Raw genomic sequence first — 57,546 nt, 5'->3', positions numbered from 1 at the left:
GGCGCATGCCGCCGGCATCGGCCCCAGGGTCGCCGATCTGCGCGCGCCGTGGCTCGCCGAGATGACCGCCGTGTTCGACGCGGCCGGCCTCGCGATCCCGGGCGAGTCGGCCTTCCGCAGCACCGGCACGCGCGGCGTGCACAGCGAGCACATGGGCTACATCCTGGCGGAGATGCAGCACCTGCAGCGCAGCTTCCCCGGAGGCGTGTGGTGAAGGATGACGGCCCCTCGTCTGGCGGGTACGCCAGCCGATCCCCCGAGGGGATCGCGCCGGGCTTGGGTTGGCCCGGCGCTCCGGCGCGTGGCAGCCGCACCGCAGCGGCGTGGCGCGTGCTCGCCACCGTGCTCGACCCGGAAGTGCCGGCCGTCTCGGTCTGCGACCTCGGCATCGTGCGCGACGTGGTCGACCACGACGACGTGCTCGAGATCGTGCTGACGCCGACCTACTCCGGCTGCCCCGCGACCGAGGTGATCGAGCACGACGTGCTCCGGGCCATCGACAGCGCCGGCCTCGGCCCCGCGCGGGCCACCTTGCGCCGCGCGCCGGCCTGGACGACCGACTGGATCAGCGCCGAAGGTCGCGCCAAGCTGCGCGCGTACGGCATCGTGCCGCCCGGCCCGGCCACCGATGCCGAAGTACCGATCCGCTTCTTCCCGCGCGCCGCGAAGGTGGTGGCACTGGCGTGCCCGCGCTGCGGCAGCCCGAACACCGAACGCCTCGCGGCCTTCGGCTCGACGGCCTGCAAGGCGACCTGGCGCTGCCTTGCCTGTCGCGAACCGTTCGAACACTTCAAGCCGATCTGAGGGCGGGACCACGACATGAGCGTCATCTTTCACCCGCTGCGCGTGCGCGAGGTCATCCCCGACACCGCCGAGGCGGTCGTCGTCGCGTTCGACGTGCCCACCGATCTGCGCGAGGTCTTCAGCTTCACGCAGGGCCAGTACCTGACGCTGCGCACCGAGATCGACGGCCAGGACCTGCGCCGCTCGTACTCGATCTGCGCCGGCGTCGACGACGGCGAGCTGCGCGTCGGCGTGCGCAAGGTCGCCGGCGGCGTGTTCTCGAACTGGATCAACGCGAACCTGAAGTGCGGCGACGTGATCAGCGTGATGGCGCCGCAGGGCCGCTTCTTCGTGCCGATCGAGCCCGGCGCGCGGCGCCACCATCTCGGCATCGCCGGCGGCAGCGGCGTGACGCCGATCCTGTCGACGATGAAGACCGTGCTCGGGCGCGAGCCGCTGAGCGACTTCACGCTGATCTACGGCAACCGCGCGCTCAAGTCGACGATGTTCAAGGAAGAGATCGAGGACCTGAAGAACCAGTACCTGACGCGGCTGACGCTGCACCATGTGTTCTCCGACGAGCACACCGATGCGCCGCTGAACATGGGCGTGATGAACCGCGAGAAGATCGGCGAGTTCCTGCGCACGGTGGTGCCGGCCTCCGGCATCGACCATGCGTTCATCTGCGGCCCGTTCCAGATGAACGACGAGGCCGAAGCGGCGCTGCTCGCGGCCGGCGTGGCCGAGGAGCGCATCCACATCGAGCGCTTCGGGCTGGCTCCGCAAGCGCAGCAGGTCGGTGCGGTGATCCACGAGGCGAAGCCGGGCGACGCCGAAGCGGCGCGCGTCACGATCATCCGCGACGGCCTGAAGCGCGAGATCGCGTTCACGAAAGACCAGCCGAGCATCCTCGACGCCGCCTCGGCGGCCGGCCTGGAGGTGCCGTTCTCGTGCACGTCCGGCGTCTGCGGCACCTGCCGCGCGAAGCTGGTCGAGGGCAAGGTGCGCATGGAACGCAACTTCGCGCTCGACAAGAACGACCTCGCGAACGGCTTCGTGCTGACCTGCCAGGCGCACCCGCTGACCCCCCATGTCGTGCTCTCGTTCGACGAGCGCTGAGGAAACGAAAACATGCCCACCACCCTTCAAAGCTTCATCGCCGGCCGCTGGCTCGGCACGCAAGCCGCGCAGCTGCTGCACAGCGCGATCAACGGCCGGCCGGTCGCGAGCACGCACGCCGAAAGCATCGACTTCGGCGAGGCCGTGGCCTACGCGCGCGCGGTCGGCCTGCCGGCACTGCTCGCGCTCGACTTCCAGCAGCGCGCCGAACGCCTGAAGGCGCTCGCGAAGTACCTGAACGAGCACAAGGAGCAGCTCTACGCGATCTCGGCCCACACCGGCGCGACGCGGGCCGACAGCTGGATCGACATCGAGGGCGGCAGCGGCACCCTGTTCGCCTACGCCGGCGTCGGCAGCAACGAACTGCCGTCAGGCAACCTCGTGCACGAGGGCCCTGCGATGGCGCTCGGCAGACAAGGCGGCTTCGCCGGCACGCACATCCTCGTGCCGCGCGGCGGCATCGCGCTGCACATCAACGCGTTCAATTTCCCGATTTGGGGCCTGCTCGAGAAATTCGCGCCGAGCTTTCTGGCCGGCATGCCGTGCATCGGCAAGCCCGCGACCTCGACCAGCTACCTGACCGAAGCGGCCGTGCGGCTGATCCAGCAATCCGGCCTCCTGCCCGAGGGCGCGCTGCAACTCGTGATCGGCAGCACCGGCGACCTGCTCGACCGGCTCGACGGCCGCGATGTCGTCAGCTTCACCGGCTCGGCCGCGACCGCCGCGATGCTGCGCGTGCACCCGAACATCGTGCGCCACTCGATCCCGTTCAACGCCGAGGCCGACTCGCTGAACTGCGCGATCCTCGCCCCCGACGTAACGCCGGACGACGAGGAGTTCGACCTGTTCGTCAAGGAGGTCGCGCGCGAGATGACGGTCAAGGCCGGCCAGAAGTGCACCGCGATCCGGCGCGCGATCGTGCCGCGCCGGCATCTCGACGCGGTGGCCGAGCGGCTGCGCACGCGCCTGCAGAAGACGGTGGTCGGCGACCCGTCGATCGAAACCGTGCGCATGGGCGCGCTCGCGTCGACCGCGCAGCGCGCCGACGTGGCCGAGCGCGTCGCGACGCTGATGCAGGGCGCCGAGCTCGTCTGCGGCGCGCGCGACGGCTTCGCGCCGCTCGGCGACGGCGTCGCCGAGGGCGCGTTCTTCGCGCCGACGCTGCTGCTCAGCCGCCAGCCGATGACGCACGACGCGGCCCACGATGTCGAGGCCTTCGGCCCGGTCAGCACACTGATGGCCTACGACGGCATCGACGAAGCGATCGCGCTCGCCGCGCGCGGCAAGGGCAGCCTGGTCGCGACGCTCGTGACGCGCGACCCGCAGATCGCCGCGCGTGTGATCCCGGCCGCCGCAGCGCTGCACGGCCGCCTGCTGATCCTCGACCGCGAGGCGGCCGCCGAATCGACCGGCCACGGCTCGCCGCTGCCGCTGCTGAAGCACGGCGGCCCGGGCCGTGCCGGCGGCGGCGAGGAGCTCGGCGGCATCCGCGCGGTCAAGCACTACCTGCAGCGCGCGGCGCTGCAGGGCTCGCCGACGATGCTCGCGGCGGTCACCGGCGAGCACATCCGTGGCGCGAAGGTCAACGACACGCCGGTGCACCCGTTCCGCAGCCACTTCGAGGACCTGAAGATCGGCGACTCGCTGCTGACCCACCGCCGCACCGTCGGTGAGGCCGACATCGTCGCGTTCGGCGGCATCTCGGGCGACTACTTCTACATGCACTTCGACGCCATCGCGGCCAAGGAAAGTCCGTTCGGCCAGCGCATCGCGCACGGCTACTTCGTGCTGTCGGCCGCGGCGGGGCTGTTCGTCTCGCCGGCGCCCGGGCCGGTGCTCGCGAACTACGGCCTGGACACGCTGCGCTTCGTCAAGCCGGTCGGCATCGGCGACACGATCCGCGCGCGGCTCACCGCCAAGCGCAAGATCGACCGCAACAAGAAAGACGCGAACGGCGTCGGCCAGGGCGTCGTCGCGTGGGACGTCGAGGTGACGAACCAGCACGACGAAGTGGTCGCGAGCTACGACATCCTGACGCTGGTCGCGAAGCGGGGCTGAGGGCCGGCGGGTCGCGCCGGCACGGCGCGGCCGCCGCTCAGGCCGACGCGGCCTTGGCCGCCGCCTTGGCGGCCTTGGCGGCTTTCGCGTCCGCTTTCACGTCCGCGCAGGCCTTGGCATCTTCGGTGCGCTTGGCCTTCTTGCTGCGCTGGATGTTCTCGTCGCGAGGGCCGTGGCCGGCGCACGCGAGCTTCTTGCCCTCGGGCTCGGAGGCGGCCTTCGCGGCGGCCTTGGCCTTCTTCGCGTTCGTGGCGGCCTGCGGATCCGGGCCGGCCCAGGACGAGCCGGCGAGTCCGAGGGCGAGCAGCGCGGCGAGCGTCACGAGAGTCTTGTTCATTTGGCGTCCTGTAATGGTGCAGAGCGGGAAGGCAGAAAACTGCCGCCGCCAGTCTGGGCCCTGCGTCGTGAAATATCCTGATGCGGAATGAATCGGCCTGAAACCTGCTTGTGCCCGGTCGATGAAAATTCCTGACCCCCGCCCGTTCCCTCGAGGTGTGCGCAGGCTCTCGGCCGTCCCGCCGGCGCCCGCCCCGCCCGAACTGCCGCCCGCGGCGCCGGCGCCGCTGCGCTTCGGGCGCGTCGAACTGCGCCCCGCCGAGCGCCAGTTGCGGGTCGACGGCCGCAGCGTCGCCATCGGCGCACGCGCGTTCGATGTCCTGCTGGCGCTGAGCGAGCGGGCCGGCCGGCTCGTCACCAAGCACGAGCTGCTCGACCTGGTCTGGCCCGACACCGTGGTCGAGGAGAACAACCTGCCGGCGCAGGTCAGCCAGCTGCGCAAGGTGCTCGGGCCCGACGTGATCGCGACGATTCCCGGGCGGGGCTACCGCCTCGTCGTGCTGCCGTCGTCCGAGGCGGCGCCCGAATCCGGCGCCGCGGCGCTGCCGCGGGTCGTCGACGCCGTGCCCGCGCCGCCCCGGCTCCGAACCAATCTGCCCGAAGGCCTGCCGGCGCTGATCGGCCGCGACGACGATCTCGCCCGGCTCGGCACGCTGATCGATGCGCATCGGCTCGTGACGCTGGTCGGCGCCGGGGGCATGGGCAAGACGCGCCTGGCCCAGGCGCTGCTGCACAGCCGCCGCGCCGACAGCGAGCGCCACCCGCACGGCGTCTGCTGGATCGAGATCGGCGCGGCCAGCGACGCCGGCACGCTGCCGCACGTGATCGCCGCGGCACTGGGCGTGCGGCCCGGGCCCGGCGAGCCGCTGGCCGGGCTGATCGCCGCGCTCGCGCCGCTGGGCGTGCTGATCGCGCTCGACAATGCCGAGCACCTGCTGGCCGACGTCGCCGAAGTCGCGCACGCGCTGTACGAGGGCGCCGCACAGGTGCGCATCGTCGTGACCAGCCAGGCGCCGCTGAAGCTGCGTGCCGAGCGCCTCTACCGGCTCGGGCCGCTCGCGGTGCCGCCCGGCCCGTTGCCGGCTGACGCGGCGCTGGGCTTCGGCGCGGTGGCGCTCTTCGCCGAACGGGCGCAGGCCGCCGACGCCCACTTCGCGCTGACCGATGCCAACGCGGCCGACGCGATCCGCGTGTGTCGCGCGCTCGACGGCCTCGCGCTGGCCATCGAACTGGCCGCCGCGCGGGCGCCGCTGCTCGGCGTGCGCGGGCTGGCGACCTCGCTGCACGAACGCCTGAGGCTGCTGACGACCAGCGCCGACCGCCTCGCCCCGGCGCGTCAGCAAACGCTGCGCGCCGCGCTCGAGTGGAGCCACGGCTTTCTCGGCGAGCCCGAGCGGCGCGTGTTCCGGCGCATGGCGGTGATCGCCGGCAGTGCCTCGCTCGAGCTGCTGCAGCAGGTCGTCGCGGACGCCGATGGCGCCGGCGCGCTCGACGGCTGGGCGGCGCTCGATGCGCTCGAGGTGCTGGTCGATCGTTCGCTGGTCGCCGTCGTCGGCGGCAACGCTGCCGTCGCGCCGCGCTACCGGCTGCTCGATTCGCCGCACGCCCTCGCGCAGGAGCGGCTCGGCGCGGCCGGCGAGACCGAGGCCGTGCGCCAGCGCCACGCGCTGGCGGTCGCGGCGCGCTTCGACGCGGCCTGGGGCGAGCGCTACAGCGGCGCGATCGGCTGGGACGACTGGGCGCGCGCGCTCGAACCCGACCTCGACAACGCCCGCGACGCGTTCGCCTGGGCCAAGGAAACCGGCGATGCGGCGACCGCGCTCGCGATCATGCCGAGCCTCGTCTGGGCGCTGCGGCAGTCACTGCACGACGAGCAGGCGGTGCACGCCGACGCCTGCGCCGCGCTGGCCGACGACTGCGAAGCGTTGATGGACCGCGACGTCGCGCCGGGCCTGCGGGTGCGCGCCTGGATCGCGATGAACCTGGTCTGGGTCAAGCGCGATCCGCAGCGCGCGCATGCGGCGGCGCTGCGGGCCGTGCAGCTGGCGCGCGAATGCGGCGATCGGTTCGGCCTGTACTTCGCACTCGGCCGCACCGTGGTCGCGCACGCGCGGCGTCGCGACAGCGGCGCCGCTGAAGCGGCACTGACCGAGATGCAGGCGATCGAGGAGCCCGACTGGCCGCCGCAGCGCCGCGTGCTGCGCGCCGCGGCCGAGTCGTACTGCGATTGGCGCTCGCCGGGCGAGGTCACCGGCGCGCTCGACCGCATCCGGCACAGCCTGAGCCTGTACCGGGCAGCCGGCGACGGCCTCGGCAGCGTGGCCGGTCAGATCTATGTCGAACTCGGTGCCGGCGACGCGCCGCCGCACGGCACGCGCCATGCGCAGAGCCTGGCGCGTGCGCAGCTGAACCTCGGCGCGGCCTGGCTCGCGATCGGCGACGCTGCGCAGGCCCGCGCCGCGCTGCAGACCGGCTGGCCCGAGGCGGCGCGCTTCGAGCTGCAGGCCTGCTATGCCGATCATCTCGCGCTGCTCGCGGCACTCGAGGCCCGGCCGCGCGCCGCGGCGCTGCTGGCCGGCTGTGCGCAGGCCGGCTACGAACGCCTGCAGGACACGCGCCAGCGCAACGAGGCGCAGGCCGTCGAGCATGCCCGTCGGCTGGTCTGCGCGAGCCTGACCGACGCGGAGTTCGAGCAGCTCCAGGCCGACGGCGCGCGGCTGCACGACGCCGAGATCGCCGCGCTGGCCTTCGCCGCGCAGGACCCGTGAAGGCGTCGCGAGCCGCGCGCGATATCAGGGAACGGGCTTGAAGCCGAACACCGGCGGGTTCATGCCGCAGGTGACATCGCTGCCCGACACCTTGCCCGTCGCATTGACGACGAACTTTGACTTCGCGCTGCCGGTGATCGTCAGCGGCGCGGTCAGGTTCAGGCCCGAGGTGCTGCTGGTCGAGGTCGGCTGGATGAAGGTCTGCCCGCCGGAACCGGCCGAGGCGTTGGTCGTCAGGTAGAGGTACACCGCGTCGGCGTTCGGCGCGGCGTCGGTGCCGGTGCAGCTCGTCGTCGCGCCGGCGGCGTCGGGTGCGTGCGTCGTGCCGCCGTTGTCGGAGCGGCACACATCGGCGACGTATTCGGTCCCGGCGGTGCACGAGCCGGCGCTGGCGCTCGGCTTGAACTTGATCAGGTCCGACATCTTGATGATGACGCACTGATAGGTTCCGTCGGCCGGGTTGCCGCTGCCCAGCGTCGGGGTCGACAGGAAGTCGACCTCGGTCGCGGTCGGGCTGGAAAACACCGTCACCGGGCTCGTGCACAGCGGGCTGGTCGACAGCATCACCGAGTAGACCTGCAGCTTCAGCGAGCTGGCGTCGAGCGCCATCGCGCTGCACGAGAAGAACACGCCGGCCAGCAGCGCCAGCGGAGACTTGAATGCGTTCATGCGTTGCACCGCGCGCGTCAATTGCCGGCGCCGACGATCGTCAGCTTGTCCGCCGTCGCGGCCTCGTCGCCTCCGCCACCGCAGGCCACGATCACGGCCGCCAGGCCGAGCGCACAGAGTGCCATTGCAAAGACGCGTTTCATGAGGACTCCGTCGGGAACGGTGGAAGGTGAGTCGCTATCGGCCCGATTCCGCCCCGGTTGAGCCTCGTCGACGATCAACGCGCCGGGCACCGTGATTTGCGACCGTTGACCTCGCCGCGTCAGGCCCTGCCGCGCTCTCGCTCAATACCCGAGCGCCAGCCCCGTGTTGTGGCGCGGGTCGTTCGCGCCGTAGAAGCGGTTCCTGCCGACCGGCTTGCCGCCGAGCGACGGCGCGCCGACGAGGATCGCCGCGAGGTGGTTCGCCGGCCGCATGTCGGCGAGCTTCTGGCCCCGGCTCTCGAGCAGCTTGCGCGTGTCGGGGCTGAGCGCGTAGGGCTCGACCTCGGTCGCATCGGGCAGCCACTGCTGGTGGAAACGTGGCGCGTCGACCGCCTCCTGCACGTTCATGCCGTAGTCGATCACGTTGACGATCGTGTGCAGCACCGACGTGATGATGCGGCTGCCGCCCGGCGTACCCACGACCATCACCGGCTTGCCGTCCTTCGTGACGATCGTCGGGCTCATCGAGCTGAGCGGGCGCTTGCCCGGCGCGATCGCGTTCGCCTCGCCCTGCACCAGGCCGTACAGGTTCGGCACGCCGACCTTCGAGGTGAAATCATCCATCTCGTTGTTCAGCAGCACGCCGGTCTTCGCCGCGGTGACCTTGGCGCCGAACCAGTCGTTCAGCGTGTAGGTCACCGAGACCGCGTTGCCCCACCGGTCGACGATCGAGTAGTGCGTCGTGTTGCGGCCCTCGTGGGGTGCGACGCCCGGCTTGATGTCCTTCGACACGCCGGCCCTGTTCGGATCGATCGCGGCACGGATCTTCGCGGCATGCTCCTTCGACAGCAGCCGCTCGACGGGGTTGTTCACGAAACCCGGATCGCCGAGGTAGCTGTTGCGGTCGACGTAGGCATGGCGCATCGCCTCGATCTGGTAGTGCACGGCCTGTGCCGAGCGAAAGCCGAGTTCCTTCAGCGGATAGCCTTCGAGCACGTTCAGGATCTCGCAGACGATCACGCCGCCCGAGCTCGGCGGCGGCGCCGAAACGACCCGGTAGCCGCGGTAGTCGCACTCGACCGGCTTCAGCTCGCGGGTCTTGTACTGGTCGAGGTCGGCCCGGGTCATGATGCCCTTGCCGGCCTGGCTCGACGCGACGATCGCGGCGCCGACCGGCCCCTTGTAGAAGCCGTCTTCGCCCTTGTCGGCGATCGCCTTCAGCGTCGTCGCCAGGTCCTTCTGCACCAGCTTCTGGCCGACCTGGAACGGCTCGCCGTGGTTCAGGAAGATCGCGGCCGAGGCCGGGTCCTTCCTGAAATCGTCGGTCGCGGTCAGGAGCATGTCGATGTCGCCCTGGTCGAGCGCGAACCCGTCCCGCGCGTACCTGATCGCCGGCGCGATCAGCGCGGCGCGCTTCATCGTGCCGTACCGGCTCAGCGCGAGCTCCATGCCCGACACCGTGCCGGGCACGCCGACCGCGAGGTGGCCCTCGGTGCTGAGGCCCTTGACGACGTTGCCGTCCTTGTCGAGGTACATGTCGGCGGTCGCGGCCAGTGGCGCCTTCTCGCGGAAATCGAGAAAGGTCTTGCGACCGTCGGCGAGCTGGATCGTCATGAAGCCGCCCCCGCCGAGGTTGCCCGCCGCCGGGTAGACGACCGCCAGCGTGTAGCCGACCGCGACCGCCGCGTCGACCGCGTTGCCCCCGTCCTTCAAGACATCGACGCCGACGCGCGTCGCCAGGTGCTGCGCCGTGACGACCATGCCGTGCTCGGCCGCGACGGGCGCTGGCGAGGCCGCGCGCGCGCCGACGCCGATGCACAGTGCGAGCGCCGCGGTCAGCAGCCGCGCGGCGAGGCGGTCGCGCGTCACGCGAACGGCGACGGCTCGAACTCGCCGGCGAGCGCGCGCCACACGCGCGGCGGCGTCAGCGGCATCTGGATCTGCTCGGCCGCACGGCCCAGGCCCGCGCGATCGAGCGCATCGACGACCGCGTTGACGACCGCCGGCGTCGCGCCGATCGTGCCGAGTTCGCCGACGCCCTTCACGCCGAGCAGGTTCGTCAGGCACGGGATCGACGTGTCGAACTCGGTCTTGAAGAACGCGCTCGCGATGTCGGCGCGCGGCATCGCGTAGTCCTGAAAACTCGCGGTCAGGATCTGGCCCGATTCGGGGTCGTAGACGACCCGCTCGGTCAGCGCCTGGCCGATGCCCTGCACCGCGCCGCCCTCGATCTGCCCGCTCACGATCGTCGGGCTGACGACGCGGCCGATGTCGTTCACCGAGGCATACGCGACGACGTCGACGTGGCCGGTGGCCGGGTCGATCTCGACCTCGCAGACGTGGCAGCCGTTCGGCCAGGTCGGCCCGCCGGCCGCGCTGGTCGAGTCGATCACGATGTGCTGCTGCGGCTGCTTCGCGGCGAGCTCGAACAGGCCGACGCCGACATCGGTGCCGACGACCTTGAAGCGGCCCTCGCGGTACTCGATGTCGGCCGGCGCGACCTCGAGCAGCTCGCCGGCGAGCTCCTTGCTCTTGTCGATCGTGCGCTCGGATGCGACGCGCACCGCCGAGCCGCCGGTGAACAGCGAGCGCGAGCCGGCGCTGCCGAAGCCGTTGACGCGGTCGGTGTCGCCCTGCAGCACGCGGATGCACTCCGCCGGCACGCCGAACACATCGACCGCGAGCTGCACGTAGCTGGTCGCGATGCCCTGCCCCATCGCCTGCGTCGCCGAGCCGATCTCGATCACGCCGTCGGCCGAGACATCGACCGTCACGCGTTCCTCGAACACGTTGCCGCCGGTCCACTCGAGAAAGCTCGCGATGCCGCGCCCGCGCAGCAGGCCCTTCGCGGCGCTGGCGGCGCGGCGTGCGTCGAAGCCGTTCCAGTCGGCGAGCGCGAGGCCGCGGTCGAGGATCTGCTCGAAGCGCCCACTGTCGTAGGTCTGCGCCATCGCGTTCTGGTAGGGCATCTGCTCGGGCCGGATCAGGTTGCGGCGGCGCAGCTCGGCCGGGTCGATCTTCATCTCGCGCGCGGCCGCATCGAACAGCCGCTCGGTGATGTAGATCGCCTCGGGCCGGCCGGCGCCGCGGTAGGCGCCGGTCGGCGTGGTGTTCGTCATCACCGCGGTGAAATGCAGGTCGATGGTCCGGATGTCGTAGATGCTGGTCGAGACCCACGGCCCGATCAGCAGCTGGATCGCGACGCCGACGCCCATCGCATACGCGCCGACGTTCGCGAGCGAGCGCACGCGCATCGCGAGCACACGCCCGTTCGCATCGAGCGCGAGCTCGGCCCGGCTGACGACATCGCGGCCGGCCGAGGCCGACAGGAACTCCTCGACCCGCTCGGCCTGCCAGCGCACCGCGCGCATCAGGTCTTTCGCGGCGAACGCGACGACGATGTCCTCCGGGTGCACGCCGGTCTTCATGCCGAAGCCGCCGCCGACATCGCCGACGACGACACGCGTGTTCTCGGTCGTCAGGCCCGGGATCGCCTCGACCAGCGACCCGCGCGCGCCGGTCGGCATCTGGCTGCTGAGGCGCACCGTCAGGTGGTTCGCCGCGGCGTCGAACGCGGCGACGATGCTGCGCGGCTCCATCGGGCTGGGCGCGAGGCGCTGGTTCACGAGCTCGAGCGAGACGACGTGCGCGGCCGCGGCGAACGCCGCCGCGGTGGCCTTGATATCGCCATGGCGCATCTCCGCGGAGATGTTGTCGGGCGCCGCGTCGCACAGCACCGGCGCACCGGGCGCGCTCGCACGCACCGGGTCGACGACCGCGGGCAGCTCGTCGTAGTCGACGAGCACCGCCTCGACCGCGTCGCGCGCCGCATCGCGCGTTTCGGCGACGACCGCCGCGACCGCCTCGCCGACGAAGCGCACCGTGTCGACCGCCAGCGCATGGCGTGGCGCCGAGGCGGCAGGCTGCCGGTCCGCGCGCTGGAACCCTTCCGCGGTCGGCATCGACTTGACACCGGCCGCGACCAGCTGTGCACCGGTGTAGACCGCGATCACGCCGGGCATCGCGGCGGCGCCCGAGGCATCGACCGAGCGGATGCGCGCGTGCGCGTACGGCGAGCGCAGGAACGCGATGAACACCGCGCCTTCGACGGCGACGTTGTCGGCGAACTGCCCGCGCCCGACCAGCAGGCTCGCATCTTCGACACGCTTGACCGCCTGGCCGCTGCCGAAGCGGGTGGCTGCATTGGGTGGGGTGCTCATCGTCGAGGGTCCTTGCGTTGCGGTTCGCGCATCGTAGCCGGCCCTCGGATCCGCTTCAGCGCGCCCGCAAAAGTCAACAATTGTCAGAACCGGCGCCGGGCTTTCCCGACCTGTAAGACCTACCAGTTACGCCGGATGTAGCGCTCGCATAGAACCTTTGCCAGAGCACGCAGGAGCGATGTCAGCGATGCCCTATCTGGCTTCTCGGAGGGAGCGTGCGACACAACATCCGCTCGAGCGAAACGCAGCCGGTCATCACCCCGACGCCACTGCGAACCAGCCCGGCATCGGCGCCGCTGTCGGCACTGTGCCTGATCGCGCGGCTGCACCATGTCGCCGCCGATCCGGCCCACCTGGCGCACCAACTCGGCTGGCCACCAAGCCATGAACCGACTGTTGACGACCTGCTGATCGCCGCTCAGCAGTTGGGCCTCAAGACCAGGCGAAGCCGCAGCACGGCCGACCGCCTCAGTCTCACACCACTGCCGGCACTCGCGCTTCTGACCCATGACGACGTCAATGGTGACGCACCGAAGGTGGTCGTCCTCGCCCAATGCGACGGGCAGCGCGTGCTGTTCCTCGACCCGGCGGCGGGCACCGACGCACAGACCGCGCAACCGACGATCGAGCCGCTCGACACCTTCGCTGCGCACTGGAGTGGCGAACTGATCTTGATCACCAGCCGCGCCAGCCTCGCCGGCGCGCTGGCCCGATTCGACTTCAGCTGGTTCATCCCGAGCCTCGTCAAGTACCGGCGCCTGCTCGGCGAGGTGCTGCTCGTGTCGCTGTTCCTGCAGCTCTTCGCGCTCGTCAGCCCGCTGTTCTTCCAGGTCGTGATGGACAAGGTGCTGGTGCACCGCGGCCTGACCACGCTCGATGTGCTCGTCATCGGCCTGCTCGTCGTGACCCTCTTCGAGAGCGTGCTGACGACCTTGCGCAGCTACGTGTTCAGCCACACCACCAGCCGCATCGACGTCGAACTCGGCGCGCGCCTGTTCCGCCACCTCGTGAACCTGCCGCTGGCGTACTTCCAGGCGCGCCGGGTCGGCGACTCGGTCGCGCGGGTGCGCGAGCTCGAGAACATCCGCAGCTTCCTGACCGGCAACGCGATCACGCTGGTGCTCGATGTCGCGTTCTCGATCGTCTTCGTCGCGGTGATGTTCACGTACAGCGTGCCGCTGACCTTGATCGTGCTCGCCAGCCTGCCGCTCTATGCGATCCTGAGTGCGGCGCTGATGCCGATCCTGCGCGCCAGGCTGAACGAGAAGTTCGCGCGCGGCGCCGAGAACCAGGCGCTGCTCGTCGAAACCATCACCGGCATCCAGACCGTGAAGGCCAGCGCGCTGGAGCCGGTGCTCGCGAAGCGCTGGGACGAGCAACTTGCCGGCTATGTCTCGGCCAGTTTCCGGACCAGCACGCTCGCCAGCTACGGCCACCAGAGCATCGACCTGATCGGCAAGATCGCCAGCGCCGCCATGCTCTGGTACGGCGCACGGCTCGTGATGGACCAGCAGCTCAGCGTCGGCCAGTTCGTCGCGTTCAACATGTTCGCGCAGCGGGTGGCGCAGCCGATCATGCGCATGGCCCAGCTCTGGACCGATTTTCAACAGACCGGCATCTCGATGGCGCGGCTTGGCGACATCCTGAACACGCGCACCGAGGTACCGCCCGTGAATGCCGCGCAGTTGCCACCTCTGCGCGGCCGCATCCAGTTCGACGCGGTGAGCTTTCGCTACCGCCCCGAGGCGCCGCCGGTGCTGCAGCAACTCAACCTCGATGTGAAGGCCGGTGAGGTCATCGGCATCGTCGGCCGCTCGGGCTCGGGCAAGAGCACGCTGACCAAGCTCGTGCAGCGCCTGTACGTGCCCGAGCAGGGCCGCGTGCTGGTCGACGGCATCGACATCGGGCTGATCGACGCCGCGCAGCTGCGCCGTCAAGTCGGCGTGGTGCTGCAGGAGAACCTGCTGTTCAACCGCAGCGTGCGCGAGAACATCGCGATCGTCGACCCGGCCGCGCCGCTCCCCGCGGTGATGCGCGCGGCGCAGCTCGCCGGCGCACACGAGTTCATCAGTGAGCTGCCCGAGGGCTACGACACCATCGTCGGCGAGCAAGGCACCGGCCTCTCGGGCGGTCAGCGCCAGCGCGTCGCGATCGCGCGGGCGCTGTTCACCGACCCGCGAATCCTGATCCTCGACGAGGCGACCAGCGCGCTCGACTACGAGAGCGAAGCGATCCTGCAACGCAACATGCGCGCGATCTGCAAAGACCGCACCGTCATCGTCATTGCGCACCGGCTGAGCTCGGTGCGCAACGCACATCGCATCGTCGTGATGGACAAGGGCCGCATCGTCGAGGCCGGGCCACACGAGGACTTGCTGAAGGTGCCGAAGGGGCTGTATGCATACCTCTGGGGCATGCAGAGCGGAGCCGCCCCATGAGCGCGGCGAAGACTCCGCACCCTCTGCTGGTCGAACTGCTGGCGCGGTATCGCGGCGTCTTCCGCGCGGCGTGGGCGGCGCGGGCCGAACTGATCGGGCCGAAGCGCCTCGCCGATGAAGTCGCGTTTCTTCCTGCCGCGTTAAGCCTGCAGGAGACGCCCGCGCACCCGGCGCCACGGCGTGCAGCGATCGCGGTCTGCGCGCTCTTCGTGATCGCACTGGTCTGGGCCCTCCTCGGTCAGATCGACATCGTCGCGGTCGCGCCGGGCCGCATCGTTGTCAGCGACAACACGAAGAGCCTGCAGCCGCTCGAGGCCGGCGTCGTGCGCCGCGTGCTGATCAGGGACGGCGACGTGGTCAGGGCGGGGCAGCTCCTGGTCGAGCTCGACGCGACCAATGCCGCGGCCGACGGCGCCAGTGTGCAGGAACAGCTGAGCGCCGCGGTCTCGGAAGAGCGACGCACGACGGCGCTCGCCAGGGCGATCGAGTTGAATCGATCGCCGGTGCTGCCTGGGCCGGCCCGACCGAGCGAATCACGGGACAAGGTCCAGTTGCAGGCCGAGTGGGCCGACATAGGCGCCAGGCTCGCGAAGCTCGGTGCCGAGGCGGCCCATCGCCAGGCCGAGGTGGCCACGGTGCGCGAGCTGATCAACAAGCTCGAGGCGACGCTGCCGATCGCGAAGCAGCGCGAGGCCGATTTCAGGAGCTTGACCGAGCAGGGATTCATGTCCAGCCACGCCGGGCAGGACCGCACCCGCGAGCGCATCGAGATGGAGAGCGACCTCGCCACCCATCGCGCGAGACTCGGCGAAGCCCTCGCCGCGGTGCAGGAGGCCAACCAAGTGAGGGCCGCCTATCTGGCCGAGGCTCAGCGCAGCCTGAGCGAGCGCCACGCGCAGGCCGCCTCGAAACGCGAGCAGCTGACGCAAGAGCGCAGCAAGACCGAACAGCGCGCGCGCCTGGCGCAACTGACCGCTCCCGTCGACGGCACGGTGCAGCAGGTCGCGATCCACACCGAAGGCGGCGTCGTGACACCCGCGCAGGTGCTGATGGTGATCGTCCCAAAGGACGCGCAGGTCAGCGCCGAGGTGATCGTCGACAACAAGGACATCGGATTCGTCAACGCAGGGCAGACGGCGCAGATCAAGCTGGAGACATTCCCATTCACGCGCTACGGCACGGTGCCCGCGACGGTGAAGAGCGTCGTGGCCGATGCGGTCAACGACGAGAAGAAGGGAGCGATCTTTCCGGCGACGCTGACGCTGGGTCGAGCGGCGATCGACGTCGATGGGAAGCAGATCAGCCTGAGCCCGGGGATGAACATCACGGCGGAGATCAAGACGGGGAAGCGGCGGGTGATCGAGTACTTGCTGAGTCCGGTGCAGAAGTCGGTCGGGGAAAGTTTGAAGGAGCGATGAGATGCGATTGCCAGAGTTCGCGGTGGCCCCAGCGTACAGCGTGTTCCGAGTCAGCATCACGGCTGCGAGTCCACGGTTGCCAGTCAACGACGCGGTCGAGGTCGATCGACCAAGCAAACGCAGAACAACCGAGCAGGAATCCGGTGTCACCTCAGCTGACAGAGGCCATGCAAGCGATAGCAACTCAAGGGGCGTCGCATGACCGGATCGCCTTTGGACCTGACGCCCTTTGGCCCGTTGCTCAGTGCGTTCGGATTGCTCTACGGGGGGTTAGCGCTCGTTATGACGGCACTTGCGCTTGGGGTACCAAGGCGATGGTGGGTCAAAGTACCGCTGGCTGCAATAGTGCTCGCGGGGTTCACCTACCCCGTGGCGATCCAGGTTCACCAGAAGCGCGAGCAACGTGACGAGATCAAGGCCAAGCTCGCCGAAGCGACTGCTCTCTTTCAGGAGCGATGCAAAAGTGCCGGCGAGAAAGTCACCCGTACGGTCGAGAACGTCGAGGGTCTCTTGTTGATGAATATTCGACCCACGGAGATGAACTACGCCGAGCAGTTCCGCATGGACGATCCATACGGTCGCAACTGCGGGGGCGACGACTGCATCGCGCTGTACTTGTTCGACTACAAGATGGTACCGATCATGCCCGGCCCTAATGCAGGTCTCGAGCCAGTCACTTCTCGCCTGTACGCCTACGTCGACGTTGATGACGTCGCTACGGGGCAACGATTTCGCTATGCCAAGGAATCGGCGGTCTTGCCGCTAACGCGCAAACCGGCATTGGGACCAGGGCCGCGCTATGGAGTCGCGTGGGCCGACATTTCGACTCGCAGTGATCGCGAGCATTGGATCGCCGGCGGTTCGATCAAGGTCGTCGATGTCGAGACCAAGGAAGTCATAGCAGAACGAACGGGCTTCTTGATCGATACCGGGCAGGGCAGCGCCGACGGAGGTCGAAGTCCGTGGCCTTGGGCTCGCTCCAACTCAAAGGGTTGCCCACCGATAGCCGATCACAACCAGACGTTCGTCTCAAGAGTTCTAAAGCCGAAACACATGGAGTAGACATGACCACCAACGCCGTTACAACCTACCTCAAGTATGCGAACCTCCAAATGGCCACGGAGGCGTTTCTGGAGGACTCGGAAAGCTTCCGCGATCAGCTAATCAGTGGCAACAATCACTCCAGCAAATTCACCGAAGTCGTTGCCGATCAGTTCGTGAAAGACTGGAAGGCCGTTGCCTATCGGCCAAATGCGAACACAGGATTCAGCGGAACGTTGTTCGAGTGTCTGGTGGATGATCCGGCCCGCGGTCTGGTGAAAGGCGAATTGGTCCTGAGCTTCCGTTCAACGGAGTTCATCGACGATGCGGCCCGCGACAACCAAGCCACGAATGCGATGGAGATCAAGCCTTACGGCTGGGCTTTTGGTCAGATCGCCGACATGAAGAACTGGGTGGATTCGCTGTATTCGAGTGGGAAGATCACGGCCGACAAGCGGCTGACGGTGACGGGTTACAGCCTGGGCGGACACTTGGCAACGGCATTCAACATGCTGTTTCCCGGTGACGCCGACGCCACCTACACCTTCAACGGCGCGGGGGTGGGACGCACCCTAAACAACGTGTCGCTGGCCACAGCGATCGCGCAGTTCGACCAGATGCGATCGACCGCCGCCGACCTAAGCAGTCAGTTCACCGACGCAAGCGTGATCGCGCTCTATCGGAGCCTACGCGAGGTCCTTAAGAATGGCGCGCTCGTAACCCAGTCACAAATGGACGTCGCGCGCGCCCTAGCGCAAGGATTCGAACAGCCCAATACGCCGCCGTCCTGGGGCGCGCAAGCACGGATGCTCCTGGATGCATTGACGCGCATTCAGACAATCCAGGCCGAAATGGCTCGTGTGGTCGGGCTAAGCAGCGGAGGTGCCACGCCAACGAGTCCCGTAACGCCATCGGCCAGCAGCGTCGAAGCAACGGACCTCAACTACCAGCTCGCGGTGCTGATCGCGTCGCGTAACACCGAATCGATCGGCGTGATCGCCGGCGGCAAGCAAGCGCTGTTCGAGCGGCAACAAGGTCCCTACACGTTCGCCAACTTCTACGATGTGTATGGCTACACGATGCCCTCGGCAGTCTCGAACTCGCAGTTGCACTACGGCACGGCCACACCCGTCTTTATCGAAGACCAGCCGCTATGGCGCGGCGATGTCATCTGGAACGCAATCACTCAAACGTATGAGTACTCGGACACCAAGCTGTTGGTACCCGGCTATTCGCAGAACGATTTCGGCGACACCCACAGCCTGGTACTGCTGGTCGATTCCCTGAGCGTGCAGAACGCACTCGCCGCGCTCGATCCGGCCGTCTCGCAGGACACGCTGAACGAAATTCTGCAGTCTGCTTCGAACGCCACCAAGATGTCCGGAGTCGGCGCCGACAATCAGGGCCAAGCCGAAGGCGATGTGCTGGAACAAGTAGTCGACGCCCTGTACGGAATGTTCAAGAGTCCAAGCGCTCCACGGCTTGATACGACTCACTTGATGCAAGGCGGCACCTGGGCCGAGATTGGGCCTCGCAACCTCCTGTACGCACGCCTAGACGAGCTTGCAGGCGACGCGACATTCAAGGCCATCGCCGGCAGGGTGACTGTGACGTCGGCGGCTGGCGACGCGAGTCTCCCGACTCTCGCGCGCACTAGCCTCGGCGCGCTCTTGACCTTGCTAACGCTATCGCCAGTCCTGATCAAGGCCACAAATCCCGCGGATGCTTCTGCGGTCGAAGCGGCGTTCGCGACCGCCGCGCCCGTCGTGCGAACCGACTGGCTCGCCGACAAGGCGGCCATCGCCGCCGGCAAGCCCGCCACCAACTACACCGACACCTACCTCAACGACCGCCAGGCGATGCTGCAGTGGTCGATGACGCGCAACCTCGCCAACGTCGACGCACTGAACCCTCCCGGCGTGCAAGGCACGCACTACAAGGACGTCGCGTCGGGCGTCGAATTCGATGTGGGCGGCCTGCCCAACGACATCGTCGAGAAGCGCCAAGTCCAGTTCGGCGGGAGCGGAGACGATGCGCTGACCGGCAAGAAGCTCGGCGACCGCCTCTACGGCGGCGCTGGTGTCGACACGCTCCATGGTCTCGGCGGCGACGACTATCTCGAAGGCAACACGGGCGACGACGCACTGTATGGCGACGAAGGCAGCGACGCACTGCTGGGCGGAACTGGCGACGACATCCTCAACGGCGGCGCCGGCTACGACGACCTGTACGGCGGTGCCGGCACCGATGTCTACACCTTCGTATCCAGCTGGGGCCTGGACACGATCGACGACAGCGACGGCCTGGGATCGGTGGTGGTCACCGGCCTGGGTGCGATCAACGGCTCGGGCGCGACGAAGGTCGGCGACGGTGTCTGGCGCAACGCCGACAACAGCGTCTTCTACACCTTGCTCGACATGGGCGGCGGCCGAACCGACCTGCGCATCAGCGTCAGCTCGGCCGATCGAAAGGGTGGCGTGACGATCCGCAACTGGACCCCCGACAAGAGTCTGGGCATCACGCTGCCGGGCGCCGCCGCGCTCATCGCGCCGCACACCGACCTGCACATCGTCGGCGACATGAAGGCCGTCCCCAACAGTTTCGACGACCTGGGCAACCCGATCACGACCGGCGAGGCCCAACCCGATCGCTACGACAAGCTGTTCGACAGCGCCGGGGACGATCACATCGAAAGTTTCGGCGGCGACGACGTGATCTTCGCGCAGCGCGGCGGCAGCAACGTGGTCGAAACCGGAACCGGTCGAGATCTGGTCTACGGCGGGGCGGGTGTCGATTGGATCGAACTCGGCGCCGGCCGCGACTATGCCGGCACGGAGGCGGGCGACGACATACTGTGGGGCAGCGTCGCTTCCAGCTTCGATGCAGTCAATGGTCAACTCGTCGCCCAAGGCGACGACGAAGCCGACTTGATGAATGCCGGCGCGGGCAATGACATGCTGTTTGGCGGCGCCAGTGCCGACGCCCTGCTCGGCGAGGATGGCGCGGATGTCTTGGTGGGGGGCGCCGGCAACGACACGCTGTTCGGCGATCACCTGCTGCCGGTGACCCAGCTCTACTTCTGGGATTGGCAGCATCAGCAGACGACCAACGCCGACGGGAGGACGAACCGCGTGCTGTACGGGTTCGGAACGGCTGGCTATCCGGACCCCGGTTTTGGGCCCGACCAAGGGGCCGACATGCTCTTCGGTGGCGCGGGCGATGACTGGATGTTCGGCGACGGCGGTGACGACTATCTGAATGGCGGCAGCGGCGCCGATTACGTGGCCGGCGGTGCCGGTGCCGACATCATCGAGGGCGGATCGGGCAACGACGAACTCGATGGCGACGGCACCACCACTGACCCGACATCGCTGGACCACATTTCGGCAGCCGAGCACGGCAACGACGTCATCGACGGAGGCGAAGGAGACGACCTGATCTTCGGCGAAGGTGGGGCCGACGATCTCAGCGGAGGCACGGGGAACGACAGGATATTTGGCGATACGTCGACTTTGCCCGCGCAGTACCACGGTGACGACTTCCTCGATGGCGAGGACGGCGACGACTATCTCGACGGCAACGGCGGCAACGACGAAATTCATGGCGGCGAAGGCGCGGATGTATTGATCGGCGGCGCCGGAAACGACGAGCTCTCGGGCGAGGCCGGCAACGACGATCTGTTCGGCGACGATGCCAGGATCGATGCGGCGCTGAACGGCGATGACTACCTCGATGGCGGAGATGGCAACGACCAGCTCGTGGGCGGCGGCGGTGCCGATGATCTCTATGGTTCGGCCGGTAACGACAAGCTGTTCGGCGACGACAACGGCATCCCGCTCGCCCTGCAGGGCGACGACCATCTCGAAGGTGGCGAGGGCGACGACTACCTGAGCGGCCAGGGCGGCGCGGACACACTCATCGGCGGTACCGGCAATGACACGCTGTACGGCGGCGACGGCAACGACACACTCAACGGCGGCGCCGGTCTCGACTACCTCGATGGAGGCGCAGGTGACGATGTCTATGAGGCCAATCTGGGTGAAACCGGCACGCTGACGGGGAGCGCGGTCGAAGCGCTGGGCGACACGCAGGGGCAGAACCGGATCGTGTTCGGTGGCGGCTTCGATATCACGCAGATGTACCTCTATACCGGCGCGCCCGGCGGGGATCCGTACGTGATCCAGGGCAGCTATGCGTTCTATCTGAAGGGGATCATGTCGGGGAACATCGCGCAGATCGCGTTCGATGGCGGATCGAGCTACTCGTCGCAGGCGTTCCGGGCGAGAACCTATGCGAATCTTGTCCAGGTGAGCACGTTCATTCCGAACACCGAGCTGATTGGCGGACGCCAGTCGGACCGTCTCGCGGGGATAGGTGGCGGCTCGAGTTTCTGGGGTGGTCTCGGCAACGACATCATCACAGCCGCGGGCTTCGACAACACCTTCTTCTACGCGCAGGGCGACGGCGTCGACACGATCAGCGACACCAGCGCCATTCGAGATGCCGACGGCGTGCGACGCGAGAGCAAGATCGTGTTCGGAGCCGGAATCGAGCGGTCATCGATCAGGCTCGGTGTCGTCGGCGCGGTGCATGCGCTGGGCACTGCACCAGGGAGTGCGAGTCAGCTCGAGCTGCGAATCGACGGCGATCCGGGTGCTGTGCAGATCAATGGCGGCGTTGGCGCCGAGACCAGCGTCAATCTGATCGAGTTCGCCGACGGCACGACGCTGACGGTGCAGGAATTGGAGGCTGGCGGCTTCGATCTCGTGGGCACCGATGCAGCCGACTCGATCGATGGCACCGCGCTTGTCGACCGGATCGCCGGCGGCCTGGGCAACGACGTGCTCGCGGGCGGCGCCGGGCATGACATCTACCTCTACAAGCTGGGTGATGGCTCGGACGTCATCGACGAGAGCGCTGTCAACGTCTCCGACAACACGATGCGATTCGTCGACATCTTCAGTCCGTACAACGTGCAAGTGCGACGTGACGGAGCGAGTCTGGACTACCAGCTCGTCGTGGGGTCGGAGACCATCACGCTGAAGAACGGCGCGATGAACATCGAGTTCGGCGACGGGACGCTGTGGACACCGGACGTCGTCGCTGCCCGCGCACGGCTCGGCACCAACGGCGACGACTGGATCGTCGGCACCGAGGCGGCAGACACTCTCAACGGCGGCTTCGGCAACGACTTCCTGCAGGGTATGGCGGGCGATGACCTGTTGATCGGCGGCCCGGGAAGCGACACGCTCGATGGAGGCCACGGCAGCGACACCTACTTCATCGAAGCAGGCGACGGCGCCGACATCATCAATGACGATGGCTTCTCGGTCGACACCGACCGGGTGCTGTTCGGCGAAGGGGTCGCGCTTTCGGATCTCGTCTTCAGTCGAGTCAACGGCGTCGATCTGGTCCTGACGAGTGCATCGAAGGGCATTTCGCTGCGGCTCGCGGGCCAGTTCGATCTGACCGGTTCAGGCCGCAACGGGATCGAAGAGCTCGTCTTTGCCGATGGCAGCCGGGTGGACAAGGCCGCCATCGAACAGCTGACGCCGCGCATCACGAACGGCAACGACGTGATCGTCGGTACCGATGCCGACGACGCGATCGACGGCCTCGGCGGAGACGACACGATCCGCGGTCTCGGGGGCAACGATGTGCTGCGAGGCAGTGCAGGCAACGACCGGCTCTATGGCGGGGCGGGCGACGACACCTTCGACTTTCGCGTCGGCGATGGCAGCGACACGATCTCCGATGCCGACGCGCTCGCGAGCACAAACGGCGGAACCGACACGCTGCAGTTTGGCATCGGAATCGGCGTGGCCAGCACGTCCGTGGCCCGGCAAGGAGGCGATCTGCGCATCACCACCAGCGGCGGTGACCAGGTCGTCGTCGAGGGCTACTTCGGGCGCGGCGACTTCGAGCGAATCAGCTTCGCCGACGGGACGGTCTGGACGCAAGCCGACATCGCGTCCAAGTTGCCGATCAGCGGCACGGCAGGCGCCGACGTGCTCTCGGGAACACAGTCGGCCGACGTCATCAATGGCCTGGGGAATGCCGCCGGCACACTGGACACGATCTATGGCTACGCGGGAGACGACGTTCTGGACGGTGGTGCCGGCGCCGACGTGCTCTACGGCGGCGACGGCAACGACACCTTGCGAGGCGGCACCGATTCCGCCCGCAAGATCGCCTACCGCGATGCGCTCTACGGCGAGGCCGGCGACGACCGGCTGATCGGCGGCGACGCGCCGGCAGACATGGTCGGCGGGCTTGGCAACGATATCTATGTCGTCAACCTCGCGACAGACACAGTTCTGGAGAGCGCCAGCGAGGGGACCGACGACGTGCAATCGTCCGTGACCTGGACGCTCGGCGCCAACGTCGAGAACCTGACGCTGACCGGCGCGGCCACCCTCAACGGGACGGGCAACGGGCTTGACAACGTGCTTGTCGGCAATAGCGGGAAGAACACGCTGACAGGTGGCGCCGGCAACGACTGGCTGGACGGTGGGTCAAGCAACGACACGCTGCTCGGCGGAACCGGCAATGACACCTACGTCGTCGACATCTCGACCGATGCAATCATCGAGAACACCGGCGAAGGCGTCGACACGGTGCTGGCGGCGGTAACCTGGACATTGGGCAGCAATGTTGAGAACCTGACCCTGACGGGCGCCGCGGCGACCAGCGGGATCGGCAACGCGCTTGCGAACGTACTGAGGGGCAACAGCGGCGCCAACATCTTGAACGGTGACATCGGTGCCGACACGATGCTCGGCGGTGCGGGCGACGACACGTACGTCGTTGACAACATCGGCGACATCGTGATCGAGAATTTGGCCGAAGGCGTCGATGCGGTGCAGAGCAGCGTCAGCAGTGCGCTGGCCGCCAACGTCGAGAATTTGACACTGACAGGCGCCGTCGCGATCGATGGCACCGGCAACACACTCGACAACTTGATTGTCGGCAACGGCGCCAACAACACGCTCAGGGGCAATGCGGGCAACGACACGCTCGACGGCAGCGCCGGCAGCGACACGCTGCTGGGTGGCGAGGGAAACGACACCTATGCCGTCGACGCGGCTACGGACATCGTCACCGAGTTTGCCAACGAGGGCATCGACACCGTCCAGTCGGCCGTGGCGTGGACATTGGACGCCAACATCGAGAACCTGACGCTGACTGGAACGAAGGCGGTCTACGGCACCGGCAACGCGCTCGACAACATCTTGATCGGCAGCAGCGCCAACAACATCCTCTCGGGCGGAGCCGGCAACGACAAGCTCGAGGGCGGCCTGGGCAACGACACGATGCTCGGCGACGACGGCGACGACACCTACGACGGCGGCGCCGGAACCGACACGCTGACTGATACGTCGCTCACCTCCAGCGACACCTACCGCTGGGGCCTGGGGATGGGCACCGACACGATCACCGATTCGGGTGGGACGCTCGACCACGTGGACCTGTTCGCCGGCATCACGAAGGGGCAGCTGAAGTTCGTGAAGAACCTGAGCAACCTGGAACTCAGCCTGGCCGGGCAGAACGACAAGCTGGTGATCAAGAACTGGTACACGTCCAGCGCGAGCCAGATCGAGGAGTTCCGCTTGAGCGACGGGAGCAAGGTGCTCGCTTCGGAGGTTCAGGGCTTGCTGAGTGCAATGGCGCAGTTCTCGGCGTCGAAAGGCATGATGACGACCGGGCAGATCAGGCCGAACATGCTGGCCCTGAAGCTCGGGCGCTACGACGACATCTTCGCCGCGTCGGAGTGAACGCTCGTCGCGCGGTGCCGGGCAGCGAGCGGCGCCGCGCTACAGCAATTTCATGACCCCCATCGCGAGCAGACTCAGCACAACGCTGCTCGCGAACGGAATGAACCACTCGCGGCCGAACAGCCGGAAGCGGAAGTCACCGGGCAGCCTGCCCATACCGACCTTCTCGAGCCAGCGGCGCAGACCACTGAACAGGATCAGCGCGAGGAAAATGACCAGCAACCAGCGGATCACAACGTGTGCGTCCGGTCGCCCTGCGCGAAGCCGATCGCCGCGGTGTTGAACGCCGCGTCGCACCCGGTCGCGAAGCCGATCACCTTGAACAGCTCGCCCATCTCGTGCTCGGTCAGCAGCTTCTGCGTGTTCGCGATCGTCTTCACGTCTTCGCCCTGCAGCAGCTCCAGCACCCCGCAGTTCATCAGGAAGCGCGCCTGCGTCGTGTAGCCGAGCACGTCGAGGCCGGCGTTCTGCGCGGCCAGCGCGATGCCGGTGAAGTCGACATGCGCGCTGATGTCCTTTGCGCCGATGTCGGCGAGCGGGTCGGTGTCGGCGCGATGGGCGCGGTGGCACATCAGCGTGCCGGTGTCGCGCTGCGGGTGGTAGTACTCGGCTTCGGGAAAACCGTAGTCGATGAAGAACGCGGCGCCGCGGGTCAGGCGCTCGGCGAGCGTCGCGATGAAGGCCTCGGCCTGCGGGTGGATCTCGGTGACGTAGCCGGCCGCGAACGGGCCGTCGGTGGGCGGGGCAAGTGCGCTCGGCCGGTCGTCCCACGCGAAACCTGCGCCGGGGGCCTCGCGTGGTGCGACCACGCCGCGCTCGAGCCAGTGCGTGCCGTCGAAGCGCAGCAGCTGCACCGGCATCGCATCGAGCACCTCGTTGCCGACGATCACGCCGGCCATCGCGTCGGGCAGCGCATCGATCCAGCGCACCTTGTCGCCGAACCCCGCGAGCCGTTCGCGCTGGCGCTCGCGCAAGGTGCCCGAGAGGTCGACGATCGTGTAGCGCTCGAGCTGAGCGCCGAGCGCCTCGAGCAGCTGCGCCGCGAGCGCGCCCGAGCCAGCGCCGAACTCCCAGACCTCGCGCGTTGCGCTGGCCTGCAAGGCCTGCGCGAGCTGGCGCGCGAGCGCGCGGCCGAACAGCGGCGAGAGTTCGGGCGCGGTGACGAAATCGCTGCCCGACTGCGGCAGCATGCCGAACTTGCGGCCGTGGTTCGCGTAGTAGCCCAGGCCCGGCGCGTACAGCGCCAGCGCCATGAAGCGGTCGAACGGCAGCCAGCCGCCGTTGCGCTCGATCGCGGTGTGGATCAGCCGCGTGAGCGCGACGTGGGCCGCCGATACACTGGCGCCTTGTTGTTCATTCGCTTGCATGCCGCATTGTAGAAACGATGATCGCCACGCCTCGTCCTGTCGTGCTCGTCACCGGCGCCGCCCGGCGGCTCGGCCGCGCGATGGCGCTCGATCTGGCGCGGCATGGGTTCGATGTCGCGGTGCACTACCGCGGCTCGGCCGCCGATGCACAGGCCACCGTTGCCGAACTGCAGGCGCTGGGCGCGCGCGCGCACGCGTTCCAGGCCGATCTGGCGAGCGAGCCTGAATGCCGCGCGCTGGTGCCGGCCGTCGCGGCGCACTTCGAGCGGCTCGACGCGATCGTCAACAGCGCATCGACCTTCGAGTACGACGACCCGGGCAGCTTCAGCGTCGCGTCGATGGAGAAGCACTGGCGCGCGAACACGGCGCCGGCGGTGATCCTGGCGCAGGCGCTGCACGCGCATCTGGCCGGCGGCGGCGCGGAGCGGGCCGGAGGCAGCGGCTGCGTCGTCAACATCATCGACCAGAAGCTCTGGAACCCGAACCCCGACTACTTCTCGTACACCCTGTCGAAGGCCGCGCTGCAGAGCGCGACCGTGATGCTCGCGCAGGCGCTCGCGCCGCGCGTGCGAGTCTGCGGCGTCGCGCCGGGCGTCACACTGCTGTCGGGGCCGATGAATGCCGACGAGTTCGCCAGCGCGCACCAGATGACGCCGCTGCAGCGCTCGTCGACGCCCGACGACATCGCCCGCGCGGTGCGCTTCCTGATCGAGTCGCCGGCGATCACCGGCACGACGCTGCTGGTCGACGGCGGCCAGCACCTGGCCGCGCAGCCGCGCGACGTGCTGTACCTCGCGCAGCAACGCTGAGCCCCACCCGAGAATGCCGCCATGCAAAGCCTGCTCAGCCACCCCAGCCTGATGGATTGCCGGCGCCTGTTCCTGCGCGACTACGAGGTGTTCATCAACATCGGCGTGCACGCGATCGAGAAGACACGCGAGCAGCGTGTGCTGATCAATGTCGACCTGTACATCCCGCTGGCGCTGTCGACGCCGAAGGCCGACGAGCTCGACGAGGTCGTCGACTACGACTTCATGCGCCGCAGCATCGCGGCGCGCGTCGGCAAGGGCCACATCCAGCTGCAGGAGACGCTGGTCGACGACCTGCTCGCGACGATGCTCGCGCACCCGAAGGTGCGCGCCGCGCGCGTCTCGACCGAGAAGCCGGATGTCTATCCGGATTGCGTGTCGGTCGGCTGCGAGGTGTTCGGAATGAAGGAGAAGACATGAGCGCCGTATTGGAAAGCACGCTCGACAACATGCCGGCCGCGAAGGAGGCGAAGCCCTCGGTCGAGCTGACCAAGCTCGGCAAGCGCCTGCATCGCCAGGTCGGCCAGGCGATCGTCGACTTCAACATGATCGAGGCCGGCGACAAGGTGATGGTCTGCGTCTCCGGCGGCAAGGACAGCTACGCGCTGCTCGACATCCTGATCAAGCTGCGCGCACGGGCGCCGATCGACTTCGAGATCGTCGCGGTGAACCTCGACCAGAAGCAGCCAGGCTTCCCGGCGCATGTGCTGCCCGAGTACCTGAAGGGCCTCGGCGTGCCCTTCCACATCGAGGACCAGGACACCTACTCGATCGTCAAGCGCGTGATCCCCGAGGGCAAGACGATGTGCAGCCTGTGCTCGCGGCTGCGGCGCGGCATCCTGTACCGCGTCGCCGGCGAACTCGGCGCGACCAAGATTGCACTCGGTCACCACCGAGACGACATGTTGCAGACCTTGCTGATGAACATGTTCTTCGGCGCGAAGCTGAAGGGCATGCCGGCGAAGCTGGTCAGCGACGACGGCAGGAACGTCGTGATCCGCCCGCTTGCGTATGTCAACGAGGTCGACCTCGAGCGCTGGGCCGAGCACCGGTGCTTCCCGATCATCCCGTGCACGCTGTGCGGCAGCCAGGAGAACCTGCAGCGCGTGCAGACGAAGCAGATGCTGCGCGACTGGGAGCGGCGCTTTCCGGGCCGCATCGACAACATGTTCAACGCGATGGCGAACGTCGTGCCCTCGCACCTGCTGGACCGGAACCTGTATCCGTTCGCGACACTCCAAGCCACCGGCAAGGCCGATGCGATGGGCGACCGCGCCTTCGACGACGACGAGGGCTGCGCGAGCCCGGCGCCGACGGCCGGTATCCCGATCCGCGCCGCGCATCGAACCGCCGAGGAGTGACCGCCATGCTGAGAACGCTTTCTGCCGCCGCCCTCGCGCTGCTGCTCGGCGCGTGTGCCGCCTTCAACAACCTGAGCAACGAGGTCTCGACCTACGGCCCGTGGCCGGCCGATCGCAGGCCGGCGAGCTTCACGTTCGAGCGCCTGCCGTCGCAGCAGGCCCATCCCGAGCGCCAGCTGCAGCTCGAGACCGCGGCGCGCGGCGCGCTCGAAGGGGCAGGCTTTCGCGTCGCGCCGGATGCCGACAGCGCCGAGTACCTGATGCAGATCGGCGCGCGCGTGACCACGAACGACCCGTGGATCTACAACGATCCGCTGTTCTGGCGCGGTGGCTTCTACTACGGCCACTATGGCCGCTGGGGCCGCGGCTGGGGGCCGGGCTGGGGCTGGGGCGGCCCGCACTACGGCCCCTACTACGACTCGCAGACCTTCGAGCGCGAGGTCGCGCTGCTGATCCGCGACCGCAAGACCGGCCGGCTGCTGTACGAGGCCCGCGCACGCAACGCCGGTCCGTCGGCCTCGATCGACTACCTGATGCCGGCGATGTTCGAGGCGGCGCTGAAGGATTTTCCGAGCGTAGGCCCGAACCCGCGCAACGTCACGACGCAGATTTCGAAGCGCTGAGCGCTCGAGCCTGGGCCCGCGTTCACTCGGGGCGCGGCGCGCGCTCCGCCGAGGTGGCGATCGCGCGCAGGTCGTCTTCCCAGCCGGCGAGCTTCTGGGCCGCCAGGTTGCGCTGGTCGGCGCTGGTCGCGTTGTGCAGGTTCGCCGCGAACGCGCAGTTGAACTCGGTCAGGCGCGCCGCATAGCGGCGGTAGTTGTCGCGCGGCGAATGCTCGAGCCGCTCGACATAGCCCTGCAGCGCGGCCAACGCCTGCTCGCGGGTCGCGCCGTCGTTCGCGGTCTTGCCCAGGATGCGCAACGCGTCCTGCTGCCGCGCCCGGCGCTCGGCCAGCCACAGCTCGGGGTCGAACGGCGAGCGCGCCAGCGCATCGGCAATGCGCGTGCGCTGCGCATCGCTGAGCCGGCCATAGAGCGTCTCGGCGCGATCGACGACGCGCTTCAGCGCTCTCTCGGCGCGCTCGCGCGGGTCGGGCTGCAGGTAGTCGTTGCGGAACTCGGCGTTGAACTTCGCGTAGCGCTGGTCGAGGTAGCGGACCTGCTCGAGCGTGATCGTCGGCATCAGTTCGGCCGCCGCCGGCGCGACGCGATCGAAGGCCACGTGCATGCGCTTGACGATCTCGCCCTGCCACTCGCAGACGCGCGCCGGCGTGGTGTCCGACAGCACCTCGACCTTCGCCCGCGCGAGCTGCGCCGCATAGTCGGGCAGCTGCGTGCGCCGGTGCCACGCGAACCATTGGTCGATCGCGCTGCGCACGCGCGGCGTCTGGTCGCTGTCGAGGTCGACGTAGCGGTCGATCCACCAATAGACGAGGTCGGGCGCGGTGGCGTAGCCGATGCGCAGCGCGCTGCAGGCCCCGAGCAAGGCCACGGCGGCCCCGATAATCAGCGACCGGAAACCGAACGTTCGAAAGACTGACAACATGGCGCTCGATATCGTGATCATGGCCGCGGGCAAGGGCACCCGCATGAAGTCGGCCCTGCCGAAGGTGCTGCACAAGCTGGCCGGGCGCAGCCTATTGCAGCATGTTCTGCAGACCGCTGTCGATCTCGGGCCCGATGGCATCGTGGCGATCACCGGCCATGGCGCCGAACAGGTCGAGGCCGCGGTCGCCGCGCCGCACCTGCAATTCGTGCGCCAGATGCCGCAGCTCGGCACCGGGCACGCGGTGCAGCAGGCCGTGCCGAAGCTGCACGACGCGGGCACGACGCTGATCCTGAACGGCGATGTGCCGCTGATCGAAGGGGCCACCGCGCGTGCGCTGGTCGAGGCCTGCGCGGGCACGCGGCTGGCGCTGCTGACCGTCGAGCTGGCCGACCCGAGCGGCTACGGGCGCATCGTGCGCGGCGACCCGGCCGGGCGCCCGGCGCAGGAAGGCGGGCGCGTGCACGGCATCGTCGAGCACAAGGACGCGAACCCGGCCGAGCGCCTGATCCACGAGGTCTACACCGGCGCGATGGCCGCGCCGACCGCGGCGCTGAAGCGCTGGCTCGCGGCGCTGAAGAACGACAACGGCCAGGGCGAGTTCTACCTGACCGACGTGGTCGCGATGGCGGTCGCCGAGGGCATGCCGGTCGTCACCGAGAAAGCCGGCAGCGAGACCGAGGTGCTGGGCGTCAACAGCCCGGTGCAGCTGGCCGATCTCGAGCGCCGCTTCCAGCACCGCCAGGCGCTGGCGCTGATGGAGGCCGGCGTGCGCCTGGCCGACCCGGCACGCTTCGACCTGCGCGGCGCGCTGCGCTGCGGCAGCGATGTCGAGATCGACGTCAACTGCGTGTTCGACGGCGAGGTCGAGCTCGGCGATGGCGTGCGCATCGGCGCGAACTGCGTGATCCGCAATGCGACGGTCGCGGCGAACGCGGTGATCCACCCGTTCACGCACATCGACGGCGAGGCGCTCGGCGTGCGCGTCGGCGCCGGCTCGCTGGTCGGCCCGTTCGCGCGGCTGCGGCCGGGCGCGGTGCTGGGCGAAGAGGTCCACATCGGCAACTTCGTCGAGGTCAAGAACTCGACGCTCGCGAAGGGCGCGAAGGCGAACCACCTCGCGTACCTCGGCGACACGACGGTCGGCACGCGCGTGAACTACGGCGCCGGCAGCATCACCGCGAACTACGACGGTGCGAACAAGCACCGCACGCTGATCGGCGACGACGTGCATGTCGGCAGCAACTGCGTGCTGGTCGCGCCGGTCACGATCGGCGCTGGCGCGACGATCGGCGCCGGCTCGACGATCTCGAAGGACGCCCCGGCCGGGCAGTTGACGGTCGCGCGCGGCAAGCAGGTATCGCTCGCGGGCTGGAAGCGTCCGGTCAAGAAGAAGTAGGCGGCGTCAACGCTGCCGGCGTTCCTGCACCCAGGCTTCGAAGGCCTGCTGCGGCAACGGCGCGCTGATCAGCAGCCCCTGCAGCTCGTCGCACTCGTGCTCGGCCAGGAACGCGCGCTGCGCTTCGGTCTCGACACCCTCGGCGATCACCAGCAACCCGAGGCTGCGCCCCATCTGGATGATCGCGCGCGCGATCGCCGCCGAGTCGCGGTTCGCCGGCAGGTCGTGCACGAACGAACGGTCGATCTTGACCTTGTCGATCGGCAGCTCCTTCAGGTGGCCGAGCGACGAATAGCCGGTGCCGAAGTCGTCGACCGAGATCTGCAGCCCCATCGCCTTCAGGCGCATCAGGCGCCGCTTCACCTCGACCAGGTCGTCCATCAGCATGCGCTCGGTCAGCTCGAGTTCGAGCAGGCCGGCGCCGATGCCCTGCGGCGGCAGCACCGCCGCGACCGCATCGACGAAGCCGATCGAGTGGAACTGCACGCTCGACAGGTTCACCGCGACCGGCGCCACCGCCAACCCCATCTCGTGCCAGCGCAATGCGCAGCGCGCGGCCTCGGCGAGCACCCACTGGCCGATCGGCAGCATCAGCCGGCGCTGCTCGGCCAGCGGGATGAACGCGTCGGCCGAGAGCAGGCCGCGCTCCGGGTGGTTCCAGCGGATCAGCGCCTCGGCGCCGACCAGGCCGCCGTCGCGCGCGCGCACCTGCGGCTGGAAGTGCAGCTCGAACTCGCCGCGCTCCAGCGCCTGCGCGAGCTGGCCCTCCATCACCAGCTCGGCGTAGGCCGAGTTCGCCATGCCGCGATCGAAAAATTGATGGTTCGCACGGCCGCGCGCCTTCGCGCGGTACATCGCCGAATCGGCGTGCTTGACGAGCTCGTCGGGCGTGCTGGCGTCGTCCGGGTACAGCGCGATGCCGACCGACGGCGTCACCGACAGCGGCCGCCCCTCGGCATCGAGCGGCGCGCCGATGCCGACGAGCAGCTTCTGCGCGACCTCCTCGGCATCGGCGCGGTGCTGCCGGCCGCCCGAGAGCCCCGACAGCAGCACGACGAACTCGTCGCCGCCGAAGCGCGAGACCACGTCGGTTGCGCGCAGGCTCGCGGTGATGCGCACCGCGACCGTGCGCAGTAGCGTGTCGCCGACGAGGTGCCCGAGCGAGTCGTTGACGCGCTTGAAGTGATCGAGGTCGATGAACAGCAGCGCCAGGCGCGCCTGGTCGCCGCCGGGCGTGTGCGCCATCTGCTGCGCGAGGTGCGCCATGAACGCGACGCGGTTCGGCAGGCCGGTCAGCGCGTCGTGGTGCGCGAGGTGGTGGATGCGCGCCTGCGCCGCATGGCGGTCGCGGATGTCGCGCACGATCGTCATGCGCAACCGCTCGCCGTTGTGCAGCATCGTGCGCACGATGAACTCGACCGGGATGCGCTGGCCGTGCTTGTCGAGCACGACGCTCTCGTAGCCCGTCTCCTGCCCCGAGGCGATCACCGCGGCGACCTTGGCCACGTGATCGGGCGCGACGAACTCGAGCGTCTTGCGGCCGAGCAGCTCTTCGAGCGGGTAGCCGATCAGCTCGCACATCGGTGCGTTCGCGTCGGTGATCACGCCGTCGCGATGGAACACGATGCCTTCGGCGCTCGCCTGCATGAACTTGGCGAGCCGCTCTTCGGATTCACGCGCGGCCCGCTCGGCCACGCGGTGCGGGGTGATGTCGTGGATCAGCACGATGCAGCCGATCGGCGCAGCGGCCTGGCGCCCAGGGGCGTCGTCCAGGTGCGGCAGCAGGTGAAGTTGGAGCCAGCTTCGATCCGCGTCGGCCGCGCCGAGGACGCGCTCATAGACCACCGCGCCGCGCTGCGCCAGCATGCGCTCGACCTGCGGCTGGAGGTCATGCCCGGCCTCGGTGGCGCTCAGATCGGAGAAGGTCGAGCCGACGACCCTGGCCTCGTCGAGGCCGAAGGTCTGCGCGTAGGCGCGGTTCGCGAACTGGCAGCGCAGGTCGTGCGCGCCGTAGTACGCGATCCGCACCGGCAGCTTGTCGGCAAGCAGCCCGAACAGCGCCGCTTGCGCAAGCGGCGCCGGATCGGAATGCATGGGCAGGTGAGCGGCCATCGCACGACGACGCCGGCGGGGTGGCGCACCGGCCATCGCTGCGGATCATAGTCGCGCGCCCCGGCCGGGGCCGTGGAATTTACGCCCGGCCGGGCGCGGCGCCGGCGGTCTCGAGCGCCAGGCACAGGTCGTCCCAGGCGCGGGCCTTGTCCTCCGGGTTGCGCAGCAGGTACGCCGGGTGATAGGTCACGATCAGCGGCACGCCCTGGTACGTGTGGACGCGGCCGCGCAGGCGGCCGATCGGCTCGGTGCTGCGCAGCAGGCTGTGCACCGCGAACCGGCCCATCGCGACGATGATCTTCGGCTGCACCAGCTGCACCTGGCGAACCAGGAACGGCTCGCACTTCGCGAGCTCGTCGGGCTCCGGGTTGCGGTTGCCCGGCGGCCGGCACTTGATCGTGTTCGCGATGTAGACCTGCGCGGCCGGATCGGCCTCGCCGCGCGTCAGCCCGATCGCGCGCAGCATGTTGTCGAGCAGCTGGCCGGACTTGCCGACGAAAGGCTCGCCCTGCCGGTCTTCCTGTTCGCCCGGCGCCTCGCCGACGATCATCCAGTGCGCGCGCAGGTTGCCGACCCCGAACACCGTCTGGCGCCGCCCCTCGCAGAGCTTGCATGCAGTGCAAGCCGCCACAGCCTCGCGCAGCGCCGGCCACTCGAGCCCCGCCACCGGCGCCTTCGGTTCGGGCCGCGCAACGGGTGGCGTCACGACCACCAAGTCCTGCGGGGCGCCAGCCTCGCCCACCCCCCGCTCGGCGGGGGGCAGGGGGGAGTCAATGGACCCCCGCAGGGGGTCCGGTTGTGGTGCCAACCACAACCGAACCCCCATTTCGCGCAGCATCGCGCGCTGGCGATCATCCCAGCGCATCGGCTGCTCCCGCATCGAACTTCAGGCTCATCACGATCGCGTCTTCACGGCGCCCGAACGGCGCCGGGTAGTAGCCCTTGCGCACGCCGACCTGCGTGAAGCCGAGGCGCTCGTACATCGCGCGCGCCCGCGCGTTGCTCGCGCGCACCTCGAGCCAGAGCGCGCGCGCCTGCTGCGCGCGGCACAGCGCGGCCAGCGCGTCGATCAGCACGCGGGCGTGGCCGCGGCCCTGCACGGCGGGCGCGACCGTGATGTTGAGCAGGTGCATCTCGTCGACGCCGGCCATCGCGACGAAGTAGCCGAGCAGCTCGCCGCGTGCGTCGCGCAGCACGCGCGCCGCGTACCCGGCGGCGAGCGAATCGATGAAGTTGCCGCGGCTCCACGGGAACGCGTAGGCCGCGACCTCGATCGCCATCACCGCATCGACCAGCGCGACGGTCATCGGCAGCAACGCGGGCGCATCGTCGCGCCGCGCATCGCCCTTCCACAGCGCGCTCATGCCGACCCCTTCCCCGCGCGCGCCGCCGCGCGCTCGAGCGTCGTCTGCGCGACCTTGTCGCGCAGGTACAGCGGCAATGCGAGCGCTGCGTCGACGGCGCCGCCGGTCGCCCAGAGCGCCTGTGCCAGCGGCAGCATCGCGCGAGCGCGCGGCAGCGCCGCAGGGGCCAGGCGCGCGGCACCGGTCGCGAGGCGATCGCCGAACGCGCCGAGCGCGTTACCGGCGAGCAGCTCGGGCGCCCGCGCGCGCCACTGTTCGTTAAGCGCGTCGGGCGTCGTCAACCGAGGCGCGTCGAGCGTCGTCCAGCGCGCGTCGGCGAACGCATACTGGGCGGCGTAGACCTCGTCCATGCGCGCGTCCATCACGGCCCAGACGCGCAGGGCCTCCGGGTCGCCGGCGCGCGCATCCTCGGCGACTGCGAGCAGCGTGTCGATCGGCAGCACCGGCTTGTCGGCGCCGAGCGCCAGGCCCTGCGCGACCGCGCAGGCCGTGCGCAGGCCGGTGAACGCACCGGGGCCACGGCCGAACGCGATCGCGTCGAGATCGTGCAGCGTGATCGCGGCGCGCCCGAGCAGCGTGAAGATCGCCGGGATCAACGTCGCCGAGGCCTGCGCGCCGCCGGGCGCCTCGTGCTCGAACACCGCGCCGCGCACGCTCAGCGCGATGCTCAGGTGTTCGGTGGCGGTGTCGAACGCCAGCAGCGACGCGGTCATTCGGGCCGCCGCACGCGACGCGCGAAAAGCGCACGGTCGCAACCCGGCCGTGGGTGTTTCGGGGTCATTGGAAGAGTTTAGCCGCGCCGCTCGCATGCGATCATCGACGCATGCCCTTTCGCTCGCTGCCTCGCGTGCTCTGCGCGCTGGCGCTGCTGCTTTCGTCGGCCACCGCCTGCGCCGCGCCGGACGCCCTGCCCGCCTCCGTCGCGAGTGCGCTCGATCGCGCGAAAGTGCCGCGCGACGCGGTCGTCGCGATGGTCCAGGAGGTTGGCGGCGCGGCCGCGCCGCGCCTGAGCTGGCAAGCCGAGCAGGCCGTGAACCCGGCCTCGCTGATGAAGCTGCTGACGACGTTCGCCGCGCTCGATCTGCTCGGCCCCGCATGGACCTGGTCGACGCCGGTCTGGCTGCAGGGCAGCCTGCGCGACGGCGTGCTCGACGGCAACCTCGTGATCAAGGGCGCAGGCGACCCGAAACTCGTGCTCGAACGCATGTGGCTGCTGCTGCGGCGCGTGCAGCAGCTCGGCGTGCGCGAGATCCGCGGCGACATCGTGCTCGACCGCGCCGGTTTCAACGGCCCCGAGCCCAGCCCCGGCGAGTTCGACGGCGAGGCGCTGCGCCCCTACAACGTGCGCGCCGACGCGCTGCTGCTGAACTACAAGGCGCTGGTGTTCACGATCACGCCGGATGCGGCGCGCGGCGTCGCGACGATCGCCGCCGACCCGCCGCTCGCCGGCGTGCGCGCCGACGCGAGCGTGCCGCTGACGAACGGCGCCTGCGGCGACTGGCGTGCCGCGCTGCGCGCCGATTTCCGCGATCCGCTGCGGCTGCGCTTCAGCGGCGGTTTTGCGGCGGCGTGCGGCGAGAGGGTCTGGGCCACCGCGTACGCCGACCCCGACCGCTACAACGCGCGCGCGCTGCTCGGCCTGTGGAAAGAGCTCGGCGGGCGCATCGGCGGCGGCGTGCGCGAGGGCACCGCGCCCGCGACAGCGCCGAGCTTCGAGTCGGCCTCGCCGCCGCTCGCCGAGGTGGTCCGCGACATCAACAAGTACAGCAACAACGTGATGGCGCAGCAGCTGTTCCTGACGCTCGGCCTGACGCAGCGCGGCGCCGGTACGCCGGAGGCCGCGCGCGCGGTGCTGCAGCAGTGGAGCCAGGAGCAGCTCGGCGCGGCGGCCGCGTCGCTGGTGATCGACAACGGCTCGGGGTTGTCGCGCGAATCGCGCGTCAGTGCCGAGCTGCTGACGCGCCTGCTGCTGGCCGCCTGGGCCAGCCCGGTGATGCCCGAGCTGATGAGCTCGCTGCCGGTCAGCGGCGTCGACGGCACCTTGAAGCGAGCGGCCGCGACGCAGGTCCGCGCGCACCTGAAGACCGGCTCGCTGCGCGATGTCGCCGGCATCGCCGGCTACGTGCTCGCGGTCTCGGGCCGGCGCTACGCGGTCGTCGCGATCGCGAACCACCCGAACGCGAACGCCGCCCGGCCCGCGTTCGACGCGCTCGTGCAATGGACGGCGAACGACGCGCCGAACGCCATCGAAACACCCCCGAACTGATTCAACCCGACGCCACCATGACCCTGACCGACACCCTCGGCTACGCCGCTGCCGCCCTCACCACCGCATCGTTCATGCCGCAGGCCTGGCTGACCTTTCGCACGCGCGACGTGAGCGGCATCTCGCTCGCGATGTACAGCGCGTTCACGTTCGGCATCGCGTTGTGGCTGGTGTACGGCGCGCTGCTGCAGGCCTGGCCGATCGTGATCGCCAACGCGGTGACGCTGGCGCTCGCGGCCGCCATCCTGACGATGAAGCTGCGCTTGATGGACCAGCCGCCGCGCGAACACCAGTCGTAGCGGCACCGCGGCCGCGCGGCAACGTTCAGAACGGGTTGTTCTGCGCGCGCGTCGTCGCCAGCGAACCGAGGCTGGACTGACCGCCGGCGGCGACATGGCGACTGTCGGCCCAGAGCCAGTTCGAATTGATCGCATCGGCGACCAGCGTGTTGGTCGTGCACTTCGGCAGCGCGACCGAGCACGCGGGCAGCGTGGTGTTGGCGAAGGTCACGCTGCTCGCCCCCGATCTCGTGGCCGTGTCGACCGCCTTCAGGTATTCGTCGAGCTGGATCAGGCCGATCTTGTGGCCGTCGTTCAGCAGGTTCGCCAGCAGCGCGTCATTGAACTTGGTCGACAGCCGGCTCAGCAACGCCGGGTTGCCGTCGGTCGAGCCGGCCGAGCGGTCGCCGGCGAACGGCGTCAGCCCCATGTCGGGGATCGTCACGATCAGCACCTTCGCGCCGTAGCCGGCGAGGCGGTTGACCTGCGCTGCCAGGGCCGCGCCGGCGGCGCTGAGGTTCGCGCTCAGCTGGTCTTCACCGATCGCCGGGTACTGCTGGAACTGCGCGACGACGTCGTTGGCGCCGGCGAGCACGGTGACGAGGTCACCGCCGGCAAAGCCGCCGTTGCTCAGGTGCAGGTCGATCTGGTCCGAGATGTCGGCGACCGTTGCACCGTTCGTCGCATAAATGCGGCTCACCGGATCGGCAACGCCGCCGGGGCACTGCGGAAACACCAGCCCATAGACGGCCGCGACCGACTGGATCCACAGCGGGTTGCTGCCGCAGTCGACTTGCGTGGAGCTACCCGAGACCAGTGCGTTGACGGTGTACTTGCTGCCATCGGCGTTGATGACGCTCATCTCGTCGCCGAATGCAATCACGCGGCTGGCATGGAAGGTCGCGACCTGCTCGCCGCCCCCGCAGGAGGCCAGCAACGCCGCCCCCGCCAGCATGCCGGCGCGCAGCACGGCGCGGGCCTTTACGTTCATCGTCAACTTCATTCGGGCTCCAGAAAAATTCGGCGGGATCAGCGGGGATAAACCAGGGCAGCCAGGGCGGGTCACGCAGCCGCAGCGCGCGTCAGGCGATCCCGCACGCCGTCCCACTCGGGCTCCGGCGGCGGCTCTTCGACCCAGATGAGCTGCACGCCCTCGGCATCGAGCTCGCGCAGCACCGAGAACAACTCGTGCGCTGCCTGCGCCGGATGCGAAGGCATGCGCCGGTGCCGCACGCCGCGAGCGGCGGCGGGCAGCACGCCGCGCGAATATACCGCCAGCCTCAATGGCTGCTCGCCGATGACTTGCAAAGCCGTGTGAAGCATCGCCGTCGGCATCAATCGCAGCCTGGCATTCGGGGCGTAGTGCGCGGCGAGCGTGCCGGGGGCGCGGGGCGCGCGGGCATCGGGCGCTGCGAGCGGCTCGCCGGCCACCGCCTCGAGGCGCGCGCGCGTCAGCACGCCGGGGCGCAACAGCACCGGATGGCCGCGCGAGCAGTCGACGATGCCGGATTCGATGCCGAGCTCGGCGTCGCCGCCATCGAGCACCGTGAGGGTCCCGCCGAACTCGTCGACCACATGCGCGGCGCGTGTCGGGCTGATGCGGCCGAAGCGATTCGCGCTCGGCGCGGCCACGCCCGGCACGCCGCGCGCAAGCGCCGCCGCGAGCAAGGCACGCGCGACCGGGTGCGACGGGCAGCGCAGCCCGATGCTGTTCTGGTGCCCGGCCGCGGCGGCGGCCATCGACGGCACGCGCGGCAGGATCAGGGTCAGCGGCCCGGGCCAGAACGCGTCGATCAGGCGCTGTGCGAACGCCGGCACCGCAGCGGCGAAGTGCGCGGCCTGCGCGGGCTCGGCGACGTGGACGATCAGCGGGTGGTTCTCGGGGCGGCCCTTCGCGCGGAAGATCTTCAGCACGGCCGCGGCGTCGTCGGCGCGCGCGCCGAGGCCATAGACCGTCTCGGTCGGGAACGCGACCAGCTCGCCGGCGGCCAGCTGGTCGGCCGCGTGCGCGAGCGCGGCGCTGTCGAGCCCGTCGAGAATCGTCACCAGCCGTCGAGCCCCAGCAGCGCGGCGGCCTCGCGCGCCACCGCGCCAGCCTGCGCGGCGCTCGCGGCGGTCACGGTCAGGTGACCCATCTTGCGACCCGGCCGCGCATCCGCCTTGCCATACAGGTGCAGGTGCACGCCGGGCAGCGCGAGCACCGCGCGCCAGTCGGGGCCGCCGTCGCGCTCTTCGCCGTCGGCGTCGAACCAGAGTTCGCCGAGCAGGTTCAGCATCACGCAGGGCGAATGCAGTCGAGGCGCCACCAGCGGCGCGCCGGTCATCGTGCGCACCTGCAGTTCGAACTGCGAGACATCGCAGGCGTCGATGCTGTAGTGACCGGAGTTGTGCGGCCGCGGCGCCATCTCGTTGGCGACCAGCGAGCCGTCGCGCAGCACGAAGAACTCGACGCACAGCACGCCGACATAGCCGAGCTCGGTGGCGATGCGGCGCGCGCTCTCGACCGCGCGCTGCTGCAGCTCGGCCGGCACGTCGGGCGCAGGCACCTGCGTGACCGCGAGGACGCCGTCGCGGTGCAGGTTCTGCTGCACCGGCAGGTTCACAACCGCACCGTCGGCGCCGCGCGCGACGATCACGCTGATCTCGTGCGCCAGCGGCAGCATCTTCTCGAGCACGCAGGCGACGCTGCCGAGCGCGGCCCAGCCCGACGCCAGTTCGGCGCGGCTCTCGACCCGCACCTGGCCCTTGCCGTCGTAGCCGAGGCGCGCGGTCTTCAGGATGCCCGGCAGCAACTCGCCGCGCACCGCGACCAGCTGCCCGACCGCCTCGAGCACCGCATGCGGCGCACAGGCGACGCCGCTGCGCGCGAAGTGCGCCTTCTCGGCCGCGCGGTCCTGGCAGATCGCGACCGCGGCGGCGCCCGGCGCGACCGGCCGCTGCGCGGCCAGCAGGGCCAGCGAGCGCGCCGGCACGTTCTCGAATTCGGTCGTGACGGCCGCGCTCAGCTCGGCGAGCTGCGCCAGGCCCGCCTCGTCGAGGTAGGGTGTGCGGACATGGTGGTGCGCGACGAGACCGGCCGGGCTCGCCGGATCGGCGTCGAGCACCGCGGTCGCGTAGCCCATGCGCTGCGCCGCGTGCACGAACATGCGCGCAAGCTGGCCGCCGCCCATGACACCGAGGGTCGCCCCCGGAGCGATGAATGGGTCCGAGCCAAGCGGACGCCGCGGAGCCGGCTTCGCCGGGCCGCTGGCGGCGCCCCCTTGAGGGGGTGCGCCGAAGGCGCTGCGGGGGTGGTTCACTTCAGCTCGGCCGTCATCGCGCGCGCGGCTTCGGTCTGGCGCGCGCGATAGGCATCGAGGCGGGCGCGCAGCGCCGGGTCTTCGTTGGCCAGCATCGCGACCGCGAACAGCGCCGCATTCGCCGCGCCCGCGACGCCGATCGCGAAGGTCGCGACCGGGATGCCCTTGGGCATCTGCACGATCGAATGCAGCGAATCCACGCCCTGCAGGTGGCGGCTCGCGACCGGCACGCCGAGCACCGGCACGGTCGTCTTCGCCGCGAGCATGCCCGGCAGGTGGGCCGCGCCGCCGGCGCCGGCGATGATCGCCTTCAGGCCGCGCGTGGCGGCCGCTTCGGCGTACGCGAACATCTCGTCCGGCATGCGATGGGCCGAGACGACGCGCGCTTCGTGGGGGATGCCGAACTCGGCGAGAATCTCGGTGGCTGCGCGCAGGGTGTCCCAGTCGCTGCTGGAACCCATCACCACGCCGACCACCACGGGGGCGCTGCTCAAGGCTCGCTCCAGGTGCTGATGAACTTGAATTGTAGGCGGCGTGCTGCCATCTCCCTGCTCGCCCACCCCGCCGCCCGGAAGCCCCGACCATGCAAGACATTTCACTGCAGAACTTCGAAACCGACCTGATCACCGCATCGATGCAGCAGCCTGTGCTGCTCGACATCTGGGCGCCGTGGTGCGGCCCGTGCAAGGCGCTCGGCCCGCTGCTCGAGAAGCTCGAGACCGCCTATGAAGGCCGCTTCGCGCTTGCCAAGCTCAACTCCGACGACCAGCCCGAGATCGCCGGCCAGCTGTCGCAGATGTTCGGCGTGCGCAGCATCCCGTTCTGCGTGCTGTTCAAGGGCGGGCAGCCGATCGACGGTTTCGTCGGTGCGCTGCCCGAGGCGCAGGTGCGCGCCTTCCTCGACAAGCACGTGCCGAGCAGCGAAGCGCTCGCCGCTGAAGAGGAAGTCGAGGCGGCTCAGGCACTGCTGGCCGACGGCAACACCGACAGCGCCCTCGAGCGGCTGCAGGAGGCCGTCGCGGTGAACCCGGGCAACGACGCGGCCCGCTACGACTACCTGCGCGCGCTGCTCGGGGCCGGGCGCATCGACGAGGCACGCCGCGCCTACGAGCCGGTCGCGTCGAAGATGCTGCTCGACCCGCGGCTCGCGGCCGCCGGCCATTGGCTGGCCGCCTGCGAACAGAGCGCAAAGGCGCGCACGCCGGAGCAACTCGCCGCCGCGATCGCGGCCGACCGGCGCGACTTCGACGCGCGCTTCGAGCTCGCCCAAGGGCATTTCGCGGCGCAGCGTTTCACGCAGGCGCTCGACGAGCTGCTCGAGATCCTGATGCGCGACAAGGGCTGGCGCGACGAGCTGGCGCGCAAGACCTTCGTCGCGATCCTCGAGTTGATGGCGAAGCCTGCGCCGACCAAGGCCGAGGCCGCCGCGACGCCGAAGGGCAAGCTCGAGCTGGCCAGCCAGGCGGTGGTGGCGCCGGCCGACCCGGTCGTCGACGGCTATCGCCGCAAGCTGAGCATGACGCTGTTCTGAGCGTCCGCGGCCGCGGTCGTCAGACGCCGATGTCGAGCCGTTGCAGCGCCTCGACCAGCCGCGACTGATCGAGCGCATGCCCGACCCACGCCTGCGCCGCGAGCTCACGCTGGCGCGCTGCGGCGTCGGCCTCACCGAGCACCGCGTAGACCTGCGCGAGCCGGCTGTGGCCGGGCGCGCGGTCGCAGTGCGAGCCGGGCAGCGCCAGGCAGGCGGCCGCGGCACCGGCATCGCCGCGCGCGCCCGGCAGCTGACCGGCGCGCCAGCGGCACCACGCGCGATCCGCGAACAGCATGCCCTCGACCTCGCGCATGCCCTGGTCGAGCGCCTCGGCCAGGTGTGCATCGAACAGCGCCAGCGCTTCATCGGTCCGGCCCAGCACGGTGTAGGCCTGGGCACGCAGGATCGGCTGCAACGCGCGCAGGCTGCGCACGCCGAGCAGCGCATCGAAGTGGCCGGTCGACTCGACACTGAGTCGCGCCTGCGCGTCGACCGGCAGGCCGGCGGCCTCGCGTTGGCGTGCGGCCGCGACGTGCAGCGACGCGATGTTCCAGAGCATCGCGCTGAGCGTCGCGGCGTCGCCCTCGGTCGTGGCATGGTGGTGCGCCTGGTCGTACCACGGCCGTGCGAGGTCATAGCGGCCGCCTTCGTGATACGCCTGCGCGACGACGAGCTTGGCGCGCGCCAGCGCCGCATGATGATCGGGCCGCGCCAGCGATATCGCCTCGCCGACGCGACGCGCCAGCGCCGCCGCATCGAGGCGCAGGTATTCGAAATGCGCGAGCCAAGCGGCACTGAGAGCCTGCAAGGGCTTCAGGCCGGCCGCGGTGCTCAGGGCATGAGCACGCGCCAGCTTGTCGCGCGCGCCGGGCGCCAGGTTGTCGTAGTGGCCGATCAGGCCGTCGGCGAGATGAACCCACGCGCTGAGCGCCGGCTGCGGGTTCGAACCGTAGCGCTGGCGCAGCGCAGCGAGCTCGCGCGTGGCCTCGTCGATGTCGCCGAGACGTGCCAGGTAGGCCGCGCGTTCGCAGCGCAGGCAATCGGCGGCAAGTGCATGGGGAGCGCCCCTGATGTCGGATTCGAGTCGACTCAGGAGGCGCGACTTCATGTGGTCAGGCGTTCGAGCGCTTCGCGATAGCGGCCCGCGGTCTGCTCGATGACCGCAGCCGGCAACGCCGGCGCCGGCGCGCGCTTGTTCCAGGGCTGACCGTCGATGCGGACCTGCTCGAGCCAGTCGCGCACGAACTGCTTGTCGTAGCTGGGCGGGTTGCTGCCTTCGACGTAGGCTTCGACCGGCCAGAAGCGCGAGGAGTCGGGCGTCAGCACCTCGTCCATCAAGGTCAGGGTGCCGTCGGCGTCGAGGCCGAACTCGAACTTGGTGTCGGCGATGATGATGCCCTTCGTCAGCGCGAACGCCGCCGCAGTGGTGTAGAGCTTGATCGCGGTGTCGCGCACCTGCCGCGCGAGATCGGGGCCGACGATGCCGCTCATGCGGGCGAAGTCGATGTTCTCGTCGTGGTCGCCCATCTCGGCCTTCGTGGCCGGCGTGAAGATCGGCTCGGCGAGCTTCGACGCATTCTTCAGCCCCTCGGGCAGCGGCACGCCGCAGACCGATCGCGTCTGCTGGTACTCGTTCCAGCCGCTGCCCGCCAGGTAGCCGCGCACCACCGCTTCGACCGGCAGCGGCTTCAGCCGCTTCACCAGCATCGAGCGGCCCCGCACCTGCTCGCGCTCGTCGGACGCGACGACGCTCAGCGGGTCGTCGCCGGTCAGGTGGTTGGGCACGATGCCTTCGAGCTGCGCGAACCAGAACATCGCCATGCCGGTCAGCAGCGCGCCCTTGCCGGGGATCGGTTCGCCCATCACGACGTCGAACGCGCTGAGCCGGTCGGTCGCGACCATCAGCATGCGATCGGTACCGACCGCGTAGTTGTCGCGCACCTTGCCGCGCGCCAGCAGCGGCAGCGAGTGCAGGTTGCTCGAAAGCAGCGAGGGCGTGGCGGGCAGCGTCGGGGTCATGGCGGTTCGTGCCGCGAGGCACGCCTGGTCGGGTTGGGCGGGAGGCGCAAATTGTAGGGAGCCGCGCCGAGCGCCAAGACCAGGCCCGGCGATCATGCGTGATGCGACATTGCTTTCAATCCGTTTCACCTCGGTTTGACGATTGTTTGCAGTCGGCCCAAAAAAAACCCCGCCGCAGCGGGGTTTGCCTCGGCGCGGGGCGCGATCAGACGACGGTCTGCGCGAGCTCGCCGCGCGTGTAGCGCTGCGCCACCTGCACCAGCGTCTGCGCCTTGATCTTGCCGGCCTGGCCCTCGCAGCCGAACTCGACATAGCGTTGGCGGCAGATCTTCTTCGCCGCTTCGCGCGCCGGCTTCAGGTAGTCGCGCGGGTCGAACTTGTCGGGGTTCTCGGCAAGGTACTTGCGGATCGCCGCGGTCATCGCGAGGCGCACGTCGGTGTCGATGTTGATCTTGCGCACGCCGTGCTTGATCGCCTCTTGAATCTCCTCGACCGGCACGCCGTAGGTCTCTTTCATGTTGCCGCCGTACTCGCGGATCACCGCCAGCAGGTCCTGCGGCACGCTGCTCGAGCCGTGCATCACCAGGTGCGTGTTCGGGATGCGCTGGTGGATCTGCTTGATGCGGCCGATCGCGAGGATGTCGCCGGTCGGCTTGCGCGTGAACTTGTAGGCGCCGTGGCTGGTGCCGATCGCGATCGCGAGCGCGTCGAGCTGGGTGCGCTTGACGAACTCGGCGGCCTCTTCGGGGTCGGTCAGCAGCTGCTCCATCGTCATGGTCGACTCGGTGCCGTGGCCGTCTTCCTTGTCGCCCTTCATCGTCTCGAGCGAACCGAGGCAGCCGAGCTCGCCCTCGACCGTGACGCCGAGCTTGTGCGCCATGTCGACGACCTTGCGCGTCACGTCGACGTTGTAGTCGAAGCTCGCGATCGTCTTGCCATCGGCCTGCAGCGAGCCATCCATCATCACCGAGCTGAAGCCCAGCTCGATCGCGCCCTTGCAGACGTCCGGGCTCTGGCCATGATCCTGGTGCATCACCAGCGGGATGTGCGGCCAGCTCTCGACCGCGGCCTGGATCAGGTGCTTGATGAACGGCTCGCCAGCGTACTTGCGCGCACCGGCGCTGGCCTGCAGGATCACCGGCGCACCGACCTCGTCGGCGGCACTCATCACCGCTTGCACCTGCTCGAGGTTGTTGACGTTGAACGCCGGGATGCCATAGCCGTTTTCGGCGGCATGGTCGAGCAGTTGGCGCATCGAAACGAGCGGCATGGAAAGTCCCCCGAGAAGTGTGTTGAAACCGTGCTGTAACTCGCGCCGATTGTAGCGATCGGGTTCAGCCGACGCGCTCGGCGTGATAGCCCTCGGCGCGCATGGCGGTCAGGATTTCGTCGATGTGCGCGACGCCGCGGGTCTGCACGACGACCTCGATCTGCGCCCGCTCGACCGACAACGACGTGAACGCCCGCTGGTGCTGCACCTCGTCGATGTTGGCGCCGAGCTTGCCGAGCAGGGTCGCGACGTTCGCGAGCGCGCCGGGTACGTCGCGCACATCGAAGCGCAGCCGCGCGAGGCGCCCCGACTTGACCATGCCGCGTTCGATGATCTCGGCCAGCACGAGCGGCTCGATGTTGCCGCCGGACAGGATCAGCCCGACCTTGCGGCCCTTGAAGCGCGCGCCGTGGTGCATCAGCGCCGCCAGCCCGACGGCGCCGGCGCCTTCGACGACCGTCTTCTCGATCTCGAGCAGCATCAGGATCGCCTGCTCGATGTCGTCTTCGCTGACGAGCAGCACCTCGTCGACCAGGCGGTGGATCAACGGCAAGGTCAGTGCGCCCGGCGACTTGACCGCGATGCCGTCGGCGATCGTCGCCTGCGCGCTCTCGCGCTGCAGCTTCTGCTTCGCGCTCCAGGCGGCCGGGAAGCGCTCGGTCTGCACGCCGACCACTTCGATGTCGGGGCGGATCGCGCGCGCCGCGGTCGCGACGCCCGAGATCAGGCCGCCGCCACCGATCGGCACGAGCAGCGTGTCGAGTCCCGGCATTGCGGCAAGCATCTCGAGCCCGATCGTGCCCTGCCCGGCCATCACCGCGAGGTCGTCATACGGGTGCACGAGCGTCAGCCCGCGCTGCTCGGCGAGCGCCAGGCCGATCGCGCGCGCATCGTCGAAGGTGTCGCCTTCGAGCACGACGCTCGCGCCGAAGCTGCGCGTGCGTTCGACCTTCACCGCCGGCGCGAAGCGCGGCATCACGATCGTCGCCGGGATGCCCATGCGTTGCGCGTGGTACGCGACACCTTGTGCGTGGTTGCCGGCCGAGACCGCGAGCACGCCGCTCGCGCGCTCGGCCGCCGTCAACTGCGCCATCTTGTTCAGCGCACCGCGCTCCTTGAACGACGCGGTGAACTGCAGGTTTTCGAACTTCAGGAAGACCTCGCAGCCGGTCAGCGCCGACAAGGTGCGCGACGGCATGCACGGCGTGTCGATGATCTCGCCGCGCAGCCGGTCGGCCGCGGCGCGGATGTCTGCAAGGGTCAGCGAATCGTCGGTCACGTCCATGCCGCATTGTGGCGTGCCAATCCGCACCCGCGCGAAGGGTCGGCGCGGCGCCGGGGCACGCGGGGATTGCGCTTCTGTAGCCTGCGCACTTTTTGCCGCTCGAACCGCAAGGAGCCCCCGATGGACTTCCGATCTCGATCCCTCGCTCTCGCGCTGTTTGCGACGCTCTTCGCCGCACCCGGCCTCGCGCTCGCGCAGGCCCAGGCCACCGTCAAGCCCGATGGCCAGTTCCGCTACGCGTTCGGCGCCGGCGCGAGCTACGCGTCGGGCAACACCGATGCGGCCAGCATCAACCTGAGCGGCGATGGCGTACGCGCCACGGGCGACAGCAAATGGCAATTCGGCGGTAAGGCGTTGTGGAGTCGCGTCGACGGCGCGACGACCGCGGAAAACCTCGCGCTCGGAACGCAGTACGACCGCGACTTCACGCCGCAGTGGTTCAGCCTCGGCAAGGCCGACTATCTGCGCGACAAGCTCGCGAACGTTTCGTCACGCGTGTCACTCTTCGGCGGCGTCGGCCGGCACGTGATCAAGACCGACACGCTGACCTGGGACCTCTCCACCGGCCTCGGCTACACCCACGATCGCTATGTCGAAGCCGCCGATGTGGCCGGCGGTCTGCGCACGAGCTACGGACGCGCCGAAGCGCTGCTGGCCGAGGAGTCGACACACAAGTGGACACCGACAACGTCGTTCCATCAGAAGCTGTCGCTGTACCCGGCGCTGCGCCGCGGCGGCGGCTACCGCGGCGTGTTCGACTCGGGGCTGTCGGTCGCGATGACGAACTGGCTGAGCCTGACCGCCGGGCTGAACTACCGCTACAACAGCGAGCCGGGCGCGGGGCTGAAGAAAGGCGACACGCTCTTCGTCACCGGCATCGCCGTGAAGCTCGACTGACGCTCAAGCGACCCGGCAGACCTTCAGCATGTTCGTGCCGCCCGGGTGGCCCATCGGCTCGCCGCAGGTGATCGCATAGGTGTCGCCCGGGTTCAGCACGCCGTTCTCGACGAGCAGCGCCTCGGCGCGGTCGAGCGCCTCGTCGCGATCGGCGAAATTCGGCATCAGCATCGGCGTCACGTTGCGGTACAGCGCCATGCGGCGCTGGCTGCCGACCTGCGAGGTCAGCCCGTAGATCGGCACGTGGATGCGATGCCGGCTCATCCACAGCGCCGTCGAGCCCGACTCGGTCAGCGCGAGGATCGCCTTGCAGCCCAGGTGGTACGCGGTGAACAGCGCGCCCATCGCGATCGACTGGTCGATGCGCCCGAACTGCTTGTTGACGAAGCCCGCGTCGAGCGCGATCTCTTCGGCGTTCTCGGCCTCGACGCAGATGCTGGCCATCATCTCGATCGTCTCGACCGGGTACTTGCCGGCCGCGGTCTCGGCGCTGAGCATCACCGCGTCGGTGCCGTCGAGCACCGCGTTCGCGACATCGCTGACCTCGGCGCGCGTCGGCACCGGGTTCACGATCATCGACTCCATCATCTGCGTCGCGGTGATGACGACGCGGTCCATCTCGCGCGCCATCTTGATCATGCGTTTCTGCAGCGCCGGCACCGCCGCGTTGCCGACCTCGATCGCGAGATCGCCGCGCGCGACCATGATGCCGTCGCTGGCCTTCAGGATCTGGTCGAGCACCGGGATCGCCTCGCTGCGCTCGATCTTCGCGATCAGCTGCGGCCGGTGGCGCCACGGTTCGCCGGCGACATTCGCGAGCTGGCGCGCCATCTCCATGTCGGTCGCGGTCTTCGGGAAGCTGACCGCCAGGTACTCGCACTGGAAGCTCATCGCGGTCTTGATGTCTTCCATGTCCTTCGCGGTCAACGCCGGCGCGGTCAGGCCGCCGCCGGCCTTGTTGATGCCCTTGTTGTTCGACAGCACGCCGCCGACGACGACCGTCGTGTGGACCTCCTCGCCGCGCACCGCGTCGACGACGAGCTTGAGCAGGCCGTCGTTCAGCAGCAGGATGTCGCCGGCGCGCACGTCGCGCGGCAGCTCCTTGTAGTCGAGCCCGACGCGCTCGCTGTTGCCCAGGCCGGTCATCGCGCCGTCGAGAACGAAGCTTTGCCCGACCTCGAGCATCGTCTTGTCGCCGTCGAACTTGCCGACGCGGATCTTCGGCCCCTGCAGGTCGGCCATGATCGCGACCTCGCGGCCGCAGCGCTTCGCGATCTCGCGCACCATCGTCGCGCGATCGATGTGGTCCTGGGACTTGCCGTGCGAGAAGTTCATGCGCACCACATCGACGCCGGCGCGCACCATGCGCTCGAGGATTTCAGGCGAACTCGAGGCGGGGCCGAGCGTGGCGACGATCTTGGTGGCGCGGGGCATGGGGGCTGTCTCCGATGTTTGTTGTGGTCGCGATTATCGGAGCGCTGCACGCGTTACGGTTCGATTACACGGCGACAAACATCATCCGGCGGCGCGCTTCTGCAGAATCTCGAATGCCGGCAGGGTCTTGCCCTCCAGCACCTCGAGGAACGCGCCGCCGCCGGTCGAGATGTAGCCCACGTCCTTCTCGATCCCGTACTTCGCGATCGCCGCAAGCGTGTCGCCGCCGCCGGCGATGCTGAACGCGCTCGAGGCCGCGATCGCGCGCGCGATCGCCTCGGTCCCGCCGGCGAACGCATCGAACTCGAACACGCCGACCGGCCCGTTCCAGACGATCGTGCCGGCCGCCATCAGCTGGTCGGCGAGCCGCTTCGCGGTCTGCGGGCCGATGTCGAGGATCAGGTCGTCGTCGGCCACGTCGGTCGCGGCCTTGACAGTCGCGACGGCGTCGGCCTTGAACGCCTTCGCGGTCACGACGTCGGTCGGGATCGGCACCGCCGCGCCGCGCGCGCGCATCGCCGCGATCACCGCCTTCGCGTCGTCGACCAGGCCCGCCTCGGCCAGGCTCTTGCCGATCGGCAGACCGGCCGCGAGCATGAAGGTGTTCGCGATGCCGCCGCCGACGATCAGCTGATCGACCTTGGCCGCGAGCGCCTGCAGGATGCTCAGCTTGGTCGAGACCTTGCTGCCCGCGACGATCGCGACCAGTGGCCGCTTCGGGTTCGCGAGCGCCTTCGTGACCGCATCGATCTCGGCCGCGAGCAGCGGGCCGGCGCAGGCGATCTTGGCGTACTGCGCGATGCCGTAGGTCGAGGCTTCCGCGCGGTGCGCGGTGCCGAACGCGTCATGCACGAAGATGTCGCACAGCTGCGCGAGCTTGCGCGCGAGGGTTTCGTCGTTCTTCTTCTCGCCCTTGTTGACGCGACAGTTCTCGAGCAGCACGACCTTGCCGGGAGCCACGTCGACGCCGTCGACCCAGTTCGCGGCCAGCGGCACCTCGATGCCCATCAGTTCGCCGAGGCGCGCGGCGACCGGCGCAAGCGAATCCTCGGGCTTGAACTCGCCCTCGGTCGGCCGGCCGAGGTGCGAGGTCACCATCACCGCAGCGCCGGCCTTCAGCGCCATCTCGATGCACGGGATCGATGCGCGCACGCGCGTGTCCTCGGTGATCTGCCCGGCGGGCGACAGCGGCACGTTCAGGTCGGCGCGGATGAACACGCGCTTGCCGCTGACTTGGCCTTGGGCGACGAGGTCTTCGAATCGGAGGACGTTCATGGTGGTGAGTGCAGGTGCTTGAGAAACGGAACAGAGATCTGCACTACCAGCCCAGGCCGGCGCGCAGTGCGACCATCACCAGCGTCCCGGTGACGATGGTGCCAAGGATGCCACGGCGCCAGAAGAAGTAGCCGGTCGCGGCGAGCGTCGCGTAGATCCGGGCGTCCTTCAGCGTCGTGATCAGGTGGCCTTGCGACATCACGAGCTCCGGCGCGACGACCGCCGCGAGCGCGGCCAGCGGCGCGTAGCGCAGACCTTGCCTGAGCCAGGCCGGCATCGGCAGCTCACGCTCGGGGTACAAGAAGAAGCCGCGCGTCGCGACCGTGATGACCGCCAGCCCGAGGATCGCCAGCACCGTCTCCCACGAGCTCATGTGTTGTCCTCGATCGGCTTCGCCGCACTCGGCGTCACGTGATCCATCAGCAGGCCGACGGCGATCGCCGCGGCGATCGCGACGACAACGTTCAGCTTCAGCGGCAGGGCCGCGGTGGCCACCGCGGCGGCCCCGGCGACGCCGGCGGCGACCCAGCTGGCGCGGTCGCTCAGCAGCGAATACATCAGCCCGAGCAGCGCCAGGATGCCGGCGAAGCCGAAGCCCCACTCGGTCGGGATCGCGTCGGCCAGCAGCAGGCCGGCCAGCGTCGGGAACTGCCACGACGGCCAGTTGGTCGCAACACCGCCCCAGAAATACGGCTCCTGCTCGGGCGCCGGTCGCGGCTCGGGGAAGCGCGCCATGAACACGACATAGTTCAGGTCGGCGGTGAAGTAGCCGCGCAGCATGCGCTGCCAACGCGGCAGGTGCGCGAAGTACGGCCGCCACTGCGCGCTGAAGATCACGAAGCGCAGGTTCACGCACAGCGCGATCGCCCAGACCATCCAGATCGGCGCGCCCGAGACGACCAGCGGCAGCGCCGCGAGCTGCGCGCTGCCGGCGAACACCAGCAGCGACATCAGGATGCTCATCGGCAGTGGCAGCCCGCTCTTGGCCATCGCGACGCCGGTGACCAGCCCCCAGGCCGCGATGCCGAGCGAAACGCCGACCATGTCGCGCGACCCGCGCGCGAATTCGGGATGACGCCAGATCGGGCGCGCGATGACTGCTTCACTCATTCGGACGATTGTCCTATGAGCTCCGCCCGGCCGCCCGTAGGGGCTCATTCCCGCTCGGCGGGACCGGCCGAAGGCCGTAGGGTGCACCTATGAGTGCGAAATCAACTCATTGCTTGCGGACGCTCCCATGGCCGGCGATCGAGCTCTTGACGGTCGCGTCGCCCGCATAGACGACGCTGCCGCTGCCGGCGATCGAGACATTGAGCGTCTTGCGCGCAGTGACGTTCGCGTCGCCGCTGCCGGCGACGCTGATCTGCACGTCGTCGGCGTCGAGCCCGCGCGTGTTGACATCGCCGCTGCCCGAGATCGAGACGCCGAGCTTCGTGGCGCGGCCGCTGAACTCGACATCGCCCGAGCCCGAGATCTGCGTCGTCAGCTCGTCGACCGCGAGCTGCTGCAGCCTGACCTTCGCCGAACCGGCGATCGACAGCTTCAGCACCGGTGTCTTCAGCGCGTCGCCGGTGACGGTACCGCCGCCGGCGACCGCGATCGCCTTCAGCGTGATCAGTTCGACGCTCGCGACCAGCGGCAGGCGCGTCGACATGCTGGTGCCGCGCTTCGTGCCGATCTCGAGCGTCGGCACGCCGTCGTGGTCGACGACCCGGGTTTCGATCAGCGGCAGAAGGTTGTCGTCGCCGCTGAGCGTCACGCCCTCGCGCGTGCCCTGGCGCAGCACGAGCTTGATCGACCCGCGCGTCTCGATCGCCTGGAAGCCGCTGACCGCGCGCGCCTCGGTCTGCGCCTTGCCCGAGCCGCCGACGAAGCCAAAGCCGCCGATCTGCACGTGGATCGGCTTGTCGTCGGCGCGCGCGGCTGGCGCGCTCAGGGACAAGGCGGCGGCGCTCAGCAGCGCGAAGGCAACAGCGAGGGCTTTCATGGCAGGTCTTCCGTGGAGTCCGAAAGGCGCCACTGTGCGCGCGAGACGCGCGCTCGTCACGGTGCACGCGACGAACTGCGTCGCCGTGCGACGAAGCGCATGCTGCGGCGGAAGCGTGGTTCCGACGCGGCCTCAGGAATCGTGCGCCTTGCGCGCCTTGGCCGGCGGCGCCGGTCGGGCGGCCGGCTTGTCGCCTTCCGCCGGTCGGGCATCCTCGGCCGCGGCGGCGGCTTTCGCGACCTGCGTCGCGGGCGGCACCACGAGGGTCGGCGTGACCGCCTCGATCTTGTTCTCGCGCATGTAGTCGTTCATGTCGCGCCAGCCGGTGAACACCGAGGCCTTGTCGGCCTTCTTGTTCAGCGCGTAGCAATCCTCGATCGCGCGGCCGGCGTGGCGGCAAGCGCCGCCGATCGCCTTGCCGTCGGCCTCGCGCGCCGCGGCCACCTTCTCCGGCGACTCGATGCCGAGCGCGCCGCCGAGCATGTCGCAGCCCGCCAGCAGGCTGCTGGCGAAGACGAGGGCAAGGAGGGCGCGGCGCATGGCGGTGGTCGGTTCGGATGGGGTTCTGCCCGGTTATCGGCTGGCCGGGCGCCGACTTGAGTGCCCGCGACGGCGAGCGGTTCACTCGGCCCGCAGCTCGATCCGCACCCGCACCGGCGTGCGCGGCAGCCGGATCGCGTCGGCCGGGCCGTCCACCGCGCGGCCGTCGATCCAGACCCGCGAGGCCTTCGGCCACGGCCCGCGCAGCACGACCCCACCCGGCGGCGCCGCGCGCAGCGCCTGCAGCTCGAACTCGATCGTCTTGCGGCCCGGCTCAGCGCGCGACCGCGCCCGCCAGCTCAGGCGCCCGTACGGCGTGCGCAGATCGCGGATCGCCAGCCCGGGACCGTCGAACCACGCCAGCGGCACGCCGGCCGCGAGCACCAGCGCGCGCTCGCCCTCGTGCTCGTACGCGAACAGGTCGAGCACCGAGCGGATCTGGTCGGACGCGACCCAGCCGTGCGGCATGTCGCCGAGAAAGCGCGGCTCGCGCGCGTCGCGCAGCACGACCTCGGCCCACTGGTTCCAGCCGGCCGGCCGGCGGTCGCGGTAGAAGTACGCCATGGCCTGCAACGCGCGCTCGCGCTGCCCGAGCCGCACCAGCGCGCCGACATTGCGCCACTCGTACGGCGTGTAGCCGCCGTCGCCGTGGCGCACGCCCGCGGCCTCGTCGCGCCGGCGCTGCTCGAAGCCGCGCCAGTAGTGCTCGAAGGTGTTGCGCACGAGCGCGTCGGGCAACACGCCGAGCAGCCCGCCGGGGCTCAGCGCGACGGTGCTCGAGGTCGGGTCGACATCGCCGCGGTCGGCGGCGCCGGGCAGCACCTCGAGCCGGTGCAGCCGCGTGCTGGCGTCGAGCGACGCGAGCAGCTCGGCGCGGAACTCGTCGCGCTGCGCGGCGATGCGCGCCGCGTCCTGCGGCAAGTTGAGCGCCTGCGCCAGCTCGACCGCGCTGCGGTAGCCGATCGCGGCCCAGAAGTCGTCCCAGTACGCATACGCGGCCTTGTCCGAGTAGCCCTCGTGGCTGATCGACGGCGGCATCAGCCCGAAATAGGCGGCGCGCGCGGGTGGGCGGTTCTTGTCGATGCGCTCGCTCTGGCGCAGCAGCTCCATGTGCTCGACCGCGGCGCGCACGTTCGGCCACAGCGCGCGGGCGGTCGTGGCGTCGTGCGTGTAGTGCCAGAGGTCGGCGGCGGCGAACACGAACTCGCCGTCGCTGTCGTTCTCGGGCACCGGGTCGGCGCCACGCGCGGTCGCGCAGCACGGCACCTTGCCGTTCCTGAACTGGAACGGCGCGAACCACTGCAGGAAATCGCGCGCCTCGGTTTCGTGGCCGAGCCGCAGCAGCGCCGACGAGGTCAGCGCGCCGTCGCGGATCCACGAGCGTGCGTAGGCGCGCGCACCGGGCTGCAGCGCCGGGCCGCTGCGATTCACGAGGATGTGGCCGAGCGCGGTGCGCAAGGTGCGCGCGACATCCGCGACCTCGCCGGGGCCGGTGATCTGCACGCGATCGAGGCGCTCGCGCCACTGCGCCGCGACGCGCTGCCGTGCGCGCTCGAACCCGGCCATCGTCGGCACGGGCGCCGCGCCGCTGACCGGCAGCGCGACCGCGATCGTGCGCGCCTCGCCGGGCCGCAGGCGCAGTTCGTAGCGCAGCACGCCGCTCGCGAAGCCGGCGGTGTCGAGCACGCGGCGCGGCGCGTCGGCCGGATCGGCATCGCGGAGCCAGTCGCCGACCGGCCCGGCGGCGAGCGGTTCGAGCCGCACGCTGTTCGGCGCGGCCAGCGGCTGCACGCGGGTCGCGCCGTCGACCGTCAGCGCCTGGCCGTTCCAGCCGATCTCGTTGACCTCGCTCGCGCCGCCCGCGTGCGCGAGGAACTGCGTCGGCGGATTCGCCTGGAATGGCCGCCACGCCAGCGCGAGCGTCACGGCGCGCGGCCGCGCGCCGAGGTTGCGCACCGTGTAGCGCGCGAGCGCCTGCGCAGCCTCGGGCCTGCCGTGGCCGAAGGCCTCGATGTCGAGCGCGAGCGCGCCGCGCTCGTTGCCGATTCTCCAGTGCACCGCCGGCATCGGCAGGTCGCCATCGCGCAGCGTGTGCGTGATCTTCGCGTCGGCCCAGCTCAGCACCTGCCTGTCGGCGACGAGGAACGGCTCGAGCGCGCCGACGCCGGGCACCGGCTCGAGCACGCCGTCTTCGTTCAGCAGCGACGCGACGCGCGCGCCGTCGACGCCGAGCACGGTCCAGTAAGACTGCTCGCCGACGTATGCGCGCGGGTACCGGCCGCGCGGGGCCTCGCTCGCGAGCCGCGTGAAGAACGCGTTCGCGGTCGGCGCATCGCGCGGCTCGATCGCGTCGAGCGCGGCGGGCCGGCCTGCGGCATCGGGCACGACGCGCACGAAGCGCGCTTCGGACTCCGGCAGCCAGTGCGTCTGCACCGCGCCGCGCGCGCGCTCGACCTGCCGCGCGCGCCGCCATTGCACGCCGTCGTCCGAGAGCTCGATGGCGTAGCGCGCCGGCGCCACACCGCCGCGCCAGCGCAGCGCGAGCGCACCGAACTCGCGCGCCAGCCCGTAGTCGACACTCAGCGCGTCGGCGCGCATCGCCGGCGCCGGCAGGATCGGCGCGACGGCCGGGAGCTCGCGCAGCGTGAGCCGGTCGAAGCACGCGCTGCCCTTGCCGGCGCCGCTGCCCGAGGCGATCACGAGCTCGACCGATGTGGTGCGGCGCAGCGCCTTGTCGGCGCTCGGCCCCCAGGCGAATTCGATCTGGCGCTGGCGAAACTTCAGCGTCTGCCACTCCGCCGGAAAGCGGAACTCGGGCCGCTGGCCCCACCAGACGTTCTCGCCGCTGGCATCGACGAGCTTGAACTGGAACGCGTTGCGCGGCAGCTCGCCGGGAACGCCGCGCAGGTCGATCGCGAACTCGTAGCGGGCCGGGTAGTCGATCGCCAGATCGCGCTTCGCGCTGACATAGCCGGTGACCTGGCCGAAGTCGTAGTCGATGCACAGCACCCGGCCGTGCGGGCCGTCGACGCCGTGCAGCGCGGCCTTCACGTCGTCGGTGGCGCTGACCTTCCAGGCCGCGGGGTTCTCGAAGTCGTCGAGCACGCGATCCTGCGCCTGCGCCTGCGCCGCACCGGCCAGCAGTGCGAGCGCGGCACACCACAGCCTGCCCGTCATCCCTTCACGCTCCCGGCCATCAGCCCCGCCATGTAGTGCCGCTGCAGTGCGAGGAACACGAGCAGCACCGGCAGCACCGTGACGACCGAGCCGGCCATCATCATCTCGTTGTCCTGCACGTGCTCGCGCGACAGGCCCGCGAGGGCCACCGGCAAGGTGTGCAGCGAGGCGTCGGTCAGCACGATCAGCGGCCACATGAAGTCGTTCCAGCTGCCGAGAAAGCTGAAGATCGCGAGCGTTGCGAGCACCGGCGTCAGCACCGGCACGATGATCGTCAGGAAGATGCGGAACTCGCTCGCGCCGTCGATGCGCGCAGCCTCGAGCAGATCGTCCGGGATGCCGCGCGCGAACTGGCGCACCAGGAAGATCCCGAACACGCTCGCCATCATCGGCACGACCGCGCCAGCGTAGCTGTTGATCAGCCCGAGCGGCTTCAGCATCAGGAACAGCGGCAGCATCGCGACCTGGCCGGGGATCACGAGCGCGCCGAGCAGCGTCTTGAAGATCGCATCGCGGCCGCGGAAGCGCAGCTTCGCGAATGCGTAGCCGGCCATCACGTTGAAGCTGACCGAAATCAGCGTCGCCAGCACCGCCAGCGCCAGGCTGTTCAGGAAGTAGCGGCCCATCCCGATGCTGCCGAAGAGCAGGCGGTAGTTCTCGAGCGTGACACGCGAAGGGATCAGCGGCGTCGGCAAGGTGCTCGACGCGCCGGCCGGCATGAACGACACCGAGACCATCCACAGCAGCGGGAAGATGCTGACCGCGGCCAGCCCCGCGAGCAAGCCGTTGACAACCCAGACAGCGAGCCGCGGATTCATGCGCTGCCTCCCGGTTCCTTGTCGAAGCGCAGCAGCACCCAGCTGACCGCGAAGATCACGACGAACAGCAGGAACGCGACCGCGGAGGCATTCCCGAGGTTCCACCAGCGGAAGCCCTCCTCGTACATGAAGTACAGCACGCTGACGGTGCTGCGCAGCGGCCCGCCCTGCGTCATCACGTACGGCTCGGCGAAGAGCTGGAAGTAGCCCGAGATCGTCATGATGCCGACCATCACGAGCGTCGGCGTCAGCATCGGGAACGTGATGTCGGTGAACTGGCGCAGCCCACGCGCGCCATCGACGCGCGCCGATTCGTAGAGCTCGCGCGGCACCGCCTGCAGCGCGGCGAGCAGGATGATCATGTTGTAGCCGAAGTTCTTCCACGCCGCGAACAGGATGATCGCCGGCATCGACCAGCGCGGGTTGCCGAGCCAGTCGACCGGGGCGATGCCGAGGGCGCTGAAGCCCTGGTTGATCAGCCCGTAGCGCGTGTGCAGCAGATAGCGCCAGATCACCGCGACCGCGACGACGGTCGTCACGACCGGCGCGAACAGCGCGGTGCGAAAGAACGGCTGCCACTTCGCGACCCGCGCGTTCAGCAGCAGCGCCGCGCCGAGCGAGAGCCCGATCGACACCGGCACGCCGACCGCGACGAAGTAGAAGGTGTTGCCCAGCGCCTGCCAGAACAGCGGCGTCTGCAGCAGGTGCGCATAGTTGCTCAGACCGACGAAGCGCAAGGTCGACA

47 protein-coding genes (2 of these 47 only partly in view) are annotated in these 57,546 nt (G+C 69.5%); 18 read left to right on the top strand and 29 right to left on the bottom strand.

Translation table 11 applies throughout. The features are described from left to right. The 4 genes from paaC to paaZ all read left to right on the top strand — a co-directional run. A protein-coding gene (gene paaC, locus AC1DTW_RS04835) for a 1,2-phenylacetyl-CoA epoxidase subunit PaaC (RefSeq protein ID WP_477979662.1) crosses the window boundary here: on the top strand, nt 1–214 show its end. It extends 560 nt beyond the left edge of the window; 214 of the gene's 774 nt are visible here — the last part of the coding sequence; the start codon falls outside the window, past its left edge; it ends in the stop codon at nt 212–214. A gap of 62 nt (nt 215–276) precedes the next feature. Further along, a complete protein-coding gene (paaD, locus tag AC1DTW_RS04830; RefSeq protein ID WP_477979833.1) occupies nt 277–804 on the top strand; it encodes a 1,2-phenylacetyl-CoA epoxidase subunit PaaD in 528 nt (175 codons plus the stop codon). Between the two features lie 15 nt (nt 805–819). Then, on the top strand, nt 820–1,902 hold the full coding sequence (paaE, locus tag AC1DTW_RS04825) for a 1,2-phenylacetyl-CoA epoxidase subunit PaaE (protein ID WP_477979660.1): 1,083 nt from the start codon (nt 820–822) through the stop codon (nt 1,900–1,902). 12 nt (nt 1,903–1,914) lie between these two features. Then, the gene (gene paaZ / locus AC1DTW_RS04820) at nt 1,915–3,960 is read left to right on the top strand and encodes a phenylacetic acid degradation bifunctional protein PaaZ (RefSeq protein ID WP_477979658.1); all 2,046 of its coding nucleotides are present in this window, start codon (nt 1,915–1,917) and stop codon (nt 3,958–3,960) included. 37 nt (nt 3,961–3,997) lie between these two features. Here paaZ and AC1DTW_RS04815 read toward each other — a convergent pair whose 3' ends face one another. Next, nucleotides 3,998–4,297, bottom strand: coding sequence for a hypothetical protein (locus AC1DTW_RS04815; protein ID WP_477979656.1), 300 nt, complete (start codon nt 4,295–4,297; stop codon nt 3,998–4,000). A gap of 157 nt (nt 4,298–4,454) precedes the next feature. On the opposite strand from AC1DTW_RS04815, the gene AC1DTW_RS04810 reads away from it, so the two are divergent. After that, nucleotides 4,455–7,064 carry an ATP-binding protein gene (locus tag AC1DTW_RS04810; RefSeq protein WP_477979654.1) on the top strand — a complete coding sequence of 870 codons (2,610 nt, stop codon included), beginning with the start codon at nt 4,455–4,457 and terminating at the stop codon, nt 7,062–7,064. Nucleotides 7,065–7,088: 24 nt separating this feature from the next. On the opposite strand, the gene AC1DTW_RS04805 is transcribed toward AC1DTW_RS04810, so the two are convergent. The 4 genes from AC1DTW_RS04805 to AC1DTW_RS04790 all read right to left on the bottom strand — a co-directional run bounded on the left by AC1DTW_RS04805 (nt 7,089) and on the right by AC1DTW_RS04790 (nt 12,096). Continuing rightward, entirely contained in the window at nt 7,089–7,733 is a 645-nt protein-coding gene (locus AC1DTW_RS04805) for a hypothetical protein (protein WP_477979652.1), read from the bottom strand. Between the two features lie 17 nt (nt 7,734–7,750). Beyond that, nucleotides 7,751–7,876, bottom strand: a complete 126-nt coding sequence (locus AC1DTW_RS04800; RefSeq protein ID WP_477979650.1) for a hypothetical protein — start codon at nt 7,874–7,876, stop codon at nt 7,751–7,753. 141 nt (nt 7,877–8,017) lie between these two features. Next, nucleotides 8,018–9,718: a gamma-glutamyltransferase gene (ggt, locus tag AC1DTW_RS04795; RefSeq protein WP_477979831.1), complete on the bottom strand. Its 1,701-nt coding sequence runs from the start codon at nt 9,716–9,718 to the stop codon at nt 8,018–8,020. 23 nt (nt 9,719–9,741) lie between these two features. Then, nucleotides 9,742–12,096: a xanthine dehydrogenase family protein molybdopterin-binding subunit gene (locus AC1DTW_RS04790; RefSeq protein WP_477979648.1), complete on the bottom strand. Its 2,355-nt coding sequence runs from the start codon at nt 12,094–12,096 to the stop codon at nt 9,742–9,744. A gap of 254 nt (nt 12,097–12,350) precedes the next feature. Between AC1DTW_RS04790 and AC1DTW_RS04785 the strand changes: the two genes are divergently transcribed. From AC1DTW_RS04785 to AC1DTW_RS04770, 4 genes are all read left to right on the top strand, one after another. Further along, entirely contained in the window at nt 12,351–14,534 is a 2,184-nt protein-coding gene (locus AC1DTW_RS04785) for a type I secretion system permease/ATPase (RefSeq protein ID WP_477979829.1), read from the top strand. After that, the gene (locus tag AC1DTW_RS04780) at nt 14,531–15,952 is read left to right on the top strand and encodes an HlyD family type I secretion periplasmic adaptor subunit (protein ID WP_477979646.1); all 1,422 of its coding nucleotides are present in this window, start codon (nt 14,531–14,533) and stop codon (nt 15,950–15,952) included. The genes AC1DTW_RS04785 and AC1DTW_RS04780 overlap by 4 nt, the downstream gene beginning before the upstream one ends. 198 nt (nt 15,953–16,150) lie before the next feature. Continuing rightward, a complete protein-coding gene (locus AC1DTW_RS04775) occupies nt 16,151–17,014 on the top strand; it encodes a hypothetical protein (RefSeq protein WP_477979644.1) in 864 nt (287 codons plus the stop codon). A 2-nt stretch (nt 17,015–17,016) separates the two neighbouring features. Beyond that, nucleotides 17,017–24,768, top strand: coding sequence for a calcium-binding protein (locus tag AC1DTW_RS04770; RefSeq protein ID WP_477979642.1), 7,752 nt, complete (start codon nt 17,017–17,019; stop codon nt 24,766–24,768). Nucleotides 24,769–24,807: 39 nt separating this feature from the next. Here AC1DTW_RS04770 and AC1DTW_RS04765 read toward each other — a convergent pair whose 3' ends face one another. Both AC1DTW_RS04765 and AC1DTW_RS04760 read right to left on the bottom strand, forming a co-directional pair. Then, nucleotides 24,808–25,002: a DUF2905 domain-containing protein gene (locus AC1DTW_RS04765; protein ID WP_477979640.1), complete on the bottom strand. Its 195-nt coding sequence runs from the start codon at nt 25,000–25,002 to the stop codon at nt 24,808–24,810. Next, nucleotides 24,999–26,135, bottom strand: a complete 1,137-nt coding sequence (locus tag AC1DTW_RS04760) for a class I SAM-dependent methyltransferase (protein WP_477979638.1) — start codon at nt 26,133–26,135, stop codon at nt 24,999–25,001. The genes AC1DTW_RS04765 and AC1DTW_RS04760 overlap by 4 nt, the downstream gene beginning before the upstream one ends. Before the next feature lie 17 nt (nt 26,136–26,152). On the opposite strand from AC1DTW_RS04760, the gene AC1DTW_RS04755 reads away from it, so the two are divergent. Genes AC1DTW_RS04755 through AC1DTW_RS04740 form a run of 4 tightly spaced genes read left to right on the top strand, consistent with a single transcriptional unit; the run spans nt 26,153 to nt 28,928 of the window. Then, entirely contained in the window at nt 26,153–26,944 is a 792-nt protein-coding gene (locus AC1DTW_RS04755; protein ID WP_477979636.1) for an SDR family oxidoreductase, read from the top strand. Between the two features lie 21 nt (nt 26,945–26,965). Further along, nucleotides 26,966–27,364 carry a dihydroneopterin aldolase gene (locus tag AC1DTW_RS04750; protein ID WP_477979634.1) on the top strand — a complete coding sequence of 133 codons (399 nt, stop codon included), beginning with the start codon at nt 26,966–26,968 and terminating at the stop codon, nt 27,362–27,364. Between the two features lie 29 nt (nt 27,365–27,393). Further along, nucleotides 27,394–28,305: a tRNA 2-thiocytidine(32) synthetase TtcA gene (gene ttcA / locus AC1DTW_RS04745; RefSeq protein WP_477979827.1), complete on the top strand. Its 912-nt coding sequence runs from the start codon at nt 27,394–27,396 to the stop codon at nt 28,303–28,305. Nucleotides 28,306–28,310: 5 nt separating this feature from the next. Continuing rightward, nucleotides 28,311–28,928, top strand: coding sequence for a DUF4136 domain-containing protein (locus tag AC1DTW_RS04740; RefSeq protein WP_477979632.1), 618 nt, complete (start codon nt 28,311–28,313; stop codon nt 28,926–28,928). 22 nt (nt 28,929–28,950) lie between these two features. Here the strand turns inward: AC1DTW_RS04740 and AC1DTW_RS04735 are convergent, their stop codons facing one another. Then, entirely contained in the window at nt 28,951–29,796 is an 846-nt protein-coding gene (locus AC1DTW_RS04735) for a DUF6279 family lipoprotein (protein WP_477979630.1), read from the bottom strand. 52 nt (nt 29,797–29,848) lie between these two features. On the opposite strand from AC1DTW_RS04735, the gene glmU reads away from it, so the two are divergent. Then, complete coding sequence (gene glmU, locus AC1DTW_RS04730) at nt 29,849–31,249, top strand: bifunctional UDP-N-acetylglucosamine diphosphorylase/glucosamine-1-phosphate N-acetyltransferase GlmU (RefSeq protein WP_477979628.1); 1,401 nt, start codon at nt 29,849–29,851, stop codon at nt 31,247–31,249. A gap of 6 nt (nt 31,250–31,255) precedes the next feature. On the opposite strand, the gene AC1DTW_RS04725 is transcribed toward glmU, so the two are convergent. The 4 genes from AC1DTW_RS04725 to tsaB form a co-directional block, all read right to left on the bottom strand. Then, on the bottom strand, nt 31,256–33,343 hold the full coding sequence (locus AC1DTW_RS04725) for a putative bifunctional diguanylate cyclase/phosphodiesterase (RefSeq protein ID WP_477979626.1): 2,088 nt from the start codon (nt 33,341–33,343) through the stop codon (nt 31,256–31,258). 97 nt (nt 33,344–33,440) lie between these two features. Then, nucleotides 33,441–34,067 carry a uracil-DNA glycosylase gene (locus tag AC1DTW_RS04720; RefSeq protein ID WP_477979624.1) on the bottom strand — a complete coding sequence of 209 codons (627 nt, stop codon included), beginning with the start codon at nt 34,065–34,067 and terminating at the stop codon, nt 33,441–33,443. A 145-nt stretch (nt 34,068–34,212) separates the two neighbouring features. Then, a complete protein-coding gene (gene rimI / locus AC1DTW_RS04715) occupies nt 34,213–34,725 on the bottom strand; it encodes a ribosomal protein S18-alanine N-acetyltransferase (protein ID WP_477979622.1) in 513 nt (170 codons plus the stop codon). Next, nucleotides 34,722–35,438 carry a tRNA (adenosine(37)-N6)-threonylcarbamoyltransferase complex dimerization subunit type 1 TsaB gene (gene tsaB / locus AC1DTW_RS04710; RefSeq protein ID WP_477979620.1) on the bottom strand — a complete coding sequence of 239 codons (717 nt, stop codon included), beginning with the start codon at nt 35,436–35,438 and terminating at the stop codon, nt 34,722–34,724. Before tsaB ends, rimI begins: the two co-directional genes overlap by 4 nt. A gap of 110 nt (nt 35,439–35,548) precedes the next feature. Here tsaB and dacB point away from each other — a divergent pair, with 110 nt between their 5' ends. Both dacB and AC1DTW_RS04700 read left to right on the top strand, forming a co-directional pair. After that, the gene (dacB, locus tag AC1DTW_RS04705) at nt 35,549–36,991 is read left to right on the top strand and encodes a D-alanyl-D-alanine carboxypeptidase/D-alanyl-D-alanine endopeptidase (RefSeq protein WP_477979618.1); all 1,443 of its coding nucleotides are present in this window, start codon (nt 35,549–35,551) and stop codon (nt 36,989–36,991) included. A gap of 17 nt (nt 36,992–37,008) precedes the next feature. Next, entirely contained in the window at nt 37,009–37,290 is a 282-nt protein-coding gene (locus AC1DTW_RS04700) for a SemiSWEET transporter (protein ID WP_477979616.1), read from the top strand. Between the two features lie 25 nt (nt 37,291–37,315). Here AC1DTW_RS04700 and AC1DTW_RS04695 read toward each other — a convergent pair whose 3' ends face one another. From AC1DTW_RS04695 to purE, 4 genes are all read right to left on the bottom strand, one after another. Beyond that, a complete protein-coding gene (locus AC1DTW_RS04695; protein ID WP_477979615.1) occupies nt 37,316–38,260 on the bottom strand; it encodes an SGNH/GDSL hydrolase family protein in 945 nt (314 codons plus the stop codon). A 71-nt stretch (nt 38,261–38,331) separates the two neighbouring features. Next, nucleotides 38,332–39,315: an L-threonylcarbamoyladenylate synthase gene (locus AC1DTW_RS04690; RefSeq protein WP_477979613.1), complete on the bottom strand. Its 984-nt coding sequence runs from the start codon at nt 39,313–39,315 to the stop codon at nt 38,332–38,334. Continuing rightward, nucleotides 39,312–40,439 (bottom strand): 5-(carboxyamino)imidazole ribonucleotide synthase, encoded by a 1,128-nt coding sequence (locus AC1DTW_RS04685; RefSeq protein ID WP_477979611.1) that lies wholly within the window; start codon nt 40,437–40,439, stop codon nt 39,312–39,314. The genes AC1DTW_RS04690 and AC1DTW_RS04685 overlap by 4 nt, the downstream gene beginning before the upstream one ends. Nucleotides 40,440–40,564: 125 nt before the next feature. Continuing rightward, the gene (purE, locus tag AC1DTW_RS04680) at nt 40,565–41,029 is read right to left on the bottom strand and encodes a 5-(carboxyamino)imidazole ribonucleotide mutase (protein WP_477979825.1); all 465 of its coding nucleotides are present in this window, start codon (nt 41,027–41,029) and stop codon (nt 40,565–40,567) included. Nucleotides 41,030–41,151: 122 nt separating this feature from the next. On the opposite strand from purE, the gene AC1DTW_RS04675 reads away from it, so the two are divergent. Then, nucleotides 41,152–42,099: a tetratricopeptide repeat protein gene (locus AC1DTW_RS04675; protein ID WP_477979609.1), complete on the top strand. Its 948-nt coding sequence runs from the start codon at nt 41,152–41,154 to the stop codon at nt 42,097–42,099. A gap of 19 nt (nt 42,100–42,118) precedes the next feature. Here the strand turns inward: AC1DTW_RS04675 and AC1DTW_RS04670 are convergent, their stop codons facing one another. The 4 genes from AC1DTW_RS04670 to AC1DTW_RS04655 form a co-directional block, all read right to left on the bottom strand. Beyond that, nucleotides 42,119–43,207 carry a hypothetical protein gene (locus tag AC1DTW_RS04670; protein ID WP_477979607.1) on the bottom strand — a complete coding sequence of 363 codons (1,089 nt, stop codon included), beginning with the start codon at nt 43,205–43,207 and terminating at the stop codon, nt 42,119–42,121. After that, the gene (locus tag AC1DTW_RS04665) at nt 43,204–44,118 is read right to left on the bottom strand and encodes a phosphoribosylaminoimidazolesuccinocarboxamide synthase (protein WP_477979605.1); all 915 of its coding nucleotides are present in this window, start codon (nt 44,116–44,118) and stop codon (nt 43,204–43,206) included. Before AC1DTW_RS04665 ends, AC1DTW_RS04670 begins: the two co-directional genes overlap by 4 nt. Nucleotides 44,119–44,323: 205 nt before the next feature. Beyond that, nucleotides 44,324–45,388, bottom strand: coding sequence for a class II fructose-bisphosphate aldolase (fba, locus tag AC1DTW_RS04660; protein ID WP_477979603.1), 1,065 nt, complete (start codon nt 45,386–45,388; stop codon nt 44,324–44,326). Between the two features lie 64 nt (nt 45,389–45,452). Beyond that, on the bottom strand, nt 45,453–46,673 hold the full coding sequence (locus tag AC1DTW_RS04655; RefSeq protein WP_477979601.1) for a threonine ammonia-lyase: 1,221 nt from the start codon (nt 46,671–46,673) through the stop codon (nt 45,453–45,455). 120 nt (nt 46,674–46,793) lie between these two features. Between AC1DTW_RS04655 and AC1DTW_RS04650 the strand changes: the two genes are divergently transcribed. Next, nucleotides 46,794–47,570 carry a DUF481 domain-containing protein gene (locus AC1DTW_RS04650; RefSeq protein ID WP_477979599.1) on the top strand — a complete coding sequence of 259 codons (777 nt, stop codon included), beginning with the start codon at nt 46,794–46,796 and terminating at the stop codon, nt 47,568–47,570. A 3-nt stretch (nt 47,571–47,573) separates the two neighbouring features. Here the strand turns inward: AC1DTW_RS04650 and pyk are convergent, their stop codons facing one another. The 9 genes from pyk to AC1DTW_RS04605 form a co-directional block, all read right to left on the bottom strand. After that, the gene (pyk, locus tag AC1DTW_RS04645; protein WP_477979597.1) at nt 47,574–49,004 is read right to left on the bottom strand and encodes a pyruvate kinase; all 1,431 of its coding nucleotides are present in this window, start codon (nt 49,002–49,004) and stop codon (nt 47,574–47,576) included. Between the two features lie 81 nt (nt 49,005–49,085). Continuing rightward, a complete protein-coding gene (locus AC1DTW_RS04640) occupies nt 49,086–50,279 on the bottom strand; it encodes a phosphoglycerate kinase (RefSeq protein WP_477979595.1) in 1,194 nt (397 codons plus the stop codon). A 43-nt stretch (nt 50,280–50,322) separates the two neighbouring features. Then, on the bottom strand, nt 50,323–50,652 hold the full coding sequence (locus AC1DTW_RS04635) for an AzlD domain-containing protein (RefSeq protein ID WP_477979593.1): 330 nt from the start codon (nt 50,650–50,652) through the stop codon (nt 50,323–50,325). Next, complete coding sequence (locus AC1DTW_RS04630) at nt 50,649–51,389, bottom strand: AzlC family ABC transporter permease (protein ID WP_477979591.1); 741 nt, start codon at nt 51,387–51,389, stop codon at nt 50,649–50,651. Before AC1DTW_RS04630 ends, AC1DTW_RS04635 begins: the two co-directional genes overlap by 4 nt. Before the next feature lie 106 nt (nt 51,390–51,495). Next, nucleotides 51,496–52,266 carry a head GIN domain-containing protein gene (locus AC1DTW_RS04625; RefSeq protein ID WP_477979589.1) on the bottom strand — a complete coding sequence of 257 codons (771 nt, stop codon included), beginning with the start codon at nt 52,264–52,266 and terminating at the stop codon, nt 51,496–51,498. A gap of 132 nt (nt 52,267–52,398) precedes the next feature. After that, nucleotides 52,399–52,806, bottom strand: a complete 408-nt coding sequence (locus AC1DTW_RS04620; RefSeq protein ID WP_477979587.1) for a hypothetical protein — start codon at nt 52,804–52,806, stop codon at nt 52,399–52,401. A gap of 81 nt (nt 52,807–52,887) precedes the next feature. After that, entirely contained in the window at nt 52,888–55,983 is a 3,096-nt protein-coding gene (locus tag AC1DTW_RS04615) for a hypothetical protein (RefSeq protein ID WP_477979585.1), read from the bottom strand. Next, nucleotides 55,980–56,801, bottom strand: a complete 822-nt coding sequence (locus AC1DTW_RS04610) for a carbohydrate ABC transporter permease (protein ID WP_477979583.1) — start codon at nt 56,799–56,801, stop codon at nt 55,980–55,982. Before AC1DTW_RS04610 ends, AC1DTW_RS04615 begins: the two co-directional genes overlap by 4 nt. Continuing rightward, nucleotides 56,798–57,546: the 3' portion of a carbohydrate ABC transporter permease gene (locus AC1DTW_RS04605; protein ID WP_477979581.1), read on the bottom strand. The gene runs 136 nt beyond the window's last position; only the last 749 of its 885 coding nucleotides appear in the window; its start codon lies beyond the right edge, outside the window — the gene reads right to left on this strand; the stop codon is at nt 56,798–56,800. The genes AC1DTW_RS04610 and AC1DTW_RS04605 overlap by 4 nt, the downstream gene beginning before the upstream one ends.

The sequence above is a fragment of the Rhizobacter sp. P5_A1 genome (genome assembly GCF_056400745.1).
This window is presented reverse-complemented; position numbering and strand designations above follow the sequence as displayed.

Coding starts and splice junctions, on each gene's coding strand:
- dacB (WP_477979618.1), top strand. CDS start 35,549: ATGCCCTTTCGCTCGCTGCCTCGCGTGCTCTGCGCGCTGGCGCTGCTG.
- AC1DTW_RS04755 (WP_477979636.1), top strand. CDS start 26,153: ATGATCGCCACGCCTCGTCCTGTCGTGCTCGTCACCGGCGCCGCCCGG.
- AC1DTW_RS04725 (WP_477979626.1), bottom strand. CDS start 33,343: ATGCATTCCGATCCGGCGCCGCTTGCGCAAGCGGCGCTGTTCGGGCTG.
- AC1DTW_RS04760 (WP_477979638.1), bottom strand. CDS start 26,135: ATGCAAGCGAATGAACAACAAGGCGCCAGTGTATCGGCGGCCCACGTC.
- AC1DTW_RS04630 (WP_477979591.1), bottom strand. CDS start 51,389: ATGAGTGAAGCAGTCATCGCGCGCCCGATCTGGCGTCATCCCGAATTC.
- AC1DTW_RS04775 (WP_477979644.1), top strand. CDS start 16,151: ATGACCGGATCGCCTTTGGACCTGACGCCCTTTGGCCCGTTGCTCAGT.
- tsaB (WP_477979620.1), bottom strand. CDS start 35,438: ATGACCGCGTCGCTGCTGGCGTTCGACACCGCCACCGAACACCTGAGC.
- AC1DTW_RS04635 (WP_477979593.1), bottom strand. CDS start 50,652: ATGAGCTCGTGGGAGACGGTGCTGGCGATCCTCGGGCTGGCGGTCATC.
- AC1DTW_RS04620 (WP_477979587.1), bottom strand. CDS start 52,806: ATGCGCCGCGCCCTCCTTGCCCTCGTCTTCGCCAGCAGCCTGCTGGCG.
- AC1DTW_RS04670 (WP_477979607.1), bottom strand. CDS start 43,207: ATGAAGTCGCGCCTCCTGAGTCGACTCGAATCCGACATCAGGGGCGCT.
- paaZ (WP_477979658.1), top strand. CDS start 1,915: ATGCCCACCACCCTTCAAAGCTTCATCGCCGGCCGCTGGCTCGGCACG.
- glmU (WP_477979628.1), top strand. CDS start 29,849: ATGGCGCTCGATATCGTGATCATGGCCGCGGGCAAGGGCACCCGCATG.
- AC1DTW_RS04695 (WP_477979615.1), bottom strand. CDS start 38,260: ATGAACGTAAAGGCCCGCGCCGTGCTGCGCGCCGGCATGCTGGCGGGG.
- AC1DTW_RS04805 (WP_477979652.1), bottom strand. CDS start 7,733: ATGAACGCATTCAAGTCTCCGCTGGCGCTGCTGGCCGGCGTGTTCTTC.
- AC1DTW_RS04780 (WP_477979646.1), top strand. CDS start 14,531: ATGAGCGCGGCGAAGACTCCGCACCCTCTGCTGGTCGAACTGCTGGCG.
- fba (WP_477979603.1), bottom strand. CDS start 45,388: ATGCCGCTCGTTTCGATGCGCCAACTGCTCGACCATGCCGCCGAAAAC.
- AC1DTW_RS04770 (WP_477979642.1), top strand. CDS start 17,017: ATGACCACCAACGCCGTTACAACCTACCTCAAGTATGCGAACCTCCAA.
- AC1DTW_RS04640 (WP_477979595.1), bottom strand. CDS start 50,279: ATGAACGTCCTCCGATTCGAAGACCTCGTCGCCCAAGGCCAAGTCAGC.
- AC1DTW_RS04655 (WP_477979601.1), bottom strand. CDS start 46,673: ATGGACGTGACCGACGATTCGCTGACCCTTGCAGACATCCGCGCCGCG.
- pyk (WP_477979597.1), bottom strand. CDS start 49,004: ATGCCCCGCGCCACCAAGATCGTCGCCACGCTCGGCCCCGCCTCGAGT.
- AC1DTW_RS04665 (WP_477979605.1), bottom strand. CDS start 44,118: ATGACCCCGACGCTGCCCGCCACGCCCTCGCTGCTTTCGAGCAACCTG.
- rimI (WP_477979622.1), bottom strand. CDS start 34,725: ATGAGCGCGCTGTGGAAGGGCGATGCGCGGCGCGACGATGCGCCCGCG.
- ttcA (WP_477979827.1), top strand. CDS start 27,394: ATGCCGGCCGCGAAGGAGGCGAAGCCCTCGGTCGAGCTGACCAAGCTC.
- AC1DTW_RS04700 (WP_477979616.1), top strand. CDS start 37,009: ATGACCCTGACCGACACCCTCGGCTACGCCGCTGCCGCCCTCACCACC.
- AC1DTW_RS04750 (WP_477979634.1), top strand. CDS start 26,966: ATGCAAAGCCTGCTCAGCCACCCCAGCCTGATGGATTGCCGGCGCCTG.
- AC1DTW_RS04800 (WP_477979650.1), bottom strand. CDS start 7,876: ATGAAACGCGTCTTTGCAATGGCACTCTGTGCGCTCGGCCTGGCGGCC.
- AC1DTW_RS04815 (WP_477979656.1), bottom strand. CDS start 4,297: ATGAACAAGACTCTCGTGACGCTCGCCGCGCTGCTCGCCCTCGGACTC.
- AC1DTW_RS04790 (WP_477979648.1), bottom strand. CDS start 12,096: ATGAGCACCCCACCCAATGCAGCCACCCGCTTCGGCAGCGGCCAGGCG.
- AC1DTW_RS04685 (WP_477979611.1), bottom strand. CDS start 40,439: ATGGGCGGCGGCCAGCTTGCGCGCATGTTCGTGCACGCGGCGCAGCGC.
- AC1DTW_RS04610 (WP_477979583.1), bottom strand. CDS start 56,801: ATGAATCCGCGGCTCGCTGTCTGGGTTGTCAACGGCTTGCTCGCGGGG.
- AC1DTW_RS04675 (WP_477979609.1), top strand. CDS start 41,152: ATGCAAGACATTTCACTGCAGAACTTCGAAACCGACCTGATCACCGCA.
- AC1DTW_RS04625 (WP_477979589.1), bottom strand. CDS start 52,266: ATGAAAGCCCTCGCTGTTGCCTTCGCGCTGCTGAGCGCCGCCGCCTTG.
- AC1DTW_RS04615 (WP_477979585.1), bottom strand. CDS start 55,983: ATGACGGGCAGGCTGTGGTGTGCCGCGCTCGCACTGCTGGCCGGTGCG.
- paaE (WP_477979660.1), top strand. CDS start 820: ATGAGCGTCATCTTTCACCCGCTGCGCGTGCGCGAGGTCATCCCCGAC.
- AC1DTW_RS04650 (WP_477979599.1), top strand. CDS start 46,794: ATGGACTTCCGATCTCGATCCCTCGCTCTCGCGCTGTTTGCGACGCTC.
- AC1DTW_RS04740 (WP_477979632.1), top strand. CDS start 28,311: ATGCTGAGAACGCTTTCTGCCGCCGCCCTCGCGCTGCTGCTCGGCGCG.
- purE (WP_477979825.1), bottom strand. CDS start 41,029: ATGGGTTCCAGCAGCGACTGGGACACCCTGCGCGCAGCCACCGAGATT.